This is a genomic window from Citrobacter sp. 50677481 (genome assembly GCF_001463265.1).
In the GTDB taxonomy this organism is placed as follows: Bacteria; Pseudomonadota; Gammaproteobacteria; order Enterobacterales; family Enterobacteriaceae; genus Citrobacter_A; species Citrobacter_A sedlakii.
This window is the reverse complement of the sequence record NZ_LNHZ01000057.1, coordinates 1-57,671: the sequence shown is the minus strand read 5'-3', so window position 1 is coordinate 57,671 and position 57,671 is coordinate 1. Positions and strand designations below refer to the sequence as shown.

Below are 57,671 nucleotides of genomic sequence, written 5' to 3'. Positions count from 1 at the left end.
CTCGATTCACCCACCGTGGGCGTGGATATCGCCAATAAAGAAGGGATCTACCAGATCGCCCGAGACCTGGCGGAGCAGGGAATGGCGGTGCTGATGATTTGCGATGAGATCCCGGAAGCCTATTACAACAGCCATCGCGTGCTGGTGATGCGTCGCGGAAAGTTGGTGGCGGAGTTTAACCCGCATCGCTGCTCTGAACAGGATATTGCCGAGGTGGTAGAGGTCATCCATGAATAATAATCGTCTCTCCCGCTTAGCGGGACACCATGAATTTTGGCTCGGCCTGCTGGTGATTGCGCTGGCGGTCGGGCTGAGCATCAAAACCGATGAATTTCTGTCGTTAGGTAACCTGACGGATGTCGCCACCAGCTACGCGATCCTCGGCATCCTCGCCTGCGGGCTGTTTGTGGTGCTGATCTCCGGCGGTATCGATATTTCGTTTCCGGCGATGACCGCCATTGCGCAGTATGCGATGGCAAGCTGGGTTATTGCCCACGGCGGCAACTTCCTGCTGGCCCTGGCGCTGGCCTGCGTCGTCGGGCTGCTGCTCGGCTTGCTCAACGGCTTTCTCGTTTACTGGCTGCGCGTACCGGCGATCATCATTACCATCGCCACGCTTAACGTCTATTACGGTCTGCTGGTTTACGCCACCAAAGGCACCTGGCTGTACGGCTTCCCGGACTGGTTTATGAACGGCATTAACTGGTTTTCGTTCACCGCCGCCGACGGTTATGACTACGGGCTAACCCTGCCATTGTTGTGCCTGGCGGCAGTGATTGTCTTTACCGCCGTGCTGATGAACTTTACCCGCCTGGGCCGACAAATTTACGCGATGGGCGGCAACCGCGACGCGGCCTCGCGCCTCGGTATGAATCTGCTGAAGCTGCATTTCTACGTTTACGGCTACATGGGAATTCTGGCGGGCGTCGCGGCGGTGGTGCAGGCGCAAATCACCCAGTCGGTAGCGCCAAACTCGCTGCTCGGTTTCGAACTCACTGTGCTGGCGGCAGTAGTGCTCGGCGGCACCAGCATGAGCGGCGGACGCGGCACGCTGACCGGTACGCTGCTCGGGGTGATCCTGTTGGCCTTTTTGCAAAACGGCCTGACGCTGCTGGGCGTCTCATCTTACTGGCACACCGTTTTCAGCGGCGCCATCATCCTGGTCAGCATCAGCGCGACGGCCTGGAACGAAAAACGCAAACTGGCAAGGGAGCTCTAAGATGAAAACGATAGCACGCGTTTTACCCGGTGATGCCATCATCCGCCTGCAGTGCGTCATTATTATTGTCGTTGCCGTGATCTTTTCCGCGCTGCTGGGAAGCCGTTTTTTCAGCGCCGCCAATTTCCAGTCCATCGGCTCGCAGTTGCCGATCCTCGGTATGCTGGCGCTCGGCATGGGGATGACCATGCTTACTGGCGGCATCAACCTGTCGATTATCGCGGGCGCTAACGCCTGTTCGCTGGTCATGGCGGCGATCATCGTCAGTCAACCGGATAACCCGCTGTTTCTGGCGCTGGCGCTGCTGGCGGGCGCAGCGGTGGCCGTAGCGATCGGTGTCGTAAACGGGGCGCTCATCGCCTGGGTCGGCGTCTCACCCATCCTGGCGACGCTCGGTACCATGACGCTGATCTCCGGGTTGAACATTCTACTTTCCAACGGCACGGTGATTTCTGGTTTCCCGACAGCGATTCAGTATCTCGGTAACGCCACTGTCGCCGGTATTCCCGTCGCCCTGCTGCTGTTCCTGCTGGTTGCCGTCCTGCTATGGGTTTTGCTGGAGCACACCACGTTGGGGCGCAGCCTTTATCTGATGGGCTCCAACGAGCAGGCGACCCGCTACAGCGGCGTGAATACAGTGCGGGTGCAAATCTCCGTCTATGTCATTTCCGCTCTGCTCGGCTGGGTGGCGGCCATCTTGATGATGGCCAAGTTCAATTCGGCGAAAGCCGGCTACGGCGAGTCGTACCTGCTGGTGACCATTCTCGCCTCAGTGCTGGGCGGCATTAACCCGGACGGCGGCTTTGGGCGCATTATCGGCCTGGTGCTGGCGCTGGTGGTGCTGCAAATGCTGGAGAGCGGCTTTAATTTGCTGGGGATCAGTAGCTATCTGACCATGGCGCTCTGGGGCGCGGTGCTCATCCTCTTTATCGCATTACAGAATCGTAAAGCCTGATTTCAGGAGAAAAATGATGGCGAGTTATTTTATTGGTGTGGATGTAGGAACCGGTAGCGCCCGCGCAGGGGTGTTTGATCTCAACGGCAGAATGGTTGGACAAGCCAGCCGTGCGATTGAGATTTATCGTCCGCAGGCCGATTTCGTCGAACAGTCGTCAGACAATATCTGGCAGGCGGTGTGCAACGCCGTTCGCGATGCCATTAATCAGTCAGATATCAACCCTATTCAGGTCAAGGGGTTAGGCTTTGACGCGACCTGTTCGTTGGTGGTGCTCGACAAAGAGGGACAACCGCTGACCGTTAGCCCGTCGGGGCGCAGCGAGCAGAATATTATTGTCTGGATGGATCACCGCGCCATCACCCAGGCGGAACGCATCAACGCCCTGCACCACCGCGTGCTGGACTACGTTGGCGGTATTATCTCACCGGAAATGCAGACCCCAAAGCTGCTGTGGCTGAAACAGCACATGCCGAACACCTGGGCCAACGCGGGCTATTATTTTGATTTGCCTGATTTCCTGACCTGGCGCGCCACCGGCGACGACACCCGTTCATTGTGCTCCACGGTCTGCAAGTGGACCTATATGGGCCACGAGGACAAATGGGATGCCAGCTACTTCCGCGAAATTGGCCTTGAAGATCTGCTGGAACACGATGCCGCCAAAATTGGCCGCTATGTTAAAACGATGGGCGAACCGTTGGGTCACGGTCTGAGCCAGCGCGCCGCCAGCGAAATGGGACTGATTCCGGGCACGGCGGTGAGCGTGTCGATCATCGACGCCCATGCCGGTACGCTCGGCACCCTGGGCGCCAGCGGCGTGTCGGGCGATGTGGCCGATTTCGATCGCCGGATCGCCCTGATTGGCGGCACCTCGACCGGCCATATGGCGATCTCTAAAGAACCGCGCTTTATCAGCGGCGTCTGGGGACCGTACTACTCAGCGGTGCTACCGGAATACTGGCTTAACGAAGGCGGACAATCCGCCACCGGCGCGTTAATCGATCATATTATTCAGTCACATCCGTGCTACGAAACGCTGCTGGCGCAGGCTACGTCGCAGGACCAAACTATCTATGAAGTGCTCAACGCGCTGCTGCGAAAAATGGCGGGCGAGCCGGAGAACATCGCCTTTTTAACCCGCGATATACATATTCTCCCCTACTTCCACGGTAACCGTTCGCCGCGCGCCAACCCCACCCTCACCGGGGCGATAAGCGGGCTGAAACTATCGCGGACTCCGGAAGATATGGCGCTACAGTATCTGGCCACCATTCAGGCCATCGCGTTGGGGACACGCCATATCATCGAGACCATGAACCAGAGCGGTTACAGTATCGACACCATTATGGCCAGCGGTGGCGGCACCAAGAATCCCGTCTTCGTGCAGGAACACGCTAACGCCACCGGCTGCGCGATGCTGCTGCCGGAAGAGAGCGAGGCGATGCTGTTGGGCGGCGCCATGATGGGCACGATCGCGGCGGGCGTTTTTGAGAGCTTCCCGGAAGCGATGTCGGCGATGAGCCGGATTGGCAAAACGGTGACCCCGCAGACCAACCGCATCAAACAGTATTACGACCGTAAATATCAGGTGTTTCATGAAATGTATCAGGATCATATGAAGTACCGCCAACTGATGCAGGCGGCGTCATGAACCGCGCATGGCAACAGGCCACCGCCACCTGGACGCTGTATAGCGAGGCGCTGGCCGGACTGGCCGATCATCTGAGCGAGGCGCAGTGGCAGGCGTTAATGGCGGCGCTACGCACTTGCCGGGGGAAAATCGCCGTCACGGGCGTCGGCACCTCCGGCATCGCAGCGCGAAAAATCGCCCATATGCTGGCCTGCGTTGAACGTCCGGCGATCTACCTTAACGCCACCGACGCCGCGCACGGCGACCTGGGTTTTTTGGACGCGGACGATCTGGTCATTATGATCTCTCGCGGCGGGAACTCAGATGAGCTAACGCGCCTGCTGCCAGGACTCGCGGCGAAAAATGTACCGATTATCAGCGTCACCGAAAACGCTGACTCCGCCATCGCCCGCGCCGCCCGGCTGGTGATTTCAACAGGTGTTAAGCGTGAGGCCGACCCGCTAAACATGCTGGCGACCACTTCGATTATGCTGGTCATCGCCATTTTCGACGCCGCCTGCGCCTGCCTGATGAGCGAAAGTGGTTACTCAAAAGAGACGCTGTTGTCGGTGCATCCCGGTGGCGACGTTGGATTAACGTTACGCCAGACGCGTTAGCGTTTCCCGCTCCGCCGGCATCGGCGGGGCGTCTTTCAGACAACCGAACGATAAAAAAGCAAAAAATGCGCTTCAGGCGCTGCGTTTCACTCCTTCCTGACGCCCTGTACGTGAAAAATTCTGTGACCTTCCTCAGCAATCCTGACCTAAAGCATTTCATTCGTAATTATTATGGAAAAACTTTAGCTATTCTTATCAAACATACATTCGGGAGGTTCGACAGATGATGCCAACGCTTGCTCCGCCATCTGTACTTTCTGCTCCCCAGCGCCGTTGCCAGGTTTTGCTGACGCTTTTCCAGCCAGGGCAAATTGCCACCGCGGAAACATTCAGCGCGCTTAATGGCGTCGATGATGGGCTTGCCCGCGAAGATGTCACCGAAACGGGACGCGAGATCCAGCGCTATCATCGACTGAGCATCATTTCTGGCCCTGACGGTTGCTACCGGATCGAAGGTACAGCGCTCGATCAGCGCCTCTGCCTGCTGCACTGGCTGAGACGCGGCTTACGGTTATGCCCCAATTTTATTTCCCAGCACTTCTCGCCCGCCCTCAAGCGCGAGCTAAAGCAGCGGGGGATCCTGCGCACGCTCTACGATGACACCAACCTTCACGCGCTGATCAACCTCTGCGCCCGCCGTCTGCAAAAGCCGTTCGAGAGTCGCGACGTGCAGTTTTTACGCCTCTATTTGCAGTATTGCCTTTTGCAACATCACGCGGGCATTGCGCCGGAATTTAATCCGATCCAGCAGCGCTGGGTGCAAACCTGCGCCGAATATCAGCTCGCCCAGGAAATTGGGCGCCACTGGCAGCGACGCGTGCGACAGGATGCGCCGCTCACGGAGTCGCTGTTTATGGCGCTGCTGTTTTCGATGGTGCGCCTGCCCGATCCGATCCGCGACAACCATCAGCAAAACCGGCGGCTACGGCTGGCCATCGCCCGTCTGGTGCTGCGCTTTCGCGAACTGGGCGCGGTGCGGTTCAACGATGAACAAGGGCTGAACGATCAGTTATACATTCATCTTGCCCAGGCGCTGAACCGCAGTCTGTTCTCGATCGGTATTGATAACACCCTGCCGGATGAATTCGCGCGTCTTTATCCGCGCCTGATGCGCACCACCCGCGAGGCTCTGCGCGGTTTTGAAGAGGAATACGGCGTTGCGTTTTCCGAAGAAGAGACGGGTCTGGTGGCGGTGATTTTCGGCGCGTGGTTGATGCAGGAAAATGATCTACACGAAAAGCAGATCCTCTTACTGACCGGCGATAACCGCATGCTGGAGCAGCAGATAGAACAGCAGCTTCGCGAACTGACGCTACTGCCGTTAAATATCAAACCGGTGCCGATGCGGACATTTCAGCAGGAAGGGTCGCCGCGCGGCGTCGCGCTGATCGTCACGCCTTACACCACGCCGCTGCCCCTGTTTTCACCGCCGCTGATACACGCGGCGGAGGCGTTAACGCCGCACCAGCAACAGCAGATCCGCAAAATGCTGGAGTCAGGCTGAAGCCGTTACTTTTGGCCGCAGCGCCATCGCGGGCAGAGCCACCAGCGCCATCACCCAGAACACGCCGTTGCCCAGATGCTGATAGAGGAATCCGGCAAAGACCGTCATGATGGCGATACTGCCGCCCATCGCCACCGCGGAATAGACCGCCTGCAGGCGAATCACTTCACTCCCCTGCCGCGCGGCGATATAGCGCATCGCGGCCAGGTGACATACGGTAAACGTGCCGCAGTGCAGGATCTGCGCCACAATCAACCACGGCAGCGCGGTGGTCCAGCCCATCAGCGCCCAGCGAATCACGCCGCAGACGGCGGAAAGCAGCAACAGGTCGCGGGCGCTGAAGCGGCGGAACAGCTTTTTGCTAAGCGCGAAGATGACAACTTCCGCCACGACGCCAAGCGACCACAAATACCCTACCGCCGAGGCCGAATACCCGGCCCCCTGCCAGTAAATCGCGCTAAAGCCGTAATAAGCGGCATGCGCCCCTTGCAGCAGGCAGACGCAGGCCAGAAAGCGCCAGCTCTGGGTCACCAACGCTCGCCACGCTGGCCATCCGGCGCTCTCCTGCTGGCGGCTTTCTCCCTGCGGCGGCACGCTCGGACGCAGCAGCATACCGAGCAGCATGGATGCAATCCCCAGGGTGAGCATTACCAGAATCGCCCGATAATCAAACAGACTTACGAGCTTACCGGTTAGCGCCGAGCCGATCACAAAGGCGACTGACCCCCACAGACGCACCCGGCCATAGTCCATCGTGATCTGTTTTTGCCAGGTGTTTGCCAGCGCATCGGTTAACGGCACCAGCGGGGAGAAAAAAAGGTTAAAGCCGACCATCACGACCATCAGCCACGCCACGTGGGCGCCCGCCCAGAATGCCAGCGCGAACACCAGCGTCAGCAGCGCCAGGATGCGCAGCGCTGAAATCAACCGCGACGGGTCGCTGACCCGGGGGGCAATCAACAGGCTGCCAAGAAAACGGGCGATCAGTCCGGCGCCCAGCAGCAAACCGATGGTTTCGGGGGTTAACCCGGCGCCATTAAGCCAGACGCTCCAGAAAGGTAAGAAAATACCGTAGCTAAAAAAATAGGTGAAGTAACCGAGCGCCAGCCAGCGCGTGGAGTGCAAGACCATGATTCCCTCCCGTTTGGAGGCGATAGTCTGGCGATAAACGCAGGCTGACGCAAGTGAACATTAACAGCGGGATAACCTCTTTTTTGCCTTAATCAACGCGGATTTGCAGGGCAAAACGGCACGCTTCTCCCGCACTTAATACACGTAATCCCGGCTGCCCCGGCATGTGGTGGGCGTTAACCGGATGCGACTGCGGCTCAAGGCAGAGGAATGACCGACCCGGCATTCTGAACAGCATCAGCCAGGGAGTTTGCGCTGAAAGCGTGATCTTCATCACGCCATGTCGGATGACCGCCCGTCCTCCCCAGCCGGAATAGCCCACATTCAGCCAGCGATCCGCGCCATTATGCGCCCGGCTGAAATCCGCTTCTGGCGGAATGTCGCTGCGCCAGGCCAACGGCAGGTGCTGTTCCCCTTCCGGCCAGTAGCCGCTGGCGGAAAACTGCGCTGTACTTTGCGCGTCAAAAGCAAACCAGGGATGAAACCCACAGCCGTAAAGCATCGGTCGCTGACCCTGATGGGTTATCGAGAGCTGCGCCGCCAGCGTTGCGCCGTCGAGAGCGTAACGCAAGGTGGCCCAATAATCGTAGCCGCAGGGGTGCTGGCTTCGCAGACGCAAAACGCAGTGCTGATCGCCAGCGTCGGCCACCTCCCAGCGTTGACGCCAGCCGTCTCCGTGCAGCCAGAACGTGGGGTCAGCATCATGCAAGGGCAGTTGAACGTCGCCGTCGCGCTGGGAAAAACGGTTTCCCGCCACACGGTTAGCCACCGGCAACATGGGAAATAGCCCACCCGCGCCGTCGCCTGTATACAATACTGGCTGCTGATGTGGTAACGAAAACAGCGTCAGCAGCCTGCCTCCTTGCGGATCCACGCGCATCCGCAGATGCGCGTTTTGCAGCGTCAGCGCGGTGCTCATGAACGTGCGCTTTTCTGCTGCGCCGACGGGCTGGTTTTCAGCTGTTTAGCCGCCAACTGTTCTTCCAGCGCTTCCAGCGTCACGCCTTTGGTCTCCGGCACGTTACGCAGGATGTACAGAAAACCCATCGCGCAAATCACGCCATAGAGCAGGAAGCTGCCTGCCGCGCCGAGTCCGGCATTGAGCAGCGGAAAGGTATACGTCAACAGGAAGCAGGCGATCCACAGCGCCAGCGTCCCCAGCGACATCGCCAGACCGCGCACCCGGTTGGGAAAAATCTCGGAAAGCAGCACCCAGGTTACCGGGGCAAGGGTCATGGCATAGATCGCGATCGCCGCCAGTACCAGAACCAGCACCGGCCAGCCCATGATCCCCATGCCATACGCGCCCGCAATCAGCACATAGATGACAGTCAGACCGGATGCGCCAAACAACATCAGTTTGCGTCGACCAATTTTGTCGACCAGCGGCAGCGCGGCAAGCGTAAACACCAGGTTAATGATGCCGGTGGCGACGATGGATTTCAGCGTACCGTTAATGTCGAAGCCCGCAGAGGCGAAGATCTCCTGGGCATAGTTGAAAATCACGTTGATCCCGCACCACTGCTGGAACACCGCAAGCACCATCCCGATAACCACGATCGGCTTGATCTGCGGCTGTAGCAGCGTCGACCAGGCGACTTTATGGTTATCTTTACGCAGGGAGTGTTCAATCTCTTTCAGCGTCTGCCCGGCGTACTCCGTACTGCCAATCCGCTGTAGCATCGCGCGCGCCCGCTCCGGTTTCCCCGCTTTCACCAGCCAGCGCGGCGACTCCGGCACAAAAAACATCAGCACCAGAAACGCCAGCGCCGGAACAAGCTCGGCGCCAAACATCCAGCGCCAGCCGGTCTGACCGTTCCAGCTTTCCACGATGGCCTGTTGCGTCGCGCCTGGCGCGACGGGTTCGGCGATCAGCAGGTTGATCAGCTGCGCCGCGAGCACGCCGATCACAATAGTTAACTGGTTAACCGCCACAAAGCGACCGCGCTTTTCCGCCGGACTGACCTCGGCGATGTACAGTGGACTCAGGGCTGAGGCCAGACCGATCCCGATACCGCCGACGATGCGGTAAATAACAAACATATCGAAATTATGGGCAACGGCGGTTCCCCATGCCGAGGCGCTGAACAGAATGGCCGCGAGGATCAGCGGCATTTTGCGACCGAACTTATCGGCGCACCAGCCGGAAATCAGCGCGCCAAAAATACAGCCCACCAGCGCGGAACTCATTGCCCAGCCGGACTGCGCCGGATCGGTAATGGAAAAGTACGCTTCATAAAAGGGCTTTGCCCCACCAATGACCACCCAGTCATAGCCAAACAATAAACCGCCGCAGGCCGCAACCAGACAAATGGTCCAGACGTAGCCGATATTCAGGTGTGTCTGCGCATTATTCATGTTGATTCCTCTTTCAGGGAAACGCAGGGAACAGGAGGTTGTCGGTGGTGTTTCCACCACCGGTTCAGGGTTTAGTTCCATAACGCCAGGGGGATGGCGTGGCGCAGGAGCAGCGCTTTGTCATGCGCCGGATTCACCTGCAATAATGCGTCGAACGCCAGCTGGCTGGCGGTAAGATTGCCCAGCCCCAGATGCCCTAACGCGGTGATAAACAGACAGTGCTGTTGGTGCTTCGCCGCCGCGGGCGTATCAAGCACCACCAGATCCGGCAACGAAACGGCGAAGAAGTCCACCTCTGGCACGTTGTCACGCTGAGTTTCAACCCAATGCAGGAAGCTCTGGAACAACCGCTCCGCAGCGTGATGCTCGCCCAGCGCCTTCAGCGCCATGCCCTGCCAGAACAAGTAATCCACCGGTTGATCGTTATAATAGCGGCCGGCATCAAGCGAACTGCCGCCGCGCGTCGCTCGCGCAAAATAGCGCTGCGCCTCGTCGTGATGCCCCTGTTGCTGCGCGCAGTAGCCAAGCAGATACCAAATGTCATTATCCGTTTGCCCCGGCAAACGCCCCTCGCCCAGGTTATGCGGATAGCTCAGCGCCTGTTGCAGCAGGTAAACCGCATTCTGGTACGCGCCTTCGCCGATCGCCGCCAGCGCCCGATGCATCTGGTTGATCAGGTACTGGCCGGTCGCCTTCCCTTCGCCCCCTTCCCAGGGATGGAATGCCCGCTCGCGCAGGACCTTCGCCGCCGCCTCGTAATCGCCCAGTCCGTTCCACAGGCTGAGCAATTCCACAGTGAGATCGTCGCGCTGAAAAACAACGGACTGGCGGGAGACCAGCTGTTGCAGACGCTGTGCAGCAGGGGTAGCCAGCAGTTTGTCGAGGTAATCCCGTTCAAACAGGAAGCGGGCGTTGTCCGGCTCCAGCGCCACCGCCTGCGAAAGGTACTGTCGCGCCAGTACGGCATCCTGCTGTTTATTCCATGCGTAGATGCCAAGCAGACGATGCACCGGTGCGAAATCCGCTTCCTGCGCAAGCGTGAACTGCCAGCAGGCCAGCGCCGCATCGTAACGGCGTTTGCTGTACCAGAAGCAGCCGAGTAAATATTGCGCCCACGGGCTGTCCGGTAGCGTTTGCAGCATTTGCACTTCGTCGAGCGTATTCGGGAAGCGCACCCGGTTGTGCAGACAGGCGCGTGATCGATCAATCAACGACTGCGGGTTATCGCTCAGGGATGCGCGCCAAAGCAGCGGCAGCGTTTCCTGGCTATCCAACAGCTCCAGCACGTCGCGCGCAGCGTCTTGCTGACCACAGGAGAGCAGCCAGCCCGCCAACTCACAGGCGTTAGTACCGCGTCGTCCCGTGATGGCAATCAACGCATCTTTCGTTGACTCGTCGCGGCTCACCGCCCAGCGCGCATAGTGCAGCGCGTAGCTGAGCGGATAATCGCGAAGCTGCTGATCGATCCAGGTCAGCGCGTCAGCTTCACGGCCCAGCTTCGCCAACACCAGCGCCTTTAACCCCATCGCCAGGTTGTTGCTACCGTTAACGCGCAGGCTTTGATTGACTTTGTCCAGCGCGTCCGCGTAATTTCCCCGCCGCATCGCTATTCGCGCCAGCGACCAGAACGCGGCATCCCGACAGTTCCCGCTCCAGCTCGCTTTGAAGTAGTGATCCCATGCCGCGTCGAAATTCCCCTGCCGCTCCAGCGCGGCGGCAAGCAACATGCTGGCTTCGCCGTCACGCGGATTTTTGTTGAGCTTGTGCGCCCGCGCCAACGCGGCGCTCGCACACTGTGCCGCCAGCGTCCAGTCCGCGCGGTTTAGCGCCAGCGTACCCAGCGCGACGTTGTTGCGATAATCCAGCGGATCCACCTCCAGCGCCCGACGATAGTAATCCTCGGCATAACGGCTGGCATGGTTGTATTGCTCCAGGTGCTGACCAATAAAGTAGAGCTCATCGGTATTGGAGAGCGCTTCCGGCATCGCCGGCGCCGTTGCTGCCGACGGCAGGGGAACTTCCCCGGCGATGTGTTCTTCGTATTTCAGCCATTCCCGTCCATCAGGATGGCTTACCGTCATCGTGATCCGGTCCGGGCCGTTTTCCACGATCCGTGTCATCCAGCTCTGGCCCGGCGCCAGCGTCAGGGTGGTTTCATAAAAAGGCGCGCCCTCTGCGCTGAGCGTCACTCGCGCCTCATGCAGCGGCGCGATGGCGTAAACGCCAACCGACAGAGCGCCGTCTTCACGCACCAGACGGAGCGCCAGATCGGTGCTGGCATTCTGTACCATGCCCAGTTCGCTGTAAGGAAGGAAGTTCTGGACGAACACCTTTTCTTCATAAGGCGCAAGCCAGGTAAAATCCGGCTGGTTATCAGTGAAAACGCCGGTCATCAGTTCGATATACGGGCCGTTATCATCGGTCAGGTTACGATCCCAGGCGACGCCAAAATCGCCGTATCCCCAGGTCCACTGTTTTTTACCCGGTGAAACGTGATGATCGGCCACATGCAACAGGCCACCACGTTCACCGTGATGCCAGGCGCCGACAAAGTCATAGTCTGACTTTTCCGCCATGTAGGAGGTCGGAACCGGCACGTTTTTGTAGCGGGAGATATCCACGCCCGCCGAGTAATCGACTTTATAGTAGGTGCCGGTGGCGATCGGAAAAGCAGAAACGTCGCGCTTGCCGTGGTCAAATACCGCCGTCACGTCCGGCGGAAATACGCTCTGATGATCGTCCCCCCCCTTCACCGCCGGGTTAGCCCACCACAAAAAATGGCGCGGTGTCGCGTTGCCGTTGAATACCTTACCGGTGATTTCAATCAGCGCGCGATCCGGATACAGCGTAAAACCAGCCATAACCTGCAAACCGCGCATCGGCTCCACCTCGCCCATCCAGACGGTTTGTTCGCCGTTTTCACCCGCCTGGACGGTGAAATCCACCGGCATAAAGGTGGTGGGACGGTGGTGCTGCGGCCAGTTAAACTCAATGCCGCCGGAGATCCACGGCCCCAGCAAGCCGACCAGCGCGGGTTTCACCACTTCGTTGTAATAGACAAAATCGCGCGCCCGCACTTTGTCGTAAGCGCGATGAATACGTCCACCCAGCGCCGGTAGCAGCATGACGCGGATAAAATCGTTCTCCATCCACACGGCCTGATACTCACGCATCTCACGTTTGCCGGTCAGCGTATCAATAACGCCATACGGATACACGGCGCCGGAAGAGCCCTGGTAGACGCGCTTTTCAAGAAACATGGGGTTTGGATCTTCTTCCCCCACCGTCCAGGTCGGAAGTGATAAGGTTTCCTGCCAGACCTTAACTGAACCGTACATGCTGCCTCCACTCAATGAATAAAAGTAAAATATCGACTTAAGGCTATTGTGGTACAGTTAACTGGCGTTAAAATGCGCAACGCTCACGCAATATAGTTAAGGGAGTTAAGTGTATGCGCCATTTAGGCTACAACAATGCGCGGGTCCGGCAGGTAAACAAACAGCTCTTTCTGGCGCATTTATGGCGTGAGAAACAGCTCAGCAAGTCGCAGCTGGCGCAAATGACCGGCCTGTCGATTCCGGCAGTGAGCAATATTCTGCAGGAGTTAGTGGATGAGGGAAGGCTCTGCCACTCCAGAGAAACGCTGAGCCAGCGTGGTCTGAGCAACGGAAGCTTTCACCTGCCCGAACGCGGGGCCTGGACGCTTTGTATGAACGTGACGCCGACCAGCCTCACCAGCCAACTGGCGGACGCCCGTCTGGTCGCCGTCGGCGACTGGCGGCACGAGGTAATCAATGCCGCCACGCCGAAAGACTTGCTCAGCGCTATAGCCCGCCACTGGCGCGTGTACCAGCAGCGCTATCCTGAGATCACCCTTAATCTGGCGCTGGGCGTGCACGGTCAGGTTGACCCGATTACCGGTGCGTCGAAAACCATGCCGCAGGCGCCGTGGAAAACCCCGGTAGAGATAAAATATCTCCTGGAAGAAATGCTTGGCGTGCAGGTTCGTCTTGATAATGACTGCGTGATGCTGGCGCTGGCGGAGAAATGGCAAAACCCGGCGGCCAATGAAGATTTCTGCGTGATTAACGTCGATTATGGGATTGGTTCTTCCTTTGTCATCAATGACAGCATCTGGCGCGGCAGCCTGTACGGCAGTGGACAGATAGGACACACCATTATTCATCCGGACGGCGTCGCCTGCGACTGTGGTCGCTACGGTTGCCTGGAAACCGTGGCCTCGCTGAGCGCGCTGAAAAAACAGGCGAGGGTGTGGATGAAAACGCAACCCATACCCGAGCTGGATCCGGAGACGCTCACCACGGACAGACTGATTGAAGCATGGCGGCAGGGTGACGTGCGTATTCAGGCATGGGTGGAACATGCGGCGAACGCCATCGGATTAAGCCTTTATAACTTCCTTAATATCCTCAATATTAACCAGATCTGGCTATACGGGCGTAGCTGTGCTTTTGGCGAAAGCTGGCTAAATACCTTACGCCAGCAAACCGGATTTAATCCTTTCGACCATGGCGATAATCCACGGGCGAAAGCGACGCGGATCGGCTTTGGCACGTTGAGCCGCGCGCAGCAGCTTATGGGTATTGGCTATTTATACGTTGAATCGCAGTTGAGCGAGATTGACCCGGAGCGCCGCGGCGGCGAGGGAAGCGTGAGGGCATTTTATTCAGATAACCGGGCATCAGAGTGACGCCCGGCATAACGTCGCGACCGGATGGTCAGGCATGCGCCGCCATCCGGCATTCACAGTGAATTACGCGTAAACCGGGAAGCGTGCGCAAATATCCAGAACGTTACCTTTCACGCGCTCAATCACCGCGTCGTCATTGATATTGTCCAGAACGTCACACATCCAGCCCGCCAGCTCTTTCACTTCCGCTTCTTTAAAGCCACGGCGAGTGACAGCCGGAGAACCGATACGGATACCGGAAGTCACAAACGGGCTCTTCGGATCGTTCGGTACGCTGTTTTTGTTTACGGTGATGTTGGCGCGACCCAGCGCGGCATCGGCTTCTTTACCGGTCAGGTTTTTATCAACCAGATCCAGCAGGAACAGGTGGTTTTCAGTCCCGCCGGAGACCACTTTGTAACCGCGGCTCAGGAACACCTCCACCATCGCTTTGGCATTTTTCGCAACCTGCTGCTGGTAAACTTTGAATTCAGGCTCCATCGCTTCTTTCAGCGCTACCGCTTTTGCCGCGATAACGTGCATCAACGGGCCGCCCTGCGCGCTCGGGAACACGGCGGAGTTCAGTTTTTTGTACAGCTCTTCGTCACCGCCTTTCGCCAGGATCAGGCCGCCGCGAGGACCCGCCAGCGTTTTGTGGGTGGTGGTGGTCACAACGTGCGCGTGTGGAACCGGGTTCGGGTAAACGCCCGCGGCGATCAGGCCCGCAACGTGCGCCATATCGACGAACAGATACGCGCCGATGCTGTCGGCGATTTCACGCATTTTGGCCCAGTCAACGATACCGGAGTAAGCAGAGAAACCACCGATAATCATTTTCGGTTTGTGCGCTTTCGCCAGCTTCGCCATCTCTTCGTAGTCAATTTTACCGGACTCATCAATACCGTAAGGCACGATGTTGTACAGTTTGCCGGAGAAGTTAACCGGGGAGCCGTGAGTCAGGTGGCCGCCCTGCGCCAGGTTCATACCCAGTACGGTATCGCCCGGCTGCAGCAGCGCGGTGTAAACCGCGAAGTTAGCCTGAGAACCAGAGTGCGGCTGTACGTTAGCGTAGTCAGCGCCGAACAGTTCTTTCGCGCGATCGATCGCCAGTTGCTCAACGATATCGACATATTCACAACCGCCGTAGTAGCGCTTGCCCGGATACCCTTCAGCATATTTGTTGGTCAGCTGAGATCCCTGCGCCTGCATGACGCGCGGGCTGGTGTAGTTTTCGGAGGCGATCAGTTCGATGTGCTCTTCCTGACGTACTTTTTCCTGCTCCATAGCCTGCCACAGTTCGGCATCATAATCGGCAATGTTCATTTCACGCTTTAACATCCGCATCTCCTGACTCAGCTAACGATAAAATTTTGGCCTTAATTAGGCGGTCCTGTTGGACAACGGCCAACAGTATAACTGAATCATTCTGTGATAACAGGTCTTGACAAAGGATTTTACGCAAACGATTACCTCGGCATTCTATAAGGCTTTGCCGAATGAAGACCTTACGGTTTTCAACGGATTTCTTTTCAGGTTTGTGATGCAGATTTTTCACGTTGTAACTTTTGCAACGCAAAGTCACAAAGAACCATTTACAATGCAGGGGTATTTTTTATAAGATGTATTTGACATACATCATTAAAGATTCAGATAAAGGAAGACCGTATGCTTGACGCCCAAACCATCGCCACTGTAAAAGCCACCATTCCCCTGCTGGTCGAAACGGGTCCCAAACTGACCGCCCATTTTTACGATCGCATGTTTGCCCATAATCCCGAACTCAAAGAAATCTTTAACATGAGCAACCAGCGCAATGGCGATCAGCGTGAAGCGCTGTTTAACGCCATTGCCGCCTATGCCAGCAACCTTGAGAATCTGCCCGCGCTGCTGCCTGCTGTGGAAAAGATCGCCCAGAAACACACCAGCTTCCAGATCCAACCGGAGCAGTACAACATCGTCGGCACGCATCTGTTAGCCACGCTGGATGAAATGTTCAGCCCGGGTCAGGATGTGCTGGATGCGTGGGGTAAAGCCTATGGCGTGCTGGCGAATGTGTTTATTCACCGCGAAGCGGAAATCTATCGTGAAAATGCCCGTAAAACCGGCGGCTGGGAAGGGACACGACCATTCCGTATTGTCGCGAAAACCCCACGCAGCGCGCTGATTACCAGTTTTGAATTTGAACCTGTCGATGGCGGCGCGGTGGCCGACTATCAGCCGGGTCAATATCTGGGCGTCTGGCTGAAGCCGGAAGGTTTTCCGCACCAGGAGATTCGCCAGTACTCGCTGACCCGCAAGCCAGATGGCAAAGGCTACCGGATTGCCGTGAAGCGCGAAGACGGCGGGCAGGTGTCTAACTGGCTGCATAACCATGCAAACGTCGGCGACGTGGTGCATTTAGCCGCGCCTGCCGGTGATTTCTTTATGCAGGTCTCAACGGACACGCCGGTGTCGCTGATCTCCGCAGGCGTCGGTCAGACCCCAATGCTGGCGATGCTGGATACGCTGGCAACAGCGAAACACACCGCCCAGGTTAACTGGTTCCACGCGGCGGAAAACGGCAATGTGCATGCGTTTGTCGACGAAGTGAGTGAACGGGGAAATACGCTGCCGCACTTTACCGCGCACACCTGGTATCGCATCCCGACAGAGGCCGATCGCGCAAAAGCGGCATTTGACAGTGAAGGGCTGATGGACCTGACGGCGATGAAAGCGTCGCTAACCCATCCGGCTATGCAGTTTTATCTGTGCGGTCCGGTCGGGTTTATGCAGTTTGCCGCGAAGCAACTGGTGGAAATGGGCGTGAAAAACGAAAACATTCATTACGAATGTTTTGGTCCGCATAAAGTGCTGTAACGCACAGCGGAAAAACCCGCAGGCCTGACAGGCGCCGCGCCATCAGGCACTGCGCCAGCCTACAGGCAGACGCGGCTTAAATGGCCGCGTCGTCTTCCTCGCCAGTACGGATGCGTACAACCCGCGCCACGTCGAAGACAAAAATCTTACCATCGCCAATTTTGCCGGTCTGCGCAGTACGGATGATGGTATCGACGCAGGTTTCCACGATGTCATCCGGCACGACGATTTCGATTTTCACCTTCGGCAGAAAATCGACCATATATTCCGCGCCACGATACAGCTCGGTATGCCCTTTCTGACGGCCAAAGCCTTTCACTTCTGTTACCGTCATCCCGGTGATGCCGACTTCAGCCAGCGCTTCACGCACGTCATCCAGTTTGAAGGGTTTAATAATCGCATCAATCTTTTTCATGGTGTTCCTGTTTTAATCGCGTAACCGGTTGCTAACCGTATCATAGCGTGCGTCCTGGTAGGGAGCTACTCTTTAAAGTCGTTGGCATCAAGCTCGTGACGGGAGAGCAATTTATAAAACTCCGTCCGGTTGCGTCCCGCCATGCGCGCCGCATGGGTCACATTGCCTCGGGTGATTTGCAGCAGTTTACGCAGATAGTTCAGTTCGAACTGATTACGGGCTTCGACAAAGGTCGGTAACGCGGTGTTTTCGCCTTCCAGCGCCTGCTCGACCAGTGCGTCGCTGATCACCGGCGACGAGGTCAGCGCCACGCACTGCTCAATGACGTTCACCAGTTGCCGGACGTTACCCGGCCAACTGGCGGTCATCAGGCGCTTCATCGCATCGGTGGAAAAGGCGCGCACAAACGGTTTATGCCGCTCCGCCGACTGACGCAGCAAATGATTCGCCAGCAGCGGGATATCTTCCGTCCGCTCGGCCAGCGCCGGGATCTTCAGGCTCACCACGTTGAGGCGGTAGTACAGATCCTCACGAAACTCGCCGCGCGCCATCGCTTTCGGCAGGTCACGGTGGGTAGCCGAAATAATGCGCACATCAATGTCGATGTCGCGGTTGCTGCCGAGCGGCCTGACCTTGCGCTCCTGCAACACGCGCAGCAGCTTCACCTGTAACGGCGCGGGCATATCGCCAATTTCATCAAGGAACAGCGTCCCGCCTTCTGCGGCCTGAAACAGCCCTTCGCGGTTGCTGACCGCGCCGGTAAACGCCCCGCGCGCGTGACCAAACAGCTCCGACTCGAGCAGTTGTTCCGGCAACGCGCCGCAGTTAATGGCGATAAACGGTTTACTGCTGCGCGGGCTGGCATTATGGATCGCCTGGGCGAAGATCTCTTTCCCGGTGCCGCTTTGCCCGTTGATCAGCACGCTGACGTCAGACTGAGCCACCATCCGCGCCTGCTCCAGCAGACGCAGCATGAGCGGGCTGCGGGTAACGATTGACTCACGCCAACTGTCGTCGGTCGCCGGGGCGGACTGTTCCAGTGCTTCATCAATAGCATGGTACAGCGCGTCCTTATCGACCGGTTTGGTGAGAAAACTGAACACGCCTTTTTGCGTTGCGGCGACCGCGTCCGGGATCGACCCGTGGGCGGTAAGGATGATCACCGGCATGCCGGGCTGCACCTTCTGGATTTCGCTGAACAGTTGCATCCCGTCCATTTCATCCATGCGTAAGTCGCTAATCACCAAATCCACTTTTTCACGGTTTAGCACGCGCAGTCCTTCGGCTCCGCTCTCTGCTGTAACCACGCTGTAGCCTTCACTGGTCAGACGCATGCCCAACAGTTTAAGCAAGCCCGGATCGTCATCGACCAGCAGTAAATGCGCTGGTTTACGGCTTATCATGGCGATACCTCATCGTCGGACGGAACCGGCGCGGCAGCTTTCTCTTCGCTGTGTCCCGCGTCAGGATTGTAACTTCCGGCAGGCTTACGGCTGGAAAGCCGGCGCTCGATGTCCGTCAGGTTTTCCAGTTTGCGCGTCGTCAGATCTAACTGCGCCTGCATGTGCTGTTGTTGCTGGCGCAGCGTATCAAGTTCGCTGTCGCTGGTTTGCTGCAGTTTGCTGTAGCGCTGGCGCTCTTCAGCAAGCTGAAGCTGGAGCGCCTGTCCGTCGCGCCAGATTTGATAAAGCGGTCGCACCTGCGAGGGGATCAGGGTACTGACGCCGTCAAGACGGGAGATCGTGTCGCGACGCTCCAGCGGCGTGATTTTGGCGTTCGCCAGCAGCACGCCGCGCTTAAAGGCGTTTTGCCAGCTGTCGTCGTTCAGCATTCGGGCTTCATTGCGCGACTGTACCGGCATCAAACGATCGGCGCAGTCAATGGCGCGCAGCCAGTACAGCGGATTGGTATCGGTCGCCGGGCCATGCAGCGCCCAGATATCGGTACAGTCGACCGACAGATAATCCGCCAGTTGAGTCGTAGGCAGGTTATCCTGCGCCGTTTCGCCCGCGTCATGTTTTACCGCCTGCGGTACACAGCCCAGCAGCGCCAGACAGGGTATTCCCGCCAGGATGACCCGACGGGACAGAATTCGTTGAAAAATGTGAAAAAAAACGTGTGGCATAGTTACCAGACTTATCTGTTTAGTCGTTTTTCGATGCAGAAAGCGGCAATTCGATTCGGAAGCAAACCGCTTGCGCAGGGTCCTCGACAAGATACAATTCGCCCTGCATACGGCGAATGCAATCTCTGGCGATACTCAGCCCCAACCCGCTGCCCTTCACGGCCCCTTTTCGTTGATGACTTCCCTGGAAAAAAGGCTCGAAAATCATGGTCTTTTCCGCTTCGGGAATTGGCGTACCGGTATTGCAGACGTCAATGTAAACCCGGTTTCCCTGGAAACGGCTACTGATACGAATGTTACCGGATTCGGCTCCGTAGTGCACCGCATTGGAATAAAGATTATCCAGCACGCTCATCAACAGCATCGGCTCCGCCAGACAGCGGTCAGCTGACAGCTCAACCGCGGTATGCATCATTTTAGCGCGAGCAGGCAAACTGTGAGCGGAAACGACCATATCAACCAAAGGTTCAATCTCAACGCTTTCCATCTCAACGGGGCTGTCCGCCAGCTTGCGGTTATAATCGAGCAGTTGTTCGATCAGTTTTTGCAGGTTGCGGCTGCTGTCGTCGAGGATGCCGACCACCTCTTTTTGCTCCGGCGTCAAGGGGCCTACCACCTGATCGGCCAACAGTTCCGTCCCTTCCCGCATGCTGGCGAGCGGCGTTTTCAGTTCATGGGAAAGATGACGCAAAAACTGATGGCGCTGAGACTCAAGCCAGGACAGCCGCTCGCTCAGCCAAATGATACGCTGCCCTACGGAACGAAGCTCGCGCGGTCCGGTAAAAGTGACGGTATTGCCAAGCGACCGCCCTTCCCCCAACCGGTTGATCATTCGCTCTATGCCTTTTACCGGCCCGATTATCATCCGCGTAAACAGCAATACCATTGCAAGACTGACCAGAAACAACACCAGCGCTTGCCAGCCGAAGAACTGGCCGCGTTCGGCAATCTCCTGTTGAAGCTGTTGCCCGCGCGAGAAAACCACGGTACGCGTGGCCTGCACCATCTCGGTATTGGCACTGGCAAAGGCTTCCAGACGCGCGGCAGCGGCGGTATCCGGCCCGCTGTTACGGCATTGCAACTGCGCCAGATCGTTCAGATCCTGATGCAGCGCCTGATACAGCTTATCGTCTGGCAATACGCCGGCGTGGGCGTCGAGCATTTCGCTGTAGCGTTTGCGCTGGCTCTGGTACACCCTGGCAAGGGTTGGATCGTCAAGCACGCAATACTGGCGGTAGCTGCGCTCCATCTCCAGCGCTACGTTGGTCATAGCCTCGCTGCGGCGCGCATCGATAAGCGTCGTACGGTTGGTTAGCGCCGCCTGCGCGCTCAGGGCGTTCAGGCTTTGCCACGCCTGCCAGGCAAGAACCAGCAGCGGTAACAGGATCAGCAGGAATGCCAGCGTTACCAACTGTCGTAATGAACGGGGGAAAACAGACCAGCGCTTCAATGCGTTACTCTCGCCAAACAGGAATAAGAGGATGCTAACTGAGGCAAACGTCAGATACAACAAAGCCGGGTAAAACCCGGCTTTGTTATGGAATAAGGCGGTGCCTAACTCGACGTTTCGCCCGATGGTTGATAAAGCAACGCTATTATCAGAAGTTGGACGGCAGGCACCTTGTTGTGCGTCATTCGAAGTTTATGTAGCACGTCCCGAAGGGGCTGACATAAGAAGGTGAATGAGCCACTGGTGAATATTATGCAGTAACTGTGCCAACAAATAAAACATTTTGTTAACACACTGAATTTCATGATTTTTATCTAAAATAAGCACGCGCCCTGCATTGCTCATTTTTCACTCCGAGTGTCGCTGATTAGCAACACCTTAAGCACAACCTTTATACCGCTATAAAAATCAATAGGTTAAGTGTCTCCCTTTGACGACACTGACCTGGCTGTGTTGTCGTAAATTCGCGACACCCACTAAAAAGCCCGGTAAATATACCGGGCTCTTTGTGAAGAGGCTATTCAACAGGCAACGGCTTAGCCTAGCTGCTTACGCGCGTTGCGGAAGATACGCATCCATGGGCCGTCCTCGCCCCAGTTTTCCGGGTGCCAGGAGTTACTGACCGTGCGGAACACGCGCTCCGGGTGCGGCATCATGATGGTCACACGACCGTTTTCCGTCGTGACCGCGGTAATGCCGTTTGGCGAGCCGTTCGGGTTTGCCGGGTACGTTTCCGTCACCGTGCCAAAGTTGTCGACATAGCGCAGCGCCACCAGACCTTTGCTCTCCAGCGCGGCAAGATGGGCCTCATCGCGTACTTCGACGCGCCCTTCCCCGTGGGACACAGCGATAGGCATTTGCGAGCCGGCCATCCCCTGTAGCAACAGCGACGGGCTTTGCGTCACTTCCACCAGGCTAAAGCGCGCTTCAAAACGGTCCGACTGATTACGCACAAAGCGCGGCCACAGCTCGCTGCCTGGGATCAGTTCACGCAGGTTCGACATCATCTGGCAGCCGTTACATACGCCAAGCGCCAGGGTCTGCGGACGATGGAAGAAAGTTTCAAACTCATCGCGCACGCGATGATTAAACAGAATGGATTTCGCCCAGCCTTCCCCTGCGCCCAGCACGTCGCCGTAAGAGAAACCGCCGCAGGCCACCAGCGCCTGGAAGTTGCCCAGTCCGGTGCGACCGCCGAGGAGATCGCTCATGTGCACGTCGATGGCGTCAAAGCCCGCGCGATGGAACGCGGCGGCCATTTCAACGTGGGAGTTCACCCCCTGCTCGCGCAGGACGGCGACCTTCGGACGCGCGCCGGTGGCAATGTACGGTGCGGCGATATCGTCATTAAGATCAAACGTCAGCGTCACGTTCAGGCCTGGATCGGCGTCGTTGGTTTTCGCGTCGTGCTCCTGGTCGGCGCATTCCGGATTGTCGCGCAGGCGCTGCATCTGCCAGGTGGTTTCTGCCCACCAGACGCGAAGCGTGGTCCGGCTTTCGCTAAACACCGTCTGGCCGTTAGCATTAATCACGAAACGGTCGCCCGACACGGCCTGACCGACATAATGGACGCAGTCACCGAGGCCGTATTGCGCCAGCAGCGCTTCAACCGCCTCACGATCCGCCGCACGCACCTGGATCACCGCGCCCAGTTCTTCGTTAAATAACGCGGCCAAATGGTCGCCGCCCAGCGTGGCGATATCGGCCTGGAGACCGCAATGGCCGGTAAAGGCCATTTCCGCCAGCGTCACCAGCAGACCGCCGTCAGAGCGGTCGTGGTAGGCCAGCAATTTACGCTGCGCCACCAGCGCCTGAATCGCGTCGTAGAAACCTTTCAGTTGCGCCACGTCGCGCACATCCGCTGGTTTATCGCCAAGCTGACGGTACACCTGCGCCAGCGCGGTGGCGCCCAGCGCGTTGTGTCCTTTACCGAGGTCAATCAGCAGCAGGGCATTGTCTTCGGTCGAGAGCTGAGGCGTAACGGTATGACGTACATCCTCTACGCGCGCAAACGCGGTGATCACCAGCGACAGTGGAGAGGTCATCTCGCGCTGCTCGTTTCCTTCCTGCCAGCGGGTTTTCATCGACATAGAGTCTTTACCCACCGGAATGGTCAGGCCGAGCGCAGGACACAGCTCTTCACCTACCGCTTTCACCGCTTCGTACAGGCCAGCATCTTCGCCAGGGTGTCCGGCTGCGGCCATCCAGTTTGCGGAAAGCTTAATACGTTTGATGTCGCCAATCTGCGTCGCGGCGATGTTAGTCAGCGCTTCACCAACCGCCAGACGGGCAGAGGCAGCGAAGTCCAGCAGCGCCACCGGGGTACGTTCGCCCAGCGCCATCGCTTCGCCGTAGTAGCTGTCGAGGCTCGCGGTGGTCACGGCGCAGTTAGCGACCGGGATCTGCCACGGACCGACCATCTGATCGCGCGATACCATACCGGTTACGGTACGGTCGCCAATGGTCACCAGGAAGGTTTTCTCCGCAACGGCCGGCAGGTGCAGCACGCGGTTGACCGCGTCGGCAACGGTGATGCCCTGACGATCCAGCGCTTTGCCCGCGGCTTTGCGGGTTGTGACGTCGCGGGTCATCTTCGGCGTTTTGCCGAGCAGGACGTCCAGCGGCAGATCGATAGGCTGGTTGTCGAAATGGGTGTCGGTTAAGGAGAGGTGCTGCTCTTCAGTCGCTTCACCGATGACGGCGTACGGCGCGCGCTCGCGGCGGCACAGTTCGTCGAACAGCGGCAGCTGATCGGCGGCAACCGCCAGCACGTAGCGCTCCTGGGATTCGTTACACCAGATTTCCAGCGGGCTCATGCCTGGCTCATCGCTCAGGATGTTGCGCAGGTTGAAACGGCCGCCGCGACCGCCGTCGCTCACCAGCTCCGGCATGGCGTTGGACAGGCCGCCCGCGCCCACGTCGTGAATAAAGAGAATCGGGTTGGCCTCGCCAAGCTGCCAGCAGCGGTCGATCACTTCCTGACAGCGACGCTCCATCTCCGGGTTGTCGCGCTGTACGGACGCGAAGTCGAGATCCGCGTCAGACTGGCCGGACGCCATTGACGACGCCGCTCCACCGCCGAGGCCGATGTTCATTGCCGGGCCGCCGAGAACGATCAGCTTCGCGCCAACGTTGATCTCGCCTTTCTGTACATGATCCGCGCGGATGTTGCCGATCCCGCCCGCCAGCATGATCGGTTTATGGTAGCCGCGCAGCTCCTCGCCGTTATGGCTGTTGACCTTTTCTTCGTAGGTACGGAAATAGCCGTTCAGCGCCGGACGACCAAATTCGTTGTTGAACGCCGCGCCGCCCAGCGGGCCTTCGGTCATGATATCCAGCGCGGTCACAATGCGCTCAGGCTTGCCGAAATCTTCTTCCCACGGCTGTTCAAAGCCAGGAATGCGCAGGTTAGAGACCGAAAAGCCCACCAGCCCCGCTTTTGGCTTCGCGCCGCGTCCGGTTGCGCCTTCATCGCGAATCTCGCCGCCGGAACCGGTCGCCGCCCCCGGCCATGGCGAGATTGCCGTTGGGTGGTTGTGGGTTTCGACCTTCATCAGGATATGCGCCGCTTCCTGGTGGAAGTCATAGCGCCCGGTGGCATGGTCGGCAAAATAACGTCCCACGTCAGAACCTTCCATTACCGCCGCGTTGTCTTTATAGGCAGACAACACGTGGTCGGGAGTGTGTTCCATCGTGTTTTTAATCATTTTGAACAGCGACTTCGGCTGCGGCTCGCCGTCAATCACCCAGTCGGCGTTAAAAATTTTGTGACGGCAGTGTTCGGAGTTCGCCTGGGCAAACATATACAGCTCGATATCGTTCGGGTTGCGCCCCAGCGTTGTGAACGCATCCTGCAGGTAGTCGATTTCGTCTTCCGCCAGCGCCAGGCCGAGACGCAGGTTGGCGTCGATCAGCGCCTGGCGGCCTTCGCCCAGCAAATTGACGCTGGCTACCGGAGCAGGCTCGTGATGGATAAATAATTCTTCCGCATCGTTTAATGAGGAAAAAACCGTTTCCATCATGCGATCGTGAAGCTCTGCGGCGACCTGCTGCCACTGTTCAGCGGTCAGCGTGGAGGCTTCAACATAGTAAGCCACACCGCGCTCCAGGCGATCGATTTGTTGCAGACCGCAGTTGTGGGCGATATCCGTCGCTTTGGAAGACCAGGGGGAGATGGTGCCGGGGCGAGGCGTTACCAGCAGCAGTTTGCCTTCCGGCGTATGGCTGCTCAGGCTCGGGCCATATTTCAGCAGGCGGGCAAGCTGCGCCTGCTCATCTTCGCTCAGCGGCGCGTTCAGATCGGCAAAATGGACGTACTCGGCGTAAATGTTGTGGACCTGGAGGTTGGCAGCCTGAAAGCGCGCCAGCAGTTTGTTGATACGGAATGCCGACAGTGCAGGCGAACCACGCAGAATTTCCATCATAAGTCTCTCGTCTTCTAAGCTTTCGGTGTGCCCAAGTGGGGAAACGGGCGTCATTATAAAGAATCTGCGCCGCCGACGAAACCGTTTGCGTCGAAATAAAATTGGCGTCAATTTTTGCCAGACGGTGCGGCCAATCGTTCTAATTAGTTGCCAACTGACGCAAGTTTAAGCAAAATGCCGCTCACTGATAAATACTCCTGGTCTTACTATTCCTTTTCCTACACTGAGGCAACGCACGGTACAGAGAATTAACTAATTGAAAAAATTAAAGATTAATTATCTGTTCATCGGCATCCTGACGCTGTTGTTGGCCGCCGCGCTTTGGCCCTCTATTCCCTGGTCCGGTAAAGCTGAAAGTCGTATCGCGGCGATCCAGTCGCGGGGAGAGCTGCGCGTGAGCACCATTAACTCGCCGCTGACCTATTCAACGCTTAATGGTAAGCCCTACGGGCTGGATTATGAGCTGGCGGAACAGTTTGCCAACTATCTGGGGGTGAAGCTGAAGATTACCGTACGCCAGAACATCAGTCAGTTGTTCGATGACCTGGATAACGGCGATGCCGACCTGCTGGCTGCCGGACTGGTCTATAACAGCGAACGGGTTAAAAATTACCAGCCCGGCCCGACCTATTACTCCGTCTCGCAGCAGCTGGTCTACAAAGTGGGCCAGTATCGTCCGCGTACGCTGGGCAGCGTGACGGAAAGCCAGCTGACTATCGCTCCCGGCCATGTGGTGGTTAATGATTTACAGACGCTGAAAGAGACAAAATTTCCTCAACTCAGTTGGCGAATTGAAGACAGAAAAGGCACCACGGAGCTGTTGGACGCCGTGCTTGCCGGTAAGCTGGATTACACCATTGCCGACTCTGTCGCCATCAGCCTTTATCAGCGCGTACATCCGGAACTGGCGGTCGCGCTGGATGTCACTGACGAACAGCCGGTCACCTGGTTTAGCCAACTGGACGATGACAATACGTTATCAGCCGCCCTGCTCGATTTCTTCAACAGCATCAATGATGACGGCTCGCTGGCGAGGCTGGAAGAGAAGTATCTCGGCCACGGCGACGATTTCGACTATGTCGATACCCGCACCTTCCTGCGCGCCGTTGAGGCCATGCTGCCCGATCTGAAACCCTTATTTGAAAAGTATGCTCAGGAAATTGACTGGCGTCTGCTCGCCGCGATCGCCTGGCAGGAATCGCACTGGGATCCGCAGGCTACCTCGCCGACCGGCGTTCGCGGCATGATGATGCTGACCAAAAACACGGCCCAAAGTCTGGGTCTTACCGATCGTACCGACCCGGAGCAGAGCATCAGCGGCGGCGCGCGGTATTTACAGGACATGATGAGCAAGGTGCCGGAAACCGTGCCAAAGGATGAGCGCATCTGGTTTGCGCTGGCGGCGTATAATATGGGCTATGCGCATATGCTCGACGCGCGAACGCTGACGGCGAAAACCAAAGGTAACCCTGACAGCTGGACCGATGTGAAGCAGCGTCTGCCGCTGCTCAGCCAGAAGCCATATTACAGTAAGCTGACCTATGGCTACGCCCGCGGTCACGAAGCGTACGCCTACGTCGAAAATATCCGCAAGTATCAGATCAGTTTAGTGGGCTATTTGCAGGAGAAAGAGAAACGGGTCGCGGAAGAAATGAGGCTGGCGGAAGAATATCCCGTGGTATCCCCTGCGGAATTCAGCAAGCAGTCGCTGCCGCTCTCCTCCTTCCTGTCGCAAGCGTCCTCCGGCTACCTGGCGGATGCCCCTTCCTTGCTGCGCCTGCCGCAGAAAAAGGACGCAGAGTAAATTGACCGCGTCCTAGTCGGATGAAAGGTGAGCGCGTGATGCGTTTTTCAGGGCTTTAATTTCCTGACGACGCATGCGAAAGAAGTCGCTGAGCAGCGTCGCGCACTCATCGCGCAGCACGCCTTCGATAACCTCTACGCGATGATTCATTCCCGGATGGTGCAGCACGTCAATAAGTGAACCGGCAGCGCCGGTTTTGGCATCTCGGGCGCCAAACACCACGCGGCTAATGCGGCTATGCACCATTGCCCCTGCGCACATGACGCACGGCTCCAGCGTTACGTACAGCGTGGCGTCAATCAGCCGGTAGTTCTGTAACACCAGTCCGCCCTGGCGGAGCGCCATGATCTCCGCATGCGCGGTCGGATCGTGGTGACCAATCGGGCGGTTCCAGCCTTCGCCAATCACGCGGTTGTTATGCACCAGTACCGCCCCGACTGGCACTTCTCTCGCGTCCCAGGCACGCTTTGCGAGGGTAAGCGCATGACGCATCCAGTATTCGTGGCTAAATTCAACGTCTGACAAAAGGGATACTCCGGTAATCATAGCGGGCCGCATTATACACAGTAGCTATGCTTTCAACTATTCCAGTTGCTGGAGCTCTCCGCGAGGCGTGACGCGCCAACGATGCTGGCAAAAATAGAGCAGCGGGTTGTCCTGTTTACTGTCGCTGTAGCCGCTGTACAGACGCAGCGGCGTACCGATTTGACGCTCAAGCTGCGCCACTTTTTCATGTCCCAGACAGCGCATCGTCAGCACCCAGCCGCCATAGCCGCGCCGCATCTGGCTGGCGATAAGATTGACCCGCGGCAGCCACGGCGTATCAAAATACACCTGCTCCACCAGCGACTGCGGCGAACCGGTAATCAGCCAGATATCGGCATCTGAACTGAGCAGATAGGTTGTCAGACGTTCCTGGACGAGCGGAAACGCCGTCACGCTTTCCCGAAACCAGCTCACAAAGTCTGCATGCAGCGTCTGCAGCCGCGCTTCGCTGTGCCCGAAGGTGCAGCCCCACAGCAGCAAACTCATTGGCCAGCGCGCTGCGCGCCCTTTTATCAGCAACGCGCCGGCAATGACCGGCAAAAGAGGCAGCACGAGCAGCGCGTTGAGAGGCTGGCGACGCAACAAATAGCGCAGGAAACTGCCGAACATGTCCTGCTGGTGCAACGTACCATCCAAATCAAAAAATACGACACGACGCGCGTTAGTGGTCAAACCTTACTCCTCTGGATCATTCAACGTCTGTCGTCAGGAAACGGAAACCTGACGATAACTCCTGATCTTAGCCTAACAGATAGATCGTCACTTTTCCGGCAACAATCATTTACCCAGGCGATCCGCAGACGAGTCAGCTAACGCCGCGCGTAAAAAGCCCTGATGTTGGGCCAGCTTCTCTCTCGCCGCCGTAGCGTTAAGACCGGTCAGCGCCATCAGAATAGCGGGTTTAACGTCATAGTCGGTTTGTTTGAGAAGCGCTTCCGCGTCGTCGCGCGCAATGCCCGTCGCCTCAACCACCATCCGACAGGCGCGATCGACCAGTTTGACGTTAGTGGCCTGCATATCCACCATCAGATTCTGGTAAACCTTGCCGAACTTCACCATCGCGCCAGTGGAAATCATATTGAGCACCAGTTTCTGGGCAGTGCCTGACTTCAGGCGCGTTGAGCCCGTGAGCGCCTCGGGGCCGACGACCGGCGAAATCGCGATATCGGCTTCGCGGGCAATGGGTGAATCCGGGTTACAGGAGATAGCCACCGTCGTGCAGCCCACGCCACGCGCATACTTCAGCGCCCCGATCACGTACGGTGTACGGCCCGAAGCGGCCAGTCCCACCACCAGATCCTGTGGCTTTAGGTTGATCGCGACAAGATCGTCTTCCCCCAACTGAGGATTGTCTTCTGCGCCTTCGACCGCTTTAAGCAATGCCCCCGGACCACCGGCAATCAGCCCGATAACCAGACCGTGCGGGACGCCGAATGTCGGTGGACATTCCGAGGCATCAAGCACGCCAAGGCGTCCGCTGGTCCCTGCCCCCATATAGATAATACGCCCCCCGGATTTCAACGCGTCAGCCGCGGCGTCGACCGCTCGCGCAACCTCCGGGAGAGTCGCTTTTACGGCTTCCGCTACCTGCGCATCCTGTTGATTAAAACGCTCAACCAATTTAAGCGTCGGCAGCGCATCAAGATCCATCGTTTGGGGATTGCGGGTTTCTGATACTAACGCGCCGAGATTCATATTTGCTCCTCAGGAATTTTTAATTCATATTTATCATTAATAATGGAATAGAATATTCACTAAGGCGAGCAAAATTTCAGTCTGTTGCGCCATTTCGTTTTCCGGGAGAGGTTATGAACTGTTTGATTCGTATTCGTCAGCGATATTCTGGGTTTGCGCAGAGTGATAAAAAGCTCGCGGACTATCTGCTCACGCAGCCGGATACGGCAAGACATCTTAGCTCTCAGCAGCTGGCTGCCGAAGCGGGCGTGAGTCAGTCAAGCGTCGTGAAGTTCGCGCAAAAGCTTGGCTATAAAGGTTTCCCCGCATTGAAACTGGCGCTCAGCGAAGCGCTGATGAGCGCGCCAGCCGCGCACTCTGTGCCGGTGCACAACCAGATCCGCGGCGACGATCCGTTACGTCTCGTCGGCGAGAAGTTGATCAAAGAGAACGTCGCGGCCATGCATGCCACGCTGGACGTGAATACGGAAGAGAAGCTGATCGAAAGCGTGAATCTGTTGCGCAGCGCCCGGCGCATTGTGTTGACCGGCATCGGCGCGTCGGGTCTGGTAGCGCAGAGTTTTGCCTGGAAACTACGAAAAATCGGCCTCAACGCGGTCGTGGAGCGCGATATGCATGCGCTGCTGGCGACGGTTCAGGCGTTGACGCCAGACGATCTGCTGTTTGCCATTTCCTACAGCGGAGAGCGCCGTGAGCTGAATCTGGCGGCGGATGAAACGCTGCGCGTCGGTGGCAAGATTCTGGCTATAACCGGTTTCACCCCTAACGCCCTGCAGCAGCGGGCCAGTCACTGTCTTTATACCATTGCGGAAGAGCAGGCCACGCGCAGTGCCGCTATCTCTTCCACTCACGCACAGACGCTGCTGACCGATCTGCTGTTTATGGCGCTGGTACAGCAGGATTTAGAACATGCGCCGGAGCGGATACGCCACAGCGAGGCGCTGGTAAAAAAACTGGTTTGAGCAAAGAATGCGCGTATAATGCCCGCCCGGTTTGTGATGTTATGAGAGTTTCCTGATGGCCCTGTTAATCACCAAAAAATGCATCAACTGCGATATGTGCGAGCCAGAATGCCCCAATGAGGCGATTTCAATGGGCGAGAGCATTTATGAGATTAACAGCGACAAGTGCACCGAGTGCGTAGGCCATTATGAAACGCCCACCTGTCAGAAGGTGTGCCCTATCCCGAATACCATTTTGAAAGATCCGGCGCATGTCGAAACGGAAGAGCAACTGTGGGACAAGTTTGTCCTGATGCACCACGCCGATAAGCTGTAACGGCTGCCTGAAACCCGCCTCCGGGCCTGATAAAACAGGATGCCGTTCGGCAAGTGAATATGCCGGATGACGGCAACGCTGCTTAACTTTCAATAATGACCGTGGCGCAGGCGTAATGGCGCTCATCGGCCAGCGTCACATGCATATGAACAACACCCAGTTTCTCTGCCAGCGCTAACGCTTCCCCCCACAGCCGCAGGCGCGGTTTCCCCAGCGCATCGTTGAACACTTCAAACTGATTAAACGCCAGGCCATTGCGGATACCGGTACCCAACGCTTTTGCCGCCGCCTCTTTCACCGCAAAGCGCTTGGCAAGAAAACGCACCGGCTGCTGGTGCGTCTGCCAAATCGCCCACTCGTTGTCGCTGAGCACCCGTCTGGGAAGGCGGTCGCCGGAGCGGGAGATCACCGCTTCGATGCGGGCGATCTCCACGATATCGGTGCCTAAACCGAGGATTGCCATTAGCCGCGCGCTTCCAGCATCAGGCGCTTCATTTCCGCTACCGCCTCTTTCAGGCCGCTCATGACCGCACGCCCAATAATCGCATGGCCGATATTCAGTTCATGCATTTCCGGCAGCGCGGCAATAGCTTTCACGTTGTGGTACGTTAAACCGTGGCCCGCATTGACCTTCAGACCGAGGCTTGCGGCAAAGGTCGCCGCTTTCGCGATGCGCGCCAGCTCCTGCGCCTGGTCAGCGTCAGTTTGCGCATCGGCATAGCAGCCGGTATGGATTTCAATGTACGGCGCGCCCACCTCGGCAGCGGCTTTGATCTGTACTTCATCCGCGTCGATGAACAGCGACACGAGGATCCCCGCCTCCGCCAGACGCTTGCAGGCATCACGCATTTTGTCGCGCTGCCCGGCGACATCGAGGCCGCCTTCGGTGGTCACTTCCTGGCGTTTTTCCGGCACCAGGCAGCAGAAATGCGGTTTGGTCTCCACCGCAATCGCCAGCATTTCTTCGGTCACCGCCATTTCCAGGTTCATCCGCGTGTCCAGCGTCTGGCGAAGAATACGAACGTCGCGATCGGTGATATGACGACGATCTTCGCGCAGATGGACGGTGATACCATCCGCGCCCGCCTGTTCAGCAATGAACGCCGCCTGAACCGGATCCGGATACGCCGTGCCGCGCGCGTTACGCAGGGTGGCAATGTGGTCAATATTGACGCCTAACAGTAATTCAGCCATGACAATCCTCGTTTTTTTATTTTCGCTTCGGCATAAACTGCCGGAATAATTCGCGGCTCTTTAAAGGTTTTCCACCAAGATACGGCTTCAGCGCCATGCGGGTAAAGCGTTTCGCGGCGCGCAAGGTATCAGCATCGGGAAACTCGCGCTCCGCCAGCGCCCGCAACTGCCGACCGGTAAAGGTGCTGTTGTCGATCACCACGCTGGCGATAAAGCCTTTTTCCTCGCGGTAACGATAGGTCATTGTGTCATCCACCGCTTCACCGCTGCCGGCGCAGTGCAAAAAGTCCACGCCATACCCAAGGTGCCCGAGCAGCGCCAGTTCGAATCGACGCAGGGTCGGTTCGGGCGTACCGGTAGCGCCCGCCAGCGCCTGTATGCAATGCAGATAGTCGAAAAAGAGGGCCGAAAAACGGGTTTCGTGCTCAAGCACGCGGGCCAGCAGTTCGTTAACGTACAGACCACTGTATAAGGTGATACCGCTCAGAGGGAGGGCCAGAGAAACGGCTTCAGCGCTGCGTAGCGTTTTCACTTCGCCACGCCCGCCAAAGCGCACTAACAGGGGGGTAAAAGGCTGGAGAGCGCCTTTCAGGTTCGAACGTTTAGATCGCGCGCCTTTGGCAACAAGGCGCACGCGACCCGACTCTTCCGTGAAGACGTCCAGCATCAGGCTGGTTTCGCTCCAGGGACGACTATGCAGGACAAATGCGCGCTGCCAGCCTTCCATCATACTCGTCGTCTGTGCAGGACGCAGGTTTAGAGGTCGTCGACATAACCGAGACTGCGCAGCGCGCGCTCGTCGTCGGCCCATCCCGATTTCACTTTCACCCACAGTTCAAGGTGAACCGGGGCTTCGAACATCTCCTGCATGTCTTTACGCGCTTCAATGCCGATGGTTTTAATCTTGGCGCCTTTGTTGCCAATAACCATCTTTTTCTGCCCTTCACGTTCAACGAGGATCAGCCCGTTGATGTCGTAGCCGCCGCGCTCGTTAGTCACGAAACGCTCAATTTCGACGGTGACCGAATAAGGCAGCTCAGCGCCAAGAAAACGCATCAGCTTTTCACGGATGATCTCAGAGGCCATAAAGCGCTGGGAGCGATCGGTAATGTAATCTTCCGGGAAGTGATGAATGGCTTCCGGCAGGTGTTTACGCACAATACCCGCGATGGTGTCGACGTTCATCCCGGTCTCAGCGGAGATCGGTACGATGTCGAGAAAGTTCATCTGACTTGCCAGGAACTGCAGGTGCGGCAGCAGATCGGCTTTTTCCTGAACGTTATCCACCTTGTTCACGGCCAGGATCACCGGTGCTTTGCCGTCGCGCAGTTTATTCAGCACCATCTCGTCGTCTGGCGTCCAGCGCGTACCTTCAACCACGAAGATCACCAGCTCAACGTCACCGATAGAGCTGCTGGCCGCTTTATTCATCAGACGGTTGATCGCACGCTTTTCTTCCATATGCAGACCGGGAGTATCGACGTAAATCGCCTGATATGCCCCTTCGGTATGGATGCCGACAATTCGGTGACGCGTGGTCTGCGCTTTACGGGAGGTGATCGAAATCTTCTGCCCGAGCAGATTATTTAACAGGGTGGATTTACCCACGTTCGGACGTCCGACGATGGCTATAAATCCGCAGTAGGTTTTATCTTCGCTCATTCCAGCTCCAGTTTTTTCAGCGCCTGTTCGGCGGCAGCCTGCTCCGCCTTACGACGGCTCGAACCGGTGCCTACCACCGGCTCACTCAGGCCGCTGACCTGGCAGTGGATTGTAAATTCTTGATCGTGCGCTTCGCCGCGAACCTGCACAACCAGGTACGACGGCAGCGGCAGATGGCGACCCTGTAAATATTCCTGCAAACGCGTTTTCGGATCTTTTTGTTTATCGCCCGGACTGATTTCGTCCAGACGGGTCTGGTACCAGTTGAGAATCAGTTTTTCGACGGTTTGAATATCGCTGTCGAGGAACACCCCGCCAATCAACGCTTCAACGGTGTCGGCCAGAATCGACTCACGACGAAAACCGCCGCTCTTCAGTTCTCCAGGCCCTAAGCGCAAACATTCGCCCAGATCGAATTCACGCGCCAGTTCAGCCAGCGTATTACCCCGCACCAGCGTTGCGCGCATACGGCTCATGTCGCCTTCGTCTACGCGCGGAAAACGGTGATACAGCGCATTCGCAATCACAAAACTTAAAATGGAGTCGCCAAGAAACTCTAAACGCTCGTTATGTTTGCTGCTGGCGCTGCGATGGGTTAATGCCTGCTGCAACAGCTCCTGATGAGTAAAAGTGTAGCCCAGCTTCCGTTGAAGCCGATTAATTACGATGGGGTTCATGCGATACCAATAAATAAATGCGTCAACAATTCAGCACACGAAACAGACCTGATACACAGGCTATTCAGCCAGCCGCAGAGCGACAGCTTTACTTGCCTGTATATGGGGAACCAACGCTGTTTCGTGTGCCGTGGCGACCAGGAGGCGCCAACCTTAAACTTCGGGGGAATATTCTATACACAACGACAAGGGATGTCGTTAGCCTGGGGGGAATTATCTAATAAATAATTCACGTTGCCGCCACATTGACGACAACGTGAACGCTAAACCGCGATCAGTGGATCCCGCCAATACGGCTCAAACGGACGCCGGTCGGCCATTCGCCTTCCTGCTTGTCAAAACTCATCCAGATTGCGGTTGCTTTCCCCACCAGATTAGCTTCCGGGACAAATCCCCAGTAACGGCTGTCTGCGCTGTTATCCCGGTTATCGCCCATCATGAAGTACTGCCCCGGCGGCACAATCCAGGTCGCCAGTTGCTGACCTGGCTGACGGTAATACATCCCCACCTGATCCTGCGCAATCGGTACGGTCAGAATACGGTGCGTGACGTCGCCAAGGGTCTCTTTGCGCTCGGCAAGTCGAATGCCGTTCTCTTTCGTTTCACTCTGCGGTACGTCAAAGAAGCCGCTGGTCGCCTCACCGCCGTTACGACGCGAGAACGTCTGTACGAAGTCGCTCGGCTGTACGTCGCTGTAGGTCACCGGTAAAGCATTTTCGCACGCCTGACCAGAGCGACAGCCAGGCTGAATGGTGAGTTCTTTGGCAACCGGATCGTAAGTCACTTTGTCGCCAGGCAGCCCAACCGCACGCTTAATGTAGTCGAGCTTCGGATCTTCCGGATATTTAAAGACCACGATATCGCCGCGTTTCGGATGACCGGTTTCGATCAACGTTTTCTGGTAGATCGGATCTTTAATCCCGTAAGCGAATTTCTCCACCAGGATAAAGTCACCAATCAGCAGCGTTGGCATCATTGAACCTGACGGGATCTGGAACGGCTCATAAATAAACGAACGCACGACCAGCACAATCGCCAGCACCGGGAAAACCGACGCGCCAGTTTCCAGCCAGCCGGGTTTCGGCGCCACTTTCTTCAAGGTGGCTTTATCGAGCGAATCACCAGCAGCGGCCTGCGCTGCGGCCTGACGCTCCCGACGTTTTGGCGCGAAAAAGAATTTATCCACGCACCATAAAATGCCCGTCACCAGTGTGGCAATCACCAGAATCAGGGCAAACATATTGGCCATGCCAACTCCTTAAGGGTTATTTGCTGTCTTTACCGACATGCAGAATGGCGAGGAACGCTTCCTGAGGCAGTTCGACGTTACCGATCTGCTTCATACGCTTCTTACCTTCTTTCTGCTTCTGCAGCAGTTTTTTCTTACGGCTGATATCGCCGCCATAGCATTTCGCCAACACGTTCTTACGCAGCTGTTTCACGGTAGAACGCGCAATAATGTGTGTGCCGATTGCCGCCTGAATCGCGATATCGAACTGCTGACGCGGGATCAGATCTTTCATCTTCTCCACCAGCTCACGGCCACGGCTCTGGGAGTTGTCACGGTGCGTGATCAGCGCCAGCGCGTCGACGCGTTCGTTGTTGATCAGAACGTCTACGCGCACCATATCGGAAGCCTGGAAGCGTTTGAAGTTGTAATCCAGCGACGCATAGCCACGCGATGTGGATTTCAGACGGTCAAAGAAGTCGAGAACGACTTCCGCCATCGGGATTTCATAGGTCAGCGCCACCTGGTTACCGTGGTAAACCATGTTGGTCTGCACGCCGCGTTTTTCAACGCACAACGTGATGACGTTCCCCAGATACGCCTGCGGCAACAGCATATGACACTCTGCGATTGGTTCGCGCAGTTCATAGATGTTGTTCAGCGGCGGCAGTTTTGACGGACTGTCGACGTAGATCGTCTCTTTTGCCGTGGTTTCCACTTCGTAAACAACGGTCGGCGCCGTGGTGATGAGATCCAGATCGTATTCACGCTCCAGACGTTCCTGAATGATCTCCATATGCAGCAGCCCCAGGAAGCCGCAGCGGAAACCAAAGCCAAGCGCGGAAGAACTTTCCGGTTCATAGAACAGGGACGCATCGTTAAGGCTCAGTTTGCCGAGGGCATCACGGAAGCCTTCGTAATCGTCGGAGCTTACCGGGAACAGACCTGCGTAAACCTGCGGTTTGACCTTTTTAAAGCCCGGAAGCGCTTTGTCCGCCGGGTTACGGGCCAGCGTCAGGGTGTCGCCCACCGGCGCGCCGTGGATATCTTTAATGGCGCAGACCAGCCAACCTACCTCGCCGCATTTCAGCTCGGTACGGTCAACCTGCTTCGGCGTGAAGATGCCCAGGCGATCGGCGTTATAGGTTTGACCGGTGCTCATGACCTTCACTTTGTCGCCTTTGCGCATGGTGCCGTTTTTAATCCGCACCAGCGACACGACGCCGAGGTAGTTATCAAACCAGGAGTCGATAATCAACGCCTGCAGCGGCCCTTCCGGGTCGCCCTGCGGCGGCGGGATATCGCGCACCAGGCGTTCCAGCACGTCGGTCACGCCAACGCCCGTTTTCGCCGAGCAGCGCACAGCGTCAGTCGCGTCAATGCCAACAATATCTTCAATCTCTTCGGCGACACGTTCCGGATCGGCAGCGGGCAGGTCAATTTTGTTCAGAACCGGCACCACTTCGAGATCCATTTCCATGGCGGTGTAGCAGTTCGCCAGCGTCTGCGCTTCAACGCCCTGCCCGGCATCCACCACCAGCAGCGCCCCTTCACAGGCGGCGAGCGAACGGGAAACCTCGTACGAGAAGTCAACGTGACCGGGGGTGTCGATAAAGTTAAGCTGGTACGTTTCACCATCTGAGGCTTTGTAATCGAGCGTTACGCTCTGCGCTTTGATGGTAATGCCGCGCTCACGCTCCAGATCCATCGAGTCGAGAACCTGCGCTTCCATTTCACGGTCAGACAGGCCACCGCAGATCTGGATAATACGGTCAGACAGCGTCGATTTACCGTGGTCGATGTGAGCAATGATCGAAAAGTTACGTATGTTCTTCATATAGAGTAATTATTGTGCCTTAACGCCCGCCGTGGCAGGCTTTGAGAAGTCGCTGTTCTGAGCTTAACGTCTGTTTAACTGAAACGCCGCATTCTACACTACAACGGTGAGGCGAGGAAATGTTCATAGAGTAAGGATAGCGGGAACGGGAAGCCGCCCTCCGGCAGAGACAGGATTAGCGACTTTCTGATGATGTGGCATCGACGCGAACAAGGCCAGGCGGGAGCGCGACATTCAGAATGACCGGCTGCCAGGATTCACGTTCAGCAAGCTGACGGGAAAAGCCTCGCGCAAACAAAAACCCGCCGACGCCGCCGAGTACCGCGCCGCTTAGCGCAGCGAGATCGGAACCGAACAGCGCTTGAAAAAGGGAAGCGAACAAAAACAGCCCCACCAGCGGCGTCATATACACCAGTACGGCCGAGCCAAGCAAGCTGGCTTCAGCAATGCCCAGTTCCACTTTCTGGCCGGGTTCCAGCGGCGTGGCGCTGGGCACAACGAGCGTATGCGTCGTCTGCGGCCCCAGCTTATTAAGTACGCGGCTGCCGCACCCGGCGCGTGACGCGCAGCTGTTGCAGGATGTTTTCACGTCGCAGCTTATCAGCGCCTGACCATCTTGCCAGGAGACGACGGTAGCCCACTCTTTGATCATTGCATCACCCCAAACTTAATGGTGTCGGCAATTCGCTTCGCCGTTTGCGGCGGCAGTTCACCCACAATGGTGATTTCGGCGTTATCACGCACGCTGGTGCTGACGGTCCGGCGACCGGTTCGCAGCATCTGATCGGTACTGGTTGGCGTCGCCCGGTTGACGTTGACAGAGAAGCTGAACAAACCGTCCGAATAAAGACGCGATTCAATCGGCATGTTGTCCATCGTCGGCAACGGTCGGCGACCGCTGGACACCTCGCTAAAGCCCTTAGGCAGCCAGGTTGGACTCCAGTTGAATTTCGCTTTTTCACCGGCCGGAACGGAGAGCAACGGCGGCAGGTTGGCTTTCGCCAGCATCTGCATGCTGTTTCCCACGTCCTGATTAACGGTGAAAGCGATTACCCGAAATTGTTCTAACGTTTCGCCATCACGGTCAAGCAGATCGACACGCATCGGCAGCTTGGTTTCAGTATCCATCCAGACGATATAGCTATAACGGGTACCGTCACGCGCGACAACGCGAATCACTTCGCACAGGCGATCGGCGATACGGGTTCTGCCCACGGAAATGAAGTCGTAGTACGGGGCAAGGCGCTTGAAGTCGGTATAGATAAGCGATGGCAGAGAATCAACAATATAGTCGCCGTTCAGGGTGAACGGCTCAAGTCCGGGTTCGAAATAGCTGATTTCGTTTCCACGCTGGACAACTTCGCGGCGAGGGCCGTCCATTTGCAGCAGTTGGGCAAGCGGGCGGTTGTCCAGACGCGCGTGGCGATAGCGTAAAGATTCAACGCCTTGTTTTGTGATGCTGACGAACGACAGCTCGTAAGTGAGTGACTGGCTGGCCAGATTCATCTGCTGCAATAACGCCCCGGACGCAGCATTGGCCGAGGCGTTTACAGAAAAGAACAGGCTACCCGCCACAAGTGACATGGCAAACCAAAGTTGCTTCATTACTGCGATTGCGTTCCTAGAGTTTGAATTCCTGGCACCTGAACAGCGGCTTGCTGTGTTTGCGCCTGCTCAAACTGAAGCTGTTCGGAGTGCAGTCGACGTTGCAGTTCGTAATCCTGCAACATGGCATTAATTCGACGACGCTGCTCCTGTACCTGCTGCTGTTGACCACCGTTTGCGGTCGCGTCAGAAGGTACTCCCAGGCTAACCGGGCTGGCTTTGCCCATCATCGGCAGTGTGTTAAACACTGGCGTTTCGGGCTGCTGGGACGTTTCAGATTGCCCATTATAGTGCTGGACGCCAACAATAACTGCAAGCGATACGCATGCAGCGACCCCCATTTGGGTAAGTTGCGCTGCCCACGGGCGCATTTTTTTCCAGAACGGCATTTTTTGCCACTGGTGCGGTGCGGGCTGGGCCTCTGGAATTAATGGCGCCGTCTGGCGTACCGGCTCATCTTCAATGGCGGCCATAACGCGAGCGGAAATATCGAAATGAAGCACGTCAGGCGTGTCACCCCGCATAGAATCGCGGATCAGGTGGTAGCCTTCCCAAGTTTTTTGCATTTCCGGGTCGTGAGCCAGTTCTTTGAGCAGCTCACTGTCCAGCGTTTCGCCATCCATTAAAGCGGAAAGTTTTTCTTTCTGCATGCCTAATACCTTTTCCAGTATCCCGCTATCGTCAACGCCTGATAAGCGGTTGAACTTTATTATCAATAGCTTCCCGCGCCCTAAAGATACGTGAACGCACCGTACCCACTGGACAATCCATGATGGCCGCGATTTCTTCATAGCTCAGGCCATCCAGCTCCCGTAAGGTGATTGCCATACGTAAATCTTCCGGGAGGGACTCGATAGTACGGAAAACTATCTGTCTCAGTTCTTCTGACAACATTAAGTTCTCAGGGTTCGAAATTTCTTTCAGCGCACCGCCACTTTCGAAGTTTTCTGCTTCAATCGCATCCACATCACTGGATGGTGGACGACGGCCCTGAGCCACCAGGTAATTCTTCGCCGTATTAACGGCAATACGATACAGCCAGGTATAAAAAGCGCTATCTCCCCGGAATGAATCCAGCGCACGATAGGCTTTGATAAATGACTCTTGCACCACATCAGGAACGTCACCCGACGGCACATAGCGGGAAACCAGACTCGCCACTTTATGCTGGTAGCGCACTACCAGTAAGTTAAAGGCTTTCTGATCTCCCTTCTGGACCCGTTCTACCAGGACCTGGTCCGTTAACTGCTCGCTCATCCGAGGTAAAGTCTCCCCAAACCAAATTTCCACGCGTTCGCGAAACGCCACTCCATTAGCTGCACTGTGAGCAAGCAACAGGTTAGAGTGTCTCGTTTTTGTAAAGTTCCGTTACGCATCTGTTTTTTGAGTGTCAAGTTGTAGACGGTCATTATCTCTCATTATAAGTCTACCGAGTCTGAACAATGCACTATCTCATAAGAAATGCCCATAAACCGGTTGCAGAGTACCCCAACAGCTACTTTATTTCATCCTCTAATCTGGCGCTTACGGCCCGCTACGCAAAATATATCCTTAACCAGACATTTCCTTGCAATCCCGCCTTCTGTTTAGCCAGCTCAACGGAACTGAAAATAAAACGTGCTGAAACGCAGGTTATGATGCTATGCTCGCCAGACAATGTTTAGTAAATTAAACAAAGATCATGAAAACCACTCCTGAACTTTCTTGTGACGTGTTAATTATTGGTAGCGGCGCTGCCGGCCTCTCGCTGGCGCTGCGTCTTGCAGAGAAGCATCAGGTCATTGTCCTGAGCAAAGGCCCGGTTAGCGAAGGGTCCACCTTCTATGCGCAGGGAGGGATTGCCGCCGTTTTCGATGAAACCGACAGCATCGATTCCCATGTGGAAGATACGCTTATCGCCGGCGCCGGTATATGCGATCGCCACGCGGTAGAATTTGTCGCCAGCAATGCCCGCGCCTGCGTTCAGTGGCTAATCGATCAGGGTGTGCTGTTTGATACGCAAATCCAGCCTGACGGTCAGGAAAGCTATCATTTAACCCGTGAAGGCGGTCACAGTCATCGTCGCATCCTCCATGCCGCGGACGCAACCGGTAAAGAGGTCGAAACCACGCTGGTCAGTCAGGCGCAGAACCATCCCAACATCCGCGTGCTTGAGCGCAGCAATGCTGTCGATTTAATTATTTCCGATAAAATCGGCCTGCCGGGCACGCGCCGGGTGGTCGGCGCCTGGATCTGGAACCGTAATAAGGAAAGCGTGGAGACCTGTCATGCGAAGTCGGTAGTGTTGGCTACCGGCGGGGCGTCGAAGGTGTATCAATACACGACGAATCCGGACATTTCCTCGGGTGACGGGATTGCGATGGCCTGGCGCGCGGGCTGCCGCGTCGCTAATCTTGAATTCAACCAGTTTCATCCTACCGCCCTGTATCACCCACAGGCGCGAAATTTCCTGCTTACCGAAGCGCTGCGTGGCGAAGGCGCGCATCTTAAACGTCCCGACGGTACGCGCTTTATGCCGGATTTCGATGAGCGCGGCGAGCTGGCGCCACGGGATATTGTCGCCCGCGCGATCGATCATGAAATGAAGCGTCTGGGAGCGGACTGTATGTTTCTCGACATCAGCCATAAGCCTGAGGCGTTTGTCCGCCAGCACTTTCCGATGATCTATGAAAAACTGCTGGGGTTGGGCATTGATCTGACAAAAGATCCGGTGCCGGTGGTGCCTGCTGCGCATTATACCTGCGGCGGCGTGATGGTGGATGATTATGGACGCACTGACGTTGATGGCCTGTACGCCATTGGGGAAGTGAGCTATACCGGCCTGCACGGCGCTAACCGTATGGCGTCGAATTCGTTGCTAGAATGCCTGGTTTACGGTTGGTCGGCGGCAGAAGATATCGACAGACGCATGCCTTACGCCCGTGGCGTAAGCGCCCTTCCCGCCTGGGATGAAAGCCGTGTAGAAAATCCCGATGAACTTGTCGTTATCCAGCATAACTGGCACGAGCTGCGCCTGTTTATGTGGGACTACGTCGGCATCGTGCGAACCACCCGACGCCTGGAGCGCGCCCTGCGGCGTATTACCATGTTGCAGCAGGAGATCGACGAGTATTACGCCAACTTCCGCGTGTCGAATAATTTGCTGGAGCTGCGTAATCTGGTGCAGGTCGCCGAACTGATCGTACGCTGCGCAATGATGCGCAAAGAGAGCCGCGGTTTGCACTATACACTTGATTATCCGGATCTGCTGGCCGTTTCCGGACCGTCGGTACTGTCGCCACTACATACTCACATAAACAAATAAAACGCCTGGGTCAGCGCCGTGTAACCTTCTGAGTAACGCTGGTCTGGCCCGCGTATCACCAGCCTGTCGCTAAAGCATTCTCCCTGTTTTGGTGAAAAAGCCAACAGAACCCGATGCGGTAAACGCGCTTCATTTTCCGCAACGTCGGTCCTGAGCCTTAAATGCCAGCCCATGTCATGCGCCTGCTGCGTAAAAAGGCCACCGGTCTTTTCCGGCAGGACGACGCAGAGAAAACCTTCTTCCGTAATCAGCTCCGCCGCGCAGGCTAGCAGCGCCGGGTGATCCAGCGTCGTGGTATAACGCGCCCGTTCCCGTTGCGGCGTCGCACAGTCGACGCCCTGCTCGTAATAAGGCGGGTTACTGACGATCAAATCAAACTTAACGGTTTGCCGGGAGGCCCAGCCCTGAACGTCTTCCTGGTGCAGGGTCAGCCGCCCGGCCCATGGCGACTGCAGAATATTCTCCTGCGCCTGTTCGGCGGCATCTACATCCAGTTCAACCGCGTCGACCGTGACGCTTTCATCGGTACGTTGGGCGAGCATCAGAGCCAGCAGACCGCTGCCCGTACCGATATCCAGGATCCGCTTTACCCCGGCCACTGGCGCCCATGCGCCAAGTAAAATACCATCCGTCCCGACTTTCATTGCACAGCGATCGTGAGCGACAAAAAACTGTTTAAAGGTAAATCCATTACGACGAAGAACGGATGTAGACTGGGACATGAATAACAAACCTTGCAGAAAAAACGGCGACAGCGCCGGGTAAAAACAATACCTGAGAAGCGATATCCATACAAACAGATGAAGATTACAGCCGTAACGTCTATAATCAGCGCCCCACACAGAGGTAGAACATGACTGTAACGACTTTTTCCGAACTTGAACTCGACGAAAGCCTGCTGGATGCCCTCCAGGAAAAAGGCTTCACTCGCCCGACCGCCATTCAGGCTGCCGCCATTCCGCCTGCGCTCGATGGCCGTGATGTGCTCGGTTCTGCGCCGACAGGCACCGGTAAAACGGCGGCATATCTGCTGCCAGCGTTGCAGCACCTGCTCGACTTCCCGCGTAAGAAATCCGGCCCGCCGCGTATCCTGATCCTTACGCCGACGCGCGAACTGGCAATGCAGGTCGCCGATCACGCTCGCGAGTTGGCAAAGCATACCCATCTGGATATTGCGACCATTACCGGTGGCGTCGCGTACATGAACCACGCGGAAGTGTTCAGCGAAAACCAGGATATCGTGGTCGCGACCACTGGTCGCCTGATGCAGTATATAAAAGAAGAGAACTTTGACTGCCGCGCGGTAGAAACCTTGATCCTTGACGAAGCGGATCGCATGCTGGACATGGGTTTTGCTCAGGATATTGAGCACATTGCCGGAGAAACGCGCTGGCGTAAGCAGACGATGCTGTTTTCCGCGACCCTCGAAGGCGAGGCGATCAAAGACTTTGCCGAGCGCCTGCTGGAAGAACCGGTTGAAGTGTCTGCCACTCCGTCCACGCGTGAGCGTAAAAAGATTCATCAGTGGTACTACCGTGCCGATAACTACGAGCATAAATTTGAACTACTGAAGCACTTGTTGAAGCAGGAAGACGCGACCCGCACCATCGTGTTCGTGCGTAAGCGTGAGCGTGTTCATGAACTGGCAGAGCAACTGCGCCTGGCAGGCATTAACAACTGCTATCTTGAAGGCGAGATGGCGCAGATCAAACGCAACGAAGGCATCAAACGTCTTACCGACGGTCGCGTGAATGTGCTGGTCGCCACCGACGTTGCGGCGCGCGGGATTGATATTCCTGACGTGAGTCACGTGATTAACTTCGACATGCCGCGCAGCGGGGATACCTATCTGCACCGTATCGGTCGTACAGGCCGCGCAGGGCGTAAAGGCACAGCCATTTCACTGGTTGAAGCGCACGATCATCTGCTGCTGCTGAAAATCGGTCGTTACATTGAGGAACCGCTAAAATCACGCGTGATTGATGAACTCCGTCCGACCACGCGAGCGCCCAGTGAAAAAATGACCGGGAAACCATCCAAAAAAGTGCTCGCCAAACGCGCAGAGAAGAAAAAAGAGAAGGAAAAAGAGAAGCCACGGGTGAAAAAACGTCACCGTGATACCAAAAATATTGGTAAGCGCCGTAAACCGAGCGCTAGCGACGTCGCGCAGCAGTCCGGCGAAGAATAAAAACGCCGTTTCTTTCTAATGATAAAAGCCGGCATTTGCGCCGGCTTTTTGTTTTCTGCGTTGCCATCAGAAGTGCATTTTCAGTCCCAGTACGCCCTGTACCGGTTCTTCGATATATCGCCCTTGTCGGTAATTGACCTCGCCATAGAACGTGGTATTTTCCGCCAGTTCCAGCGACGCTCCCGCGCCATAGCGTCCAGACGCCCCCTTCACATTATTATCAAAGCGTATGCCGTTAATGGCGACTTCGTTTGACTTCGCGGTTTCCTGAACCACTGCCGCATGGAAGTAAGGCTTCACTTCCGCGCGCCCCAGTGTGAACTGGCTACCGACGCGCGTACCGGCTTCCGCAATCAGCGAACGGGGCTTGCCGGTGTCCGCTTTCATGCCATTGCTGAGCGTGATGTTGGCCCGGTTTGCCTGAACGGCGCTGGTACGGACATACGGCTCGGCATAAGTTTGTGCCGTCAGCCAATGACGATAACCGCTTTCCAGCACGCCGCTCAGCGCATACTGATGCCAGTCGCCCCGGGTGTAACCTCCGTTGGTCATTTTCGCCTTCAGGTCGCTGTTCAGACGGTTGCCTTTCATTACGCCATCAACGTAAATCCCGGAGCGATCGAACCACGTGGCATACGCGCCCAGACCGTAGCTATCCAGGGTACTTTTCCCACCTCGCGCATGTCTTACCTCATTCGCAGAGCTGGACATCCAGACGCCGGTTAGCAGGTTTCCACGCTCAAATCGTGTGGTTTTATCCGCACCGATTTCAATGCCGTTTTGCTCCAGACGATACGCCGCGCCATTGCTACTGTGAACGCGACTGTTGCTGCCGGTGTAATGCCCCCATACACTGTTTTCCGGAAGATTATCCGCCGAAAGCGTTGAGCGCCAGGCGCGGAAGCCATCCAGTTCAGCATTCACCACGCGCGTGATTGCCGACGCCATGTTGAGGATCGCATCCGTTGACGGCGTGGTCAGTTTATTTTCGTTACCGCCATTACCACCGGTATCGGGCTGCTCTCCACCGCCAGTACCAGGAATTTCTGTACCCGGTTGCTCTGTGCCTGGTTCTTCCGGCTCCGGTTCTTCAGGTTCCGGCTGCACGGTATTTCCGTTCGCCAGGCCCAGATACCAGATGTTACCCTCCAGTTGATCTTTACCTTGCTGGTGATAAAGCGAGTACATGTACACCCCCGCATCCAGCATTGCGATACGACGTTGTGCAGCGCTGACCAGCGTGAAGTCAATATTGCCCTCTTTATCATTCACCAGGTTGACGGTCAGATTGTCTGGATCGGCAATTTCCCGGCCTGAGTCATGGACGATGATATTGAACTGGCCAACGCCATTATCAATAGTGACAAAGTTCCCGTTACGTTCCGCCAATGACGTATTAAACAGAAACGATCCTGTCCCGCTCAGCGAACCGATCGATAACGCCGCATAATCGCCATCGCTGTCACGGAGAAACGAGACGATCCCTCGCTCCGACGACAGCGTATCGATTCGGGCAGGCAGCACACTGGTGGTATTGTCGTTTAAGTCAGTAATCGACAGAGTACCGCCTTTCAGCGTCAGGTCGCTGGCATATGCACCGGCTTCCATAATCATCTCGCCAGCCCCGTTGACAACCGTACTCCCCGTCGCCCGTGCGGAGGTATACAGCTGAAATGCTCCGCTGTTAACTACCGTGTCGTGCGCGGTGGTACCGCTTGCCAGAGTCATCACACTTGCGTCATTGAGGGTGGCGTTCCGCGCGCTCGCTGCGCCGGAAAGCCTCATCGTGCTCGTACCGTTGAGCGTCGTCCCGTTCGCCACGGTGTTTTCAGTCATGGTTAGCGCAGCGGTATCAAACAGCGTGGTATCCGTTAAGGCAGCATTGCCTTTGATATCCAGCGTACCGCTACCGGCGATTTGCGTATCGCTGGCCACCGCATTCATACTCATCAGCATCGTGCCGCCATTAATGACTGTCTTGCTGGCGCTGGCCGTTGAGTTCATATTTAAACGCCCGCCCTGCTCAACGTAAGTGTCTTCTGCTGAACCGGAAGCAGAGATATTCATATTCCCGCCAGATTGCACCCGCGTGTTTCGGGTCGAGGCATTGTCATGAAAACCCAAATATCCCCCGTTCGTGACCGTGGTGTTCTCCAGAAGCGAATGCTCTCTGATAAAAATTTTGCTATCTTTATTTACAACTGTATCGACACCATAAGAATTCCCATACATCGTTAATAACGATGTACCATTTAATACGGTATTACTTATCTGGCTATTATCGTAGGTGTAAATATACCCACCATCATCAACAAGCGTATCAGTGGCCGAGGTATCGCCATTGAGATAAAGCCGTCCATGTTGTTTAACATGCGTGTGAGTGGCTGTGGCATGATCGTTTAACGTCATATTACGATGCGTTGTGGTATATTCCGCCGTCGCCTTACCCGATAAGGTCACTGTACTGTTATCATTAATAATAGTATTACTTATTGACGCATTATCGTTAACATTTAAATAACTGATGCCGTTTAACGTGGTATTCGTCGCCGTCGCGTTATTGTTTAGAATGACAGTTGTGTTGGTTCCTTGCAGAACAGTATTATTTGCAAGAGTATTATCGTTCAGCGTCAGGAGACTGCGCCCCTTCAATGTCGTGTCTGCTAAGGAGACACGGTCTCCGGCAGTCAGATTACCGACATCAAGCAGAGTGGATTCTGCCTGAATAGCACCGCCGAGCGTTAACGTCTTCGATTTAGAAACGGACGTATTAATAATTTTGCCGCTGTCATTCAGTGAAACATCTTCTGTAGAAACCTTCAGACCGTCCTGAAGATATTCAGCACTGGCGTTAAACGCTGTACCGTATATAGCCGTCAGGCAAAAAAAGGCGACCTTATTGCGTCTCATATTTTTCCCAAAGATATTATTACAAATTTATAGAAATAACGTTGTCCGACTAAAGCAGACAGAAAATTGAAGTAGAGTTGAACGGAGGGTATTTCTTAATTGCGCGGATAATAGCCGTTTTCCCGCATGTTTATTTAAACCAAACCTAAACCACGAAAAAACTGACAAAACTATACTTACCAGCGCGAAAAATAACGTCGCTGATATATGTGTTGAATGAGGAGGAATAATATAAGTTTAATTATCGCCAAACTTTTAATCACGCGGGTGATTAATGCAAACAATAAAAAACCCCGGTCGCAGTGCGTGACCGGGGTTGATGAATCAGTCTGAGCGGTGTGCTTACAGACTTTCAGTAAAGGTACGAGCGATAACGTCGCGCTGCTGTTCCGGCGTCAGAGAGTTGAAACGCACGGCGTAACCGGAAACACGGATGGTCAGTTGCGGGTATTTTTCCGGATGCTTAACCGCATCTTCCAGCGTTTCGCGACGCAGTACGTTAACGTTCAGGTGCTGGCCCCCTTCCACACGCACTTCCGGTTTCACTTCCATCGGAATTTCGCGGTATTCAATGTCGCCCAGTTTGTTTACTGCAACCACTTCGTCTTCGGCAAAACCTGCTTTTGCAACGATGCAGCGTGCTTCGCCTTTTTCGCTGTCCAGCAACCAGAAGGAATTCAGCAGGTCATCGTTAGCGGCTTTAGTAATCTGGATACCTGTAATCATGTGATGCCTCCCCGGCAAATTATTTGATTAGGGTTGGCCGTCTCGCGGCCAATTGGTAAAACCATTGTTGCTTGAGTGTATATATACCCCCCTGACACCCTTGATTCTTTGATTTAAATCAATAAAAACCACACCACAAAAGTGGTGATACGATGAATTTATTGTTTTACATCAACTTACGCCTGACAAAGGCATAAACTTTTTACATAAATTTTCAACTTTATTAGAGGCATAGCGCACGCTGCCGGGCGACAGCAGTTTGCGCCATGCAAAGAAGCAGTTAAGCTATGTTGATTGAAAATTCGCAGGAGAGCGAGATGGCCACCGAATTAACCTGGCACGATGTGCTGGCTGAAGAGAAACAGCAGCCCTATTTTGTGAATACGCTTCACACCGTTGCTGCAGAACGACAGTCAGGAATGACGATTTATCCGCCGCAAAAAGATGTGTTTAACGCGTTTCGCTTCACCGAACTGGGCGAGGTAAAAGTCGTTATTCTCGGACAGGATCCCTATCACGGCCCCGGCCAGGCGCACGGGCTGGCGTTTTCCGTTCGTCCGGGCATTGCGCCGCCGCCGTCGCTGGTGAATATGTATAAAGAGCTGGAAGGCTCGATCCCGGGTTTTACCCGCCCCTCACACGGTTATCTTGAAAGCTGGGCGCGTCAGGGCGTGCTGTTGCTCAATACGGTATTAACCGTTCGGGCCGGCCAGGCGCATTCACACGCCAGTCTTGGATGGGAAACCTTCACCGATAAAGTGATCGCACTGATCAACCAGCATCGTGAAGGAGTGGTGTTCCTGCTCTGGGGATCGCACGCCCAGAAAAAAGGGGCAATTATTGATAAGCAACGTCATCATGTGCTGAAAGCGCCCCACCCGTCGCCGCTGTCGGCGCATCGCGGATTTTTTGGCTGCAATCATTTTGTTCTGGCGAATCAATGGCTGGAGCAGCGTGGCGAGAAGCCTGTTGACTGGATGCCGGTATTACCGGCAGAGAGCGAGTAAATCAGAGAATGCATGCCCGGCAAGCCCTTGCCGCCGGGCAACGTGTCGTTACGCTTTATTCTGACGCCACCATTCGGCAAGCAGTACGCCAGTCGCGACTGAGACGTTCAGACTGTCGACCTTCCCGGTACCATCGATCTTCACGCACAAATCGCTGGCATCATGCGCAGCGTCCGGCAGACCATCTGCTTCCTGGCCCAGCACAAGCACCACTTTTTCTGGCAAGGCAGTGCTGAACAACGGTTTACCTTGTTCGCTTGAGGTGGTCACGACGGTGTACCCCGCCTGACGGAAATCATCCAGCACATTCACAATACTGTCGCCGGTGATTGGCTGCACGTGCTCCGCGCCGCCTTCTGCGGTACGAATTGCCGCACCGGATTCCAGCAATGCTGCATCCTGCACCACGACGGCCTTCACGCCAAAATGGGCGCAACTGCGCATCATGCCGCCCAGGTTGTGCGGGTTAGACTCTTTTTCCAGCGCCAGCACGCAGTCCTGCGCCCCCGCCTGACTCACCCATTGTTTAACGGTGGTGCCGTTACGTTTTTTGATGAGGAAACAAACGCCGCCGTGATGTTCAGTACCCGAGGCTTTCGCCAGCTCCGCTTCATCTACCACGTGATACGCTTTGCGGTTCGCCGCCATCCAGCGTAGCGCTTCTTTAAAACGAGGGGTAACGCTCTGAATGAACCATGCGCGGACAATGGCTTCCGGACGGCTCTGGAACAGAGCCTGGCAGGCATTTTCGCCGTAAACGCGGGTCTCTTCCGCGCGCTGACGACGCAACACTTCAGGATCGATAAAACTTTTACCGCTGATCCCACCGTGATCGGCTTTTTCCGGCGTCTCGTCACCGGGGGCCCGGGACACAGTACGCCACGGCGAATCTTCACGCTTGCGATCGCGGTTCTGAGAGGGTCGTTCATCGCGGGCGGGGCGACGGCCACCGTCAGCACGAGATTTTCCTGGACGTCCGCCCCCTTTCCCGGTACGCGGGTTATAGGTACGTTTATCAGAATCATCATCACTGCGGACATACATCACTTTGACCTTGCCGCTTTTGTTTTTCAATTCATCGTTCATGCTTTTCTCCACCAGCGCTGCGCGAAGCGCGCAGATTACCCGATGTACACTGAGTTAGCCATTATTTCATTTAAAAGCTTATGACTATTGTACTCATTGAATAAAACACATTGTTGTTTAAAACAGTCTCGTCGATAATATGTAACATATTGGAAACATATCGGCGTTCGTGCCGTTCATTATCCCTACTCATCCAGAGGTTAGTTATGAATACCGTTTGTACCAGCTGCCAGGCCATCAACCGCATTCCCGACGATCGGATTGAGGATGCGGCAAAATGCGGACGCTGTGGTCACGACCTGTTTGACGGAGAGGTGATCAATGCGACCGGTGAAACGCTGGATAAACTGCTGAAGGACGATCTGCCTGTTGTGATCGACTTCTGGGCGCCGTGGTGTGGCCCATGCCGTAACTTCGCCCCCATTTTTGAAGACGTCGCCGAAGAACGCAGCGGTAAAGTGCGTTTCGTGAAAGTGAATACTGAAGCAGAGCGAGAACTCAGCGCCCGCTTCGGCATTCGCAGCATTCCAACCATTATGATCTTAAAGCACGGTCAGGTTGTGGATATGCTCAATGGCGCGGTGCCAAAAGCGCCATTTGATAGTTGGCTGAACGAATCGCTGTAATCTCGTCGGGGCGCATCTTGTGCCCCGTTTTTACCTCTGCGACAATGGCGTTTTTCGACACACTTCTCAATCCCCAATGACTGAAAACGCTGTTCTTAAGCTTCGTGCTGAACGTCTTGCACGCGCCACGCGCCCTTTTCTCGCCCGCGGTAATCGCATACGTCGCTGCCAGCGCTGTTTACTGCCGCTGAAACTGTGCCTGTGCGCGACCCTGGCGCCTTCGTGGGCGAAGAGTCGTTTCTGTTTGGTGATGTTTGATACCGAACCGATGAAGCCCAGTAATACCGGACGACTGATTGCCGATACGTTGCCGGATACCGCGGCGTTTCAGTGGTCGCGAACCGAACCGCCGCAGGCGTTACTGGATTTAGTGCAAGACCCCGCGTATCAGCCGATGGTGGTTTTTCCCGCCTCGTATGCCAGCGAAGAACGTGAAGTGATCCTGGCGCCTCCCACCGGTAAACCACCGCTGTTCATTATGCTCGACGGCACCTGGCCGGAAGCGCGCAAAATGTTCCGTAAAAGCCCCTACCTCGACCACCTGCCGGTGATTTCCGTCGACCTGTCGCGCCTGTCGGCCTATCACCTGCGCGGCATCCATGCCGACGGGCAATATTGCACCGCCGAGGTGGCTATCGCCCTGCTGGATCTGGCTGGTGATACCGACGCCGCAGGTGCGCTTGGCGAACACTTTAGCCGCTTCAAAACCCGCTATCTCGCAGGAAAAACCCAACATCAGGGAAGCGTCACAGCACAATTAGCAGAAAGCGTTTAAAATCATTCGGTCATCTCTATGCAAGGGAAACCGATATGAGTCAGCGAGGGCTGGAAGCGCTACTGCGACCCAAATCGATAGCCGTGATTGGCGCATCGATGAAACCCAACCGGGCGGGCTACCTGATGATGCGCAATCTGTTGGCAGGCGGCTTTAACGGCCCGGTTCTTCCCGTCACGCCCGCCTGGAAAGCGGTATTAGGCGTACTGGCCTGGCCGAACGTCGACAGTCTGCCTTTTACGCCTGACCTCGCCGTATTGTGCACCAATGCCAGCCGCAATCTGGCGCTGCTGGAAGCGCTGGGAGAAAAGGGCTGTAAAACCTGTATTATTCTTTCCGCCCCCGCGTCTTTACATGCTGAATTATTGTCCTGTGCCGCGCGCTATAAAATGCGTCTGCTTGGCCCTAACAGCCTTGGGCTGCTTGCGCCCTGGCAAGGGCTCAATGCCAGCTTTTCTCCGGTACCGATTAAACGCGGTAAGCTGGCGTTTATCTCCCAGTCCGCTGCGGTGTCGAACACTATTCTCGATTGGGCGCAGCAGCGCGAAATGGGCTTTTCCTACTTTATTGCACTTGGTGATAGCCTCGACATTGATGTCGACGAATTGCTTGACTATCTCTCCCGTGACAGTAAAACGAGCGCCATTCTGCTTTATCTGGAACACTTAAGCGATGCCAGACGATTTGTCTCTGCCGCCCGCAGCGCCTCGCGCAATAAACCGATTCTGGTGATCAAAAGCGGTCGCAGCCCGGCTGCCCAGCGTTTATTACAGACCAGCGCCGGAATGGACCCTGCCTGGGATGCTGCTATTCAGCGCGCAGGCTTGCTGCGCGTGCAGGATACTCACGAACTGTTTTCCGCGGTAGAAACGCTGAGTCATATGCGTCCTTTGCGCGGCGACAGGCTAATGATTATCAGCAATGGCGCAGCGCCGGCGGCGCTGGCGTTGGATGAACTTTGGTCGCGTAACGGCAAACTGGCCACGCTGAGTGAAGAGACGTGCCAGAAGCTACGCGATCTTCTCCCTGCGCACGTTGAAGTAGCTAACCCGTTGGATCTTCGCGATGATGCCAGCATTGCGCATTACACTAAAACGCTGGAATGCCTCCTCGCCAGTCAGGATTTTGACGCGTTGATGGTTATACACTCCCCCAGCGCCACCGCGCCGGGTACCGAGACCGCTCAGGCGCTGATAGAAACCGTTAGCCACCATCCGCGCGGCAAGTTTGTTTCGTTGTTAACCAACTGGTGCGGAGAGTTTTCCTCTCAGGAAGCCCGACGGTTATTCAGCGAAGCCGGACTGCCAACCTATCGCACCCCGGAAGGCACCATTACCGCGTTTATGCATATGGTGGAATACCGGCGAAACCAGAAACAATTGCGGGAAACGCCCGCGTTGCCCAGCAATCTCACCGCCAATACGACGCAAGCCCATGACCTGCTTCAGCAGGCGATTCACGAGGGTGCGACATCATTAGATACTCATGAAGTTCAGCCCATTCTTCAAGCTTATGGGTTGCATACGCTTCCCACCTGGATTGCCAGCGACAGCGCCGAAGCAGTGCATATCGCCGAGCAGATTGGCTACCCGGTCGCGCTCAAGCTGCGTTCGCCGGATATTCCTCATAAATCAGAAGTACAGGGGGTCATGCTGTATCTGCGCACGGCGAATGAGGTTCAGCAGGCGGCCAATGCTATCTTTGATCGGGTAAAAATGGCCTGGCCGCAAGCGCGCATACACGGTCTGCTGGTGCAAAGCATGGCAAACCGCGCGGGCGCGCAGGAGTTGCGCGTGGTCGTGGAGCACGATCCGGTGTTTGGCCCATTGATTATGTTGGGCGAAGGCGGCGTGGAGTGGCACCCTGAAGAACAGGCTGTCGTTGCGCTTCCGCCGCTGAACATGAATCTGGCGCGTTACCTGGTTATTCAGGGAATAAAAAGTAAGAAGATCCGTGGGCGTAGCGCTTTACGTCCGCTGGATGTGGCGGGTCTGAGCCAGTTACTGGTGCAGGTGTCGAACCTGATTGTCGACTGCCCGGAGATCCAGCGACTGGATATCCATCCGCTGCTGGCCTCAGCCGGAGAGTTTACCGCGCTGGATGTCACTCTGGATATCGCGCCCTTTGAAGGTGATAACGAAAGTCGCCTTGCCGTGCGTCCCTATCCTCATCAATTAGAAGAATGGGTCGAGATGAAAAATGGCGAGCGCTGCCTGTTCCGACCTATCCTGCCGGAGGATGAGCCTCATCTTCAGCAGTTCATTTCCCAGGTCACCAAAGAAGATCTTTATTACCGCTATTTTAGTGAGATCAATGAATTTACCCACGAAGATTTAGCTAACATGACGCAGATCGACTACGATCGGGAAATGGCATTTGTCGCAGTGAGACGCGTTGAGCAAACGGAAGAAATTCTCGGCGTCACCCGCGCGATTTCCGATCCGGATAACGTTGATGCGGAATTTGCCGTCCTGGTGCGTTCCGATCTCAAAGGGTTAGGATTAGGTCGTCGATTGCTGGAAAAATTAATTACCTATACCCGGGATCACGGACTCAGACGGCTGAATGGGATTACGATGCCTAACAATCGCGGCATGGTGGCGCTGGCTCGTAAGCTCGGTTTCCACGTGGATATCCAGCTTGAAGAGGGTATCGTTGGGCTAACGCTTGAGCTTGCGCCGCCCGAGGAATCGTGAGTAAGGTACTGGAAATGTTGACCACTTTAACGGGGACGGTGTTATCATTGCCCGCTTATGTCGTCTGCATAGCACAGAGGACCCTTCAATGAACAGAGAAGAAATGCACTGTGATGTTGTCAAAATTTAAGCGTAATAAACATCAACAACACCTTGCCCAACTACCGAAGATTTCTCAATCAGTTGATGATGTCGATTTCTTTTATGCTCCTGCCAGGTTCAGGGAGACTCTGCTGGAGAAAATAGCCGGCGCGAAGCAACGCATTTGCATCATCGCCCTGTATCTGGAACAGGATGACGGTGGCAAAGGCATCCTCAACGCGCTTTATGAGGCGAAACGGCAGCGGCCGGAACTCGACGTTCGGGTGCTTGTCGACTGGCATCGTGCGCAACGTGGACGAATCGGCGCGGCGGCATCGAATACCAATGCCGACTGGTACTGCCGGATGGCACATGAAAACCCCGGCGTCGACGTACCGGTCTACGGCGTTCCCATCAACACTCGTGAAGCCCTTGGCGTTCTCCATTTCAAAGGCTTTATCATTGATGACAGCGTGCTGTACAGCGGCGCTAGCCTGAACGACGTCTACCTGCATCAGCATGATAAATATCGTTATGATCGCTATCACCTGATCCGTAACGCCAAAATGGCTGACATCATGTTCGAATGGGTCACCCAGAACCTGATGCAGGGTCGTGGCGTTAATCGACTGGATGATACTCAACGTCCAAAAAGTCCTGAAATCAAAAATGATATTCGTCTGTATCGCCAGGAGTTACGCGATGCGGCCTACCATTTTCAGGGCGATGCGAACAACGATCAGCTTTCCGTGACGCCATTAGTAGGCCTGGGTAAATCCAGCCTGCTCAATAAAACCATCTTTCATTTGATGCCGTGCACGGAACATAAGCTTACGATTTGCACGCCTTACTTCAACCTGCCAGCGATTCTGGTGCGCAACATTATTCAGTTGCTGCGTGAAGGTAAAAAGGTGGAGATCATCGTCGGAGATAAAACCGCCAACGATTTTTATATTCCGGAAAACGAGCCGTTTAAGATTATCGGCGCTCTGCCCTATCTCTATGAGATTAACCTGCGGCGTTTCCTGAGCCGTCTGCAATACTATGTGAATACCGATCAGCTCGTCGTCCGTCTGTGGAAAGACGAAGATAATTCTTATCATCTCAAAGGCATGTGGGTGGATGACAACTGGATGTTGCTTACCGGGAATAACCTCAATCCGCGCGCCTGGCGTCTGGATCTGGAAAATGCGATCCTGATTCACGATCCTCAGCAAGAACTGGCGGCGCAAAGAGAAAAAGAACTGGATCTGATCCGTACGCATACTACGATCGTTAAACATTATCGCGATCTTCAAAGCATCGCTGATTATCCGGTCAAAGTCCGTAAACTTATTCGCCGACTTCGCCGGATTCGGATCGACAGGCTTATTAGTCGTATTCTGTAATCAAAACCCCGTCCTGTACGGGGTTTTCTGTATGGAGGTGCCGGTGCGTATACTTCTTGTTCTGAGCGTCTTTGTTCTTTCGGGATGTAGCCATCTGGCTCAGGACAGCTGGCACGGGCAGGATAAGGCTCAGCATTTTATCGCCTCCGCGATGCTTTCAGCCGCAGGTAACGAATATGCGCAACATCAGGGTATGAGCCGCGATCGCAGCGCCGCATTTGGTTTGATGTTTTCGCTCAGCCTTGGCGCGTCAAAAGAACTGTGGGACAGCCGCCCTGAAGGGAGCGGCTGGAGCTGGAAAGATTTCGCCTGGGATGTCGCCGGGGCAACCACTGGCTATGCCGTCTGGCAGCTGGCGCATCATAACTAAAGGCGCAGCCCTTTACCCTTGCGGTGCAGCATCAGCGAAACTAAAAACGCGACGATCGCCATCACTGTGACATACCAGAAGAAAGAGGTTTCCATGCCGACAGACTTCAGCGACAGCGCGACGTATTCCGCGGAACCACCAAACAGCGCATTCGCCACCGCATAGGAAAGACCAACACCCAGCGCGCGAACCTGCGCCGGAAACATTTCGGCCTTCAGAATCCCACTGATTGAAGTGTAGAAGCTGACAATTAGCAATGCGCACATGACCAATCCAAAGGCTGCGTAAGGCGATGTCACGTTCTGTAGCGCGGATAAAATGGGTACGGTAAACAGTGTCGCCAGCGCGCCAAAACACAGCATCGAGGTACGTCGACCAATTTTATCAGACAGGGCGCCAAACAACGGCTGAACAAGCATGTATACAAACAGAGCGGCAGTCATAATTCCGCTGGCCACGTTGGCATGCATCCCGGCGGTATTCACCAGATACTTTTGCATGTAAGTCGTGAAAGTATAGAAACAGAGGGAACCCGCGGCAGTGAATCCGAGCACCATGATAAATGCTCTGCGGTTTCGCCATAGTCCTTTCAGCGAGCCTGCTTCTTTCAGAGCTCGGGTTTCCTGCTTTGACGTTTCGTCAAGCTGACGACGCAGCCAGAGCGCGACCACGGCCAGTACTGCGCCTAACGCAAAGGGTATACGCCACCCCCACTCTCTGAGCGCTTCATCCTCCATGGTGTGCTGTAAGACTACTACAACCAGCAGCGCCAGCAATTGCCCACCAATCAGCGTCACATACTGAAACGAGGCATAAAAACCTTTTCGTCCTTCTACAGCGACTTCACTCATATAGGTTGCGCTGGTGCCATATTCTCCACCAACAGACAGCCCCTGAAACAGACGGGCAAGCAGTAACAGCGCTGGCGCCCATGTGCCGATGGTTTCATAACCGGGCAGACAGGCGATCACCAGCGATCCCATACACATCATACACACCGATAACAGCATGGATTTTTTTCGCCCATGTTTATCGGCTATCCGACCGAACAGCCAGCCGCCAATAGGGCGCATTAAAAAGCCTGCGGCAAAGACGCCTGCGGTCTGGAGAAGTTGAGTTGTGGTATTACCCGAGGGGAAGAAGATGTGCGCAAAGTAGAGGGAACAGAAGGAATAGACGTAGAAATCAAACCATTCAACCAGATTCCCGGATGAGGCACCGACAATTGCCCATACGCGGCGACGGGTATCACTGTCGGTCAGTGACCCGTTCACAGTTACACTGCTTTCTGTCATTAGAATTGTACTCCTGCCAAAGATCTGATTGTGATCATCAGTTGTGTTTGCTGTCATTTTGGTAAATGAAATGTTATTCAATTGTTATATATTATTATGTGACAGGGGTCGAGGATTTAATTAGCAGTAGAAGGAATTCAGAGGAAGCTCAGTGTGTATGGGGGACAGGACCCGACTTTTACCATAGCCTGACGGCAATCGGTCTGCAGAGCAGTTGGTCAACTTAGGCGCCAGAAGGATGCTTGTTCGCGGCGGATGTCGCTGCGCTGAGATGGCCTGTACCAGAAACGCAAACAGCGCATCCGTCAGGATGGGC

At 55.8% G+C, this 57,671-nt stretch carries 48 protein-coding genes and 2 pseudogenes (1 of these 50 running past the window's edge); 20 read left to right on the top strand and 30 right to left on the bottom strand.

Annotated elements, in window-relative coordinates; all coding sequences use genetic code 11:
- From APU02_RS15185 to csiE, 6 genes are all read left to right on the top strand, one after another.
- Positions 1-237 carry the final stretch of a sugar ABC transporter ATP-binding protein gene (locus tag APU02_RS15185; RefSeq protein ID WP_060570491.1) on the top strand. Its footprint begins 1,272 nt before the window's first position, so only the last 237 of its 1,509 coding nucleotides appear in the window; the start codon falls outside the window, past its left edge; its stop codon occupies positions 235-237.
- Positions 230-1,219, top strand: a complete 990-nt coding sequence (locus tag APU02_RS15180) for an ABC transporter permease (protein ID WP_042291441.1) — start codon at positions 230-232, stop codon at positions 1,217-1,219. Before APU02_RS15185 ends, APU02_RS15180 begins: the two co-directional genes overlap by 8 nt.
- 1 nt (position 1,220) lies before the next feature.
- Positions 1,221-2,174, top strand: a complete 954-nt coding sequence (locus APU02_RS15175) for an ABC transporter permease (protein WP_060570489.1) — start codon at positions 1,221-1,223, stop codon at positions 2,172-2,174.
- 16 nt (positions 2,175-2,190) lie between these two features.
- Complete coding sequence (locus APU02_RS15170) at positions 2,191-3,828, top strand: FGGY-family carbohydrate kinase (RefSeq protein ID WP_042291448.1); 1,638 nt, start codon at positions 2,191-2,193, stop codon at positions 3,826-3,828.
- Positions 3,825-4,424, top strand: a complete 600-nt coding sequence (locus APU02_RS15165) for an SIS domain-containing protein (RefSeq protein ID WP_060570488.1) — start codon at positions 3,825-3,827, stop codon at positions 4,422-4,424. The genes APU02_RS15170 and APU02_RS15165 overlap by 4 nt, the downstream gene beginning before the upstream one ends.
- Positions 4,425-4,647: 223 nt before the next feature.
- Positions 4,648-5,928: a stationary phase inducible protein CsiE gene (csiE, locus tag APU02_RS15160; RefSeq protein WP_060570486.1), complete on the top strand. Its 1,281-nt coding sequence runs from the start codon at positions 4,648-4,650 to the stop codon at positions 5,926-5,928.
- On the opposite strand, the gene APU02_RS15155 is transcribed toward csiE, so the two are convergent.
- The 4 genes from APU02_RS15155 to APU02_RS15140 all read right to left on the bottom strand — a co-directional run bounded on the left by APU02_RS15155 (position 5,920) and on the right by APU02_RS15140 (position 12,755).
- Positions 5,920-7,059 (bottom strand): 3-phenylpropionate MFS transporter, encoded by a 1,140-nt coding sequence (locus APU02_RS15155; RefSeq protein WP_042291457.1) that lies wholly within the window; start codon positions 7,057-7,059, stop codon positions 5,920-5,922. The two genes, csiE and APU02_RS15155, sit on opposite strands and share 9 nt — an antisense overlap.
- 88 nt (positions 7,060-7,147) lie before the next feature.
- Positions 7,148-7,978 (bottom strand): aldose 1-epimerase, encoded by an 831-nt coding sequence (locus APU02_RS15150; protein ID WP_060570485.1) that lies wholly within the window; start codon positions 7,976-7,978, stop codon positions 7,148-7,150.
- Positions 7,975-9,417: a sugar porter family MFS transporter gene (locus tag APU02_RS15145; protein WP_060570484.1), complete on the bottom strand. Its 1,443-nt coding sequence runs from the start codon at positions 9,415-9,417 to the stop codon at positions 7,975-7,977. Before APU02_RS15145 ends, APU02_RS15150 begins: the two co-directional genes overlap by 4 nt.
- A gap of 71 nt (positions 9,418-9,488) precedes the next feature.
- Positions 9,489-12,755, bottom strand: a complete 3,267-nt coding sequence (locus APU02_RS15140) for a DUF5107 domain-containing protein (RefSeq protein ID WP_060570483.1) — start codon at positions 12,753-12,755, stop codon at positions 9,489-9,491.
- Between the two features lie 113 nt (positions 12,756-12,868).
- On the opposite strand from APU02_RS15140, the pseudogene APU02_RS15135 reads away from it, so the two are divergent.
- Positions 12,869-14,050: pseudogene (locus APU02_RS15135) on the top strand (ROK family transcriptional regulator); the annotation flags it as partial.
- Positions 14,051-14,191: 141 nt separating this feature from the next.
- On the opposite strand, the gene glyA reads toward APU02_RS15135, so the two are convergent.
- Positions 14,192-15,445, bottom strand: coding sequence for a serine hydroxymethyltransferase (gene glyA, locus APU02_RS15130; RefSeq protein WP_042291470.1), 1,254 nt, complete (start codon positions 15,443-15,445; stop codon positions 14,192-14,194).
- Positions 15,446-15,772: 327 nt separating this feature from the next.
- Between glyA and hmpA the strand changes: the two genes are divergently transcribed.
- Positions 15,773-16,963 (top strand): NO-inducible flavohemoprotein, encoded by a 1,191-nt coding sequence (gene hmpA, locus APU02_RS15125; RefSeq protein ID WP_060570482.1) that lies wholly within the window; start codon positions 15,773-15,775, stop codon positions 16,961-16,963.
- 76 nt (positions 16,964-17,039) lie between these two features.
- Here the strand turns inward: hmpA and glnB are convergent, their stop codons facing one another.
- The 5 genes from glnB to purL form a co-directional block, all read right to left on the bottom strand.
- A complete protein-coding gene (gene glnB / locus APU02_RS15120; protein ID WP_012906673.1) occupies positions 17,040-17,378 on the bottom strand; it encodes a nitrogen regulatory protein P-II in 339 nt (112 codons plus the stop codon).
- A gap of 65 nt (positions 17,379-17,443) precedes the next feature.
- Positions 17,444-18,778 (bottom strand): two-component system response regulator GlrR, encoded by a 1,335-nt coding sequence (gene glrR, locus APU02_RS15115; protein WP_304502517.1) that lies wholly within the window; start codon positions 18,776-18,778, stop codon positions 17,444-17,446.
- Entirely contained in the window at positions 18,778-19,503 is a 726-nt protein-coding gene (qseG, locus tag APU02_RS15110) for a two-component system QseEF-associated lipoprotein QseG (protein ID WP_060570479.1), read from the bottom strand. The genes glrR and qseG overlap by 1 nt, the downstream gene beginning before the upstream one ends.
- Positions 19,504-19,522: 19 nt before the next feature.
- Entirely contained in the window at positions 19,523-20,953 is a 1,431-nt protein-coding gene (gene qseE, locus APU02_RS15105) for a two component system sensor histidine kinase QseE/GlrK (RefSeq protein WP_060570598.1), read from the bottom strand.
- Positions 20,954-21,489: 536 nt separating this feature from the next.
- Positions 21,490-25,377, bottom strand: a complete 3,888-nt coding sequence (gene purL / locus APU02_RS15100) for a phosphoribosylformylglycinamidine synthase (RefSeq protein ID WP_060570478.1) — start codon at positions 25,375-25,377, stop codon at positions 21,490-21,492.
- Positions 25,378-25,633: 256 nt separating this feature from the next.
- Between purL and mltF the strand changes: the two genes are divergently transcribed.
- Positions 25,634-27,181, top strand: coding sequence for a membrane-bound lytic murein transglycosylase MltF (gene mltF / locus APU02_RS15090; RefSeq protein ID WP_042291485.1), 1,548 nt, complete (start codon positions 25,634-25,636; stop codon positions 27,179-27,181).
- A gap of 12 nt (positions 27,182-27,193) precedes the next feature.
- Here the strand turns inward: mltF and tadA are convergent, their stop codons facing one another.
- The 3 genes from tadA to murQ all read right to left on the bottom strand — a co-directional run bounded on the left by tadA (position 27,194) and on the right by murQ (position 29,422).
- The gene (gene tadA / locus APU02_RS15085; protein WP_060570476.1) at positions 27,194-27,739 is read right to left on the bottom strand and encodes a tRNA adenosine(34) deaminase TadA; all 546 of its coding nucleotides are present in this window, start codon (positions 27,737-27,739) and stop codon (positions 27,194-27,196) included.
- 24 nt (positions 27,740-27,763) lie between these two features.
- Complete coding sequence (yfhb, locus tag APU02_RS15080) at positions 27,764-28,399, bottom strand: phosphatidylglycerophosphatase C (RefSeq protein WP_042291490.1); 636 nt, start codon at positions 28,397-28,399, stop codon at positions 27,764-27,766.
- A gap of 105 nt (positions 28,400-28,504) precedes the next feature.
- Positions 28,505-29,422, bottom strand: a complete 918-nt coding sequence (gene murQ, locus APU02_RS15075; protein WP_042291493.1) for an N-acetylmuramic acid 6-phosphate etherase — start codon at positions 29,420-29,422, stop codon at positions 28,505-28,507.
- A 113-nt stretch (positions 29,423-29,535) separates the two neighbouring features.
- On the opposite strand from murQ, the gene APU02_RS15070 reads away from it, so the two are divergent.
- Complete coding sequence (locus APU02_RS15070) at positions 29,536-30,384, top strand: MurR/RpiR family transcriptional regulator (RefSeq protein WP_042291497.1); 849 nt, start codon at positions 29,536-29,538, stop codon at positions 30,382-30,384.
- A 55-nt stretch (positions 30,385-30,439) separates the two neighbouring features.
- Positions 30,440-30,700, top strand: a complete 261-nt coding sequence (locus APU02_RS15065; RefSeq protein WP_042291500.1) for a YfhL family 4Fe-4S dicluster ferredoxin — start codon at positions 30,440-30,442, stop codon at positions 30,698-30,700.
- 82 nt (positions 30,701-30,782) lie between these two features.
- Here APU02_RS15065 and acpS read toward each other — a convergent pair whose 3' ends face one another.
- The 12 genes from acpS to rseD form a co-directional block, all read right to left on the bottom strand.
- Positions 30,783-31,163 (bottom strand): holo-ACP synthase, encoded by a 381-nt coding sequence (acpS, locus tag APU02_RS15060; protein ID WP_060570475.1) that lies wholly within the window; start codon positions 31,161-31,163, stop codon positions 30,783-30,785.
- Entirely contained in the window at positions 31,163-31,894 is a 732-nt protein-coding gene (gene pdxJ / locus APU02_RS15055; protein WP_042291504.1) for a pyridoxine 5'-phosphate synthase, read from the bottom strand. Before pdxJ ends, acpS begins: the two co-directional genes overlap by 1 nt.
- A 16-nt stretch (positions 31,895-31,910) precedes the next feature.
- The gene (gene recO, locus APU02_RS15050) at positions 31,911-32,624 is read right to left on the bottom strand and encodes a DNA repair protein RecO (RefSeq protein ID WP_174435354.1); all 714 of its coding nucleotides are present in this window, start codon (positions 32,622-32,624) and stop codon (positions 31,911-31,913) included.
- Between the two features lie 26 nt (positions 32,625-32,650).
- Positions 32,651-33,556, bottom strand: coding sequence for a GTPase Era (gene era / locus APU02_RS15045; protein WP_060570474.1), 906 nt, complete (start codon positions 33,554-33,556; stop codon positions 32,651-32,653).
- Positions 33,553-34,233 carry a ribonuclease III gene (rnc, locus tag APU02_RS15040; RefSeq protein WP_042291512.1) on the bottom strand — a complete coding sequence of 227 codons (681 nt, stop codon included), beginning with the start codon at positions 34,231-34,233 and terminating at the stop codon, positions 33,553-33,555. The genes era and rnc overlap by 4 nt, the downstream gene beginning before the upstream one ends.
- Before the next feature lie 274 nt (positions 34,234-34,507).
- Positions 34,508-35,482 carry a signal peptidase I gene (lepB, locus tag APU02_RS15035; RefSeq protein ID WP_060570473.1) on the bottom strand — a complete coding sequence of 325 codons (975 nt, stop codon included), beginning with the start codon at positions 35,480-35,482 and terminating at the stop codon, positions 34,508-34,510.
- Positions 35,483-35,498: 16 nt separating this feature from the next.
- Positions 35,499-37,298, bottom strand: coding sequence for a translation elongation factor 4 (gene lepA / locus APU02_RS15030; RefSeq protein WP_042291517.1), 1,800 nt, complete (start codon positions 37,296-37,298; stop codon positions 35,499-35,501).
- A gap of 175 nt (positions 37,299-37,473) precedes the next feature.
- Entirely contained in the window at positions 37,474-37,950 is a 477-nt protein-coding gene (gene rseC / locus APU02_RS15025; RefSeq protein ID WP_060570468.1) for a SoxR-reducing system protein RseC, read from the bottom strand.
- Positions 37,947-38,903: a sigma-E factor regulatory protein RseB gene (gene rseB, locus APU02_RS15020; RefSeq protein ID WP_042291691.1), complete on the bottom strand. Its 957-nt coding sequence runs from the start codon at positions 38,901-38,903 to the stop codon at positions 37,947-37,949. Before rseB ends, rseC begins: the two co-directional genes overlap by 4 nt.
- Positions 38,903-39,553 carry an anti-sigma-E factor RseA gene (gene rseA, locus APU02_RS15015; protein WP_060570467.1) on the bottom strand — a complete coding sequence of 217 codons (651 nt, stop codon included), beginning with the start codon at positions 39,551-39,553 and terminating at the stop codon, positions 38,903-38,905. The genes rseB and rseA overlap by 1 nt, the downstream gene beginning before the upstream one ends.
- Before the next feature lie 31 nt (positions 39,554-39,584).
- Positions 39,585-40,160, bottom strand: coding sequence for an RNA polymerase sigma factor RpoE (rpoE, locus tag APU02_RS15010; protein ID WP_000003307.1), 576 nt, complete (start codon positions 40,158-40,160; stop codon positions 39,585-39,587).
- The gene (rseD, locus tag APU02_RS26485) at positions 40,157-40,312 is read right to left on the bottom strand and encodes a rpoE leader peptide RseD (RefSeq protein WP_131729047.1); all 156 of its coding nucleotides are present in this window, start codon (positions 40,310-40,312) and stop codon (positions 40,157-40,159) included. The genes rpoE and rseD overlap by 4 nt, the downstream gene beginning before the upstream one ends.
- Before the next feature lie 272 nt (positions 40,313-40,584).
- On the opposite strand from rseD, the gene nadB reads away from it, so the two are divergent.
- Positions 40,585-42,207, top strand: coding sequence for an L-aspartate oxidase (nadB, locus tag APU02_RS15005; RefSeq protein WP_060570465.1), 1,623 nt, complete (start codon positions 40,585-40,587; stop codon positions 42,205-42,207).
- Here the strand turns inward: nadB and trmN are convergent.
- Positions 42,192-42,929: a tRNA(1)(Val) (adenine(37)-N(6))-methyltransferase TrmN gene (gene trmN, locus APU02_RS15000; RefSeq protein WP_042291701.1), complete on the bottom strand. Its 738-nt coding sequence runs from the start codon at positions 42,927-42,929 to the stop codon at positions 42,192-42,194. The genes nadB and trmN overlap by 16 nt on opposite strands.
- Positions 42,930-43,060: 131 nt before the next feature.
- Here trmN and srmB point away from each other — a divergent pair, with 131 nt between their 5' ends.
- A complete protein-coding gene (gene srmB, locus APU02_RS14995) occupies positions 43,061-44,395 on the top strand; it encodes an ATP-dependent RNA helicase SrmB (RefSeq protein ID WP_042291703.1) in 1,335 nt (444 codons plus the stop codon).
- 66 nt (positions 44,396-44,461) lie between these two features.
- Here the strand turns inward: srmB and APU02_RS14990 are convergent, their stop codons facing one another.
- On the bottom strand, positions 44,462-47,305 hold the full coding sequence (locus APU02_RS14990) for an autotransporter outer membrane beta-barrel domain-containing protein (protein ID WP_060570463.1): 2,844 nt from the start codon (positions 47,303-47,305) through the stop codon (positions 44,462-44,464).
- Between the two features lie 342 nt (positions 47,306-47,647).
- On the bottom strand, positions 47,648-48,031 hold the full coding sequence (grcA, locus tag APU02_RS14985) for an autonomous glycyl radical cofactor GrcA (protein ID WP_042291706.1): 384 nt from the start codon (positions 48,029-48,031) through the stop codon (positions 47,648-47,650).
- Between the two features lie 317 nt (positions 48,032-48,348).
- On the opposite strand from grcA, the gene ung reads away from it, so the two are divergent.
- A complete protein-coding gene (gene ung, locus APU02_RS14980; RefSeq protein WP_042291757.1) occupies positions 48,349-49,038 on the top strand; it encodes a uracil-DNA glycosylase in 690 nt (229 codons plus the stop codon).
- Between the two features lie 48 nt (positions 49,039-49,086).
- Here the strand turns inward: ung and APU02_RS14975 are convergent, their stop codons facing one another.
- A complete protein-coding gene (locus APU02_RS14975) occupies positions 49,087-50,124 on the bottom strand; it encodes a tRNA/rRNA methyltransferase (protein WP_060570461.1) in 1,038 nt (345 codons plus the stop codon).
- Between the two features lie 206 nt (positions 50,125-50,330).
- Here APU02_RS14975 and trxC point away from each other — a divergent pair, with 206 nt between their 5' ends.
- From trxC to APU02_RS14950, 6 genes and pseudogenes are all read left to right on the top strand, one after another.
- Positions 50,331-50,750: a thioredoxin TrxC gene (gene trxC, locus APU02_RS14970; RefSeq protein WP_060570460.1), complete on the top strand. Its 420-nt coding sequence runs from the start codon at positions 50,331-50,333 to the stop codon at positions 50,748-50,750.
- A gap of 76 nt (positions 50,751-50,826) precedes the next feature.
- Positions 50,827-51,525: a tRNA-uridine aminocarboxypropyltransferase gene (gene tapT, locus APU02_RS14965; protein WP_060570458.1), complete on the top strand. Its 699-nt coding sequence runs from the start codon at positions 50,827-50,829 to the stop codon at positions 51,523-51,525.
- Positions 51,526-51,560: 35 nt separating this feature from the next.
- A complete protein-coding gene (gene pat / locus APU02_RS14960; RefSeq protein ID WP_042291716.1) occupies positions 51,561-54,221 on the top strand; it encodes a protein lysine acetyltransferase in 2,661 nt (886 codons plus the stop codon).
- Positions 54,222-54,309: 88 nt separating this feature from the next.
- Positions 54,310-54,351: pseudogene (locus APU02_RS26970) on the top strand (hypothetical protein).
- The gene (gene pssA, locus APU02_RS14955) at positions 54,335-55,690 is read left to right on the top strand and encodes a CDP-diacylglycerol--serine O-phosphatidyltransferase (protein ID WP_042291718.1); all 1,356 of its coding nucleotides are present in this window, start codon (positions 54,335-54,337) and stop codon (positions 55,688-55,690) included. The pseudogene APU02_RS26970 and the gene pssA overlap by 17 nt, the downstream one beginning before the upstream one ends.
- Before the next feature lie 43 nt (positions 55,691-55,733).
- Complete coding sequence (locus APU02_RS14950; RefSeq protein WP_060570596.1) at positions 55,734-56,060, top strand: YfiM family lipoprotein; 327 nt, start codon at positions 55,734-55,736, stop codon at positions 56,058-56,060.
- Here APU02_RS14950 and kgtP read toward each other — a convergent pair.
- Complete coding sequence (gene kgtP, locus APU02_RS14945) at positions 56,057-57,355, bottom strand: alpha-ketoglutarate permease (RefSeq protein WP_060570455.1); 1,299 nt, start codon at positions 57,353-57,355, stop codon at positions 56,057-56,059. The two genes, APU02_RS14950 and kgtP, sit on opposite strands and share 4 nt — an antisense overlap.
- Positions 57,356-57,671 lie beyond the last annotated feature (316 nt).

What these genes read in the sequence shown, in the direction of transcription:
- APU02_RS15180 (WP_042291441.1), top strand. Translation starts at nt 230, where the DNA reads ATGAATAATAATCGTCTCTCCCGCTTAGCGGGACACCATGAATTTTGG.
- APU02_RS15175 (WP_060570489.1), top strand. Translation starts at nt 1,221, where the DNA reads ATGAAAACGATAGCACGCGTTTTACCCGGTGATGCCATCATCCGCCTG.
- APU02_RS15170 (WP_042291448.1), top strand. Translation starts at nt 2,191, where the DNA reads ATGGCGAGTTATTTTATTGGTGTGGATGTAGGAACCGGTAGCGCCCGC.
- APU02_RS15165 (WP_060570488.1), top strand. Translation starts at nt 3,825, where the DNA reads ATGAACCGCGCATGGCAACAGGCCACCGCCACCTGGACGCTGTATAGC.
- csiE (WP_060570486.1), top strand. Translation starts at nt 4,648, where the DNA reads ATGATGCCAACGCTTGCTCCGCCATCTGTACTTTCTGCTCCCCAGCGC.
- APU02_RS15155 (WP_042291457.1), bottom strand. Translation starts at nt 7,059, where the DNA reads ATGGTCTTGCACTCCACGCGCTGGCTGGCGCTCGGTTACTTCACCTAT.
- APU02_RS15150 (WP_060570485.1), bottom strand. Translation starts at nt 7,978, where the DNA reads ATGAGCACCGCGCTGACGCTGCAAAACGCGCATCTGCGGATGCGCGTG.
- APU02_RS15145 (WP_060570484.1), bottom strand. Translation starts at nt 9,417, where the DNA reads ATGAATAATGCGCAGACACACCTGAATATCGGCTACGTCTGGACCATT.
- APU02_RS15140 (WP_060570483.1), bottom strand. Translation starts at nt 12,755, where the DNA reads ATGTACGGTTCAGTTAAGGTCTGGCAGGAAACCTTATCACTTCCGACC.
- glyA (WP_042291470.1), bottom strand. Translation starts at nt 15,445, where the DNA reads ATGTTAAAGCGTGAAATGAACATTGCCGATTATGATGCCGAACTGTGG.
- hmpA (WP_060570482.1), top strand. Translation starts at nt 15,773, where the DNA reads ATGCTTGACGCCCAAACCATCGCCACTGTAAAAGCCACCATTCCCCTG.
- glnB (WP_012906673.1), bottom strand. Translation starts at nt 17,378, where the DNA reads ATGAAAAAGATTGATGCGATTATTAAACCCTTCAAACTGGATGACGTG.
- qseG (WP_060570479.1), bottom strand. Translation starts at nt 19,503, where the DNA reads ATGCCACACGTTTTTTTTCACATTTTTCAACGAATTCTGTCCCGTCGG.
- purL (WP_060570478.1), bottom strand. Translation starts at nt 25,377, where the DNA reads ATGATGGAAATTCTGCGTGGTTCGCCTGCACTGTCGGCATTCCGTATC.
- tadA (WP_060570476.1), bottom strand. Translation starts at nt 27,739, where the DNA reads ATGCGGCCCGCTATGATTACCGGAGTATCCCTTTTGTCAGACGTTGAA.
- murQ (WP_042291493.1), bottom strand. Translation starts at nt 29,422, where the DNA reads ATGAATCTCGGCGCGTTAGTATCAGAAACCCGCAATCCCCAAACGATG.
- APU02_RS15070 (WP_042291497.1), top strand. Translation starts at nt 29,536, where the DNA reads ATGAACTGTTTGATTCGTATTCGTCAGCGATATTCTGGGTTTGCGCAG.
- APU02_RS15065 (WP_042291500.1), top strand. Translation starts at nt 30,440, where the DNA reads ATGGCCCTGTTAATCACCAAAAAATGCATCAACTGCGATATGTGCGAG.
- acpS (WP_060570475.1), bottom strand. Translation starts at nt 31,163, where the DNA reads ATGGCAATCCTCGGTTTAGGCACCGATATCGTGGAGATCGCCCGCATC.
- pdxJ (WP_042291504.1), bottom strand. Translation starts at nt 31,894, where the DNA reads ATGGCTGAATTACTGTTAGGCGTCAATATTGACCACATTGCCACCCTG.
- recO (WP_174435354.1), bottom strand. Translation starts at nt 32,624, where the DNA reads ATGATGGAAGGCTGGCAGCGCGCATTTGTCCTGCATAGTCGTCCCTGG.
- era (WP_060570474.1), bottom strand. Translation starts at nt 33,556, where the DNA reads ATGAGCGAAGATAAAACCTACTGCGGATTTATAGCCATCGTCGGACGT.
- rnc (WP_042291512.1), bottom strand. Translation starts at nt 34,233, where the DNA reads ATGAACCCCATCGTAATTAATCGGCTTCAACGGAAGCTGGGCTACACT.
- lepB (WP_060570473.1), bottom strand. Translation starts at nt 35,482, where the DNA reads ATGGCCAATATGTTTGCCCTGATTCTGGTGATTGCCACACTGGTGACG.
- lepA (WP_042291517.1), bottom strand. Translation starts at nt 37,298, where the DNA reads ATGAAGAACATACGTAACTTTTCGATCATTGCTCACATCGACCACGGT.
- rseC (WP_060570468.1), bottom strand. Translation starts at nt 37,950, where the DNA reads ATGATCAAAGAGTGGGCTACCGTCGTCTCCTGGCAAGATGGTCAGGCG.
- rseB (WP_042291691.1), bottom strand. Translation starts at nt 38,903, where the DNA reads ATGAAGCAACTTTGGTTTGCCATGTCACTTGTGGCGGGTAGCCTGTTC.
- rseA (WP_060570467.1), bottom strand. Translation starts at nt 39,553, where the DNA reads ATGCAGAAAGAAAAACTTTCCGCTTTAATGGATGGCGAAACGCTGGAC.
- rpoE (WP_000003307.1), bottom strand. Translation starts at nt 40,160, where the DNA reads ATGAGCGAGCAGTTAACGGACCAGGTCCTGGTAGAACGGGTCCAGAAG.
- rseD (WP_131729047.1), bottom strand. Translation starts at nt 40,312, where the DNA reads ATGACCGTCTACAACTTGACACTCAAAAAACAGATGCGTAACGGAACT.
- nadB (WP_060570465.1), top strand. Translation starts at nt 40,585, where the DNA reads ATGAAAACCACTCCTGAACTTTCTTGTGACGTGTTAATTATTGGTAGC.
- trmN (WP_042291701.1), bottom strand. Translation starts at nt 42,929, where the DNA reads ATGTCCCAGTCTACATCCGTTCTTCGTCGTAATGGATTTACCTTTAAA.
- srmB (WP_042291703.1), top strand. Translation starts at nt 43,061, where the DNA reads ATGACTGTAACGACTTTTTCCGAACTTGAACTCGACGAAAGCCTGCTG.
- APU02_RS14990 (WP_060570463.1), bottom strand. Translation starts at nt 47,305, where the DNA reads ATGAGACGCAATAAGGTCGCCTTTTTTTGCCTGACGGCTATATACGGT.
- grcA (WP_042291706.1), bottom strand. Translation starts at nt 48,031, where the DNA reads ATGATTACAGGTATCCAGATTACTAAAGCCGCTAACGATGACCTGCTG.
- ung (WP_042291757.1), top strand. Translation starts at nt 48,349, where the DNA reads ATGGCCACCGAATTAACCTGGCACGATGTGCTGGCTGAAGAGAAACAG.
- APU02_RS14975 (WP_060570461.1), bottom strand. Translation starts at nt 50,124, where the DNA reads ATGAACGATGAATTGAAAAACAAAAGCGGCAAGGTCAAAGTGATGTAT.
- trxC (WP_060570460.1), top strand. Translation starts at nt 50,331, where the DNA reads ATGAATACCGTTTGTACCAGCTGCCAGGCCATCAACCGCATTCCCGAC.
- tapT (WP_060570458.1), top strand. Translation starts at nt 50,827, where the DNA reads ATGACTGAAAACGCTGTTCTTAAGCTTCGTGCTGAACGTCTTGCACGC.
- pat (WP_042291716.1), top strand. Translation starts at nt 51,561, where the DNA reads ATGAGTCAGCGAGGGCTGGAAGCGCTACTGCGACCCAAATCGATAGCC.
- pssA (WP_042291718.1), top strand. Translation starts at nt 54,335, where the DNA reads ATGTTGTCAAAATTTAAGCGTAATAAACATCAACAACACCTTGCCCAA.
- kgtP (WP_060570455.1), bottom strand. Translation starts at nt 57,355, where the DNA reads ATGACAGAAAGCAGTGTAACTGTGAACGGGTCACTGACCGACAGTGAT.